The organism is uncultured Desulfovibrio sp. (assembly GCF_944324525.1).
Classification (GTDB): domain Bacteria; phylum Desulfobacterota; class Desulfovibrionia; order Desulfovibrionales; family Desulfovibrionaceae; genus Desulfovibrio.
Genome location: NZ_CALUWS010000011.1, coordinates 1 through 57,671 on the forward strand (window position 1 = coordinate 1; position 57,671 = coordinate 57,671).

At 64.3% G+C, this 57,671-nt stretch carries 45 protein-coding genes, 3 tRNA genes and 1 pseudogene (1 of these 49 running past the window's edge); 28 read left to right on the forward strand and 21 right to left on the reverse strand.

Features of this window, described 5'->3' with window-relative positions; genetic code table 11:
- Positions 1–473 precede the first annotated feature (473 nt).
- Together Q0K12_RS04455 and Q0K12_RS04460 are read right to left on the reverse strand one after the other, a co-directional pair.
- Positions 474–1,214, reverse strand: a complete 741-nt coding sequence (locus Q0K12_RS04455) for a DUF4851 domain-containing protein (RefSeq protein ID WP_297260567.1) — start codon at positions 1,212–1,214, stop codon at positions 474–476.
- Positions 1,215–1,312: 98 nt separating this feature from the next.
- Positions 1,313–1,406 (reverse strand) — tRNA-Sec (locus Q0K12_RS04460).
- A 306-nt stretch (positions 1,407–1,712) separates the two neighbouring features.
- Between Q0K12_RS04460 and ftsH the strand changes: the two genes are divergently transcribed.
- From ftsH to Q0K12_RS04505, 9 genes are all read left to right on the forward strand, one after another.
- Positions 1,713–3,707 (forward strand): ATP-dependent zinc metalloprotease FtsH, encoded by a 1,995-nt coding sequence (gene ftsH / locus Q0K12_RS04465; RefSeq protein WP_297260568.1) that lies wholly within the window; start codon positions 1,713–1,715, stop codon positions 3,705–3,707.
- Positions 3,708–3,795: 88 nt separating this feature from the next.
- Positions 3,796–4,578: a dihydropteroate synthase gene (folP, locus tag Q0K12_RS04470; RefSeq protein WP_297260569.1), complete on the forward strand. Its 783-nt coding sequence runs from the start codon at positions 3,796–3,798 to the stop codon at positions 4,576–4,578.
- 55 nt (positions 4,579–4,633) lie between these two features.
- Positions 4,634–6,016, forward strand: coding sequence for a diguanylate cyclase (locus Q0K12_RS04475; protein ID WP_297260570.1), 1,383 nt, complete (start codon positions 4,634–4,636; stop codon positions 6,014–6,016).
- A gap of 16 nt (positions 6,017–6,032) precedes the next feature.
- Positions 6,033–6,767: a diadenylate cyclase CdaA gene (gene cdaA, locus Q0K12_RS04480; RefSeq protein ID WP_297260611.1), complete on the forward strand. Its 735-nt coding sequence runs from the start codon at positions 6,033–6,035 to the stop codon at positions 6,765–6,767.
- The gene (locus Q0K12_RS04485; protein WP_297260571.1) at positions 6,754–7,680 is read left to right on the forward strand and encodes a CdaR family protein; all 927 of its coding nucleotides are present in this window, start codon (positions 6,754–6,756) and stop codon (positions 7,678–7,680) included. The genes cdaA and Q0K12_RS04485 overlap by 14 nt, the downstream gene beginning before the upstream one ends.
- A gap of 36 nt (positions 7,681–7,716) precedes the next feature.
- On the forward strand, positions 7,717–9,069 hold the full coding sequence (gene glmM / locus Q0K12_RS04490; RefSeq protein WP_297260572.1) for a phosphoglucosamine mutase: 1,353 nt from the start codon (positions 7,717–7,719) through the stop codon (positions 9,067–9,069).
- A gap of 22 nt (positions 9,070–9,091) precedes the next feature.
- Positions 9,092–9,964 (forward strand): UTP--glucose-1-phosphate uridylyltransferase GalU, encoded by an 873-nt coding sequence (gene galU / locus Q0K12_RS04495; protein WP_297260573.1) that lies wholly within the window; start codon positions 9,092–9,094, stop codon positions 9,962–9,964.
- Between the two features lie 183 nt (positions 9,965–10,147).
- Complete coding sequence (gene priA / locus Q0K12_RS04500; protein WP_297260612.1) at positions 10,148–12,511, forward strand: primosomal protein N'; 2,364 nt, start codon at positions 10,148–10,150, stop codon at positions 12,509–12,511.
- Positions 12,512–12,705: 194 nt separating this feature from the next.
- On the forward strand, positions 12,706–13,365 hold the full coding sequence (locus Q0K12_RS04505) for an OmpW family outer membrane protein (RefSeq protein WP_297260574.1): 660 nt from the start codon (positions 12,706–12,708) through the stop codon (positions 13,363–13,365).
- Positions 13,366–13,680: 315 nt separating this feature from the next.
- On the opposite strand, the gene Q0K12_RS04510 is transcribed toward Q0K12_RS04505, so the two are convergent.
- A tRNA-Leu gene (locus tag Q0K12_RS04510) sits at positions 13,681–13,766 on the reverse strand.
- A gap of 557 nt (positions 13,767–14,323) precedes the next feature.
- A complete protein-coding gene (locus tag Q0K12_RS04515; protein ID WP_297260575.1) occupies positions 14,324–15,568 on the reverse strand; it encodes a PAAR domain-containing protein in 1,245 nt (414 codons plus the stop codon).
- Positions 15,569–16,060: 492 nt separating this feature from the next.
- Here Q0K12_RS04515 and Q0K12_RS04520 point away from each other — a divergent pair, with 492 nt between their 5' ends.
- A complete protein-coding gene (locus tag Q0K12_RS04520; protein ID WP_297260576.1) occupies positions 16,061–16,261 on the forward strand; it encodes a hypothetical protein in 201 nt (66 codons plus the stop codon).
- Positions 16,262–16,361: 100 nt separating this feature from the next.
- Here Q0K12_RS04520 and Q0K12_RS04525 read toward each other — a convergent pair.
- From Q0K12_RS04525 to Q0K12_RS04540, 4 genes and pseudogenes are all read right to left on the reverse strand, one after another.
- Positions 16,362–16,448: transfer RNA gene (locus Q0K12_RS04525), tRNA-Leu, on the reverse strand.
- A gap of 228 nt (positions 16,449–16,676) precedes the next feature.
- Complete coding sequence (locus Q0K12_RS12435) at positions 16,677–17,147, reverse strand: DMT family transporter (protein ID WP_363315617.1); 471 nt, start codon at positions 17,145–17,147, stop codon at positions 16,677–16,679.
- Positions 17,148–17,188: 41 nt separating this feature from the next.
- Positions 17,189–17,482: pseudogene (locus tag Q0K12_RS04535) on the reverse strand (EamA family transporter); the annotation flags it as partial.
- Between the two features lie 120 nt (positions 17,483–17,602).
- Positions 17,603–18,628, reverse strand: coding sequence for a hypothetical protein (locus tag Q0K12_RS04540; RefSeq protein ID WP_297260577.1), 1,026 nt, complete (start codon positions 18,626–18,628; stop codon positions 17,603–17,605).
- 83 nt (positions 18,629–18,711) lie between these two features.
- On the opposite strand from Q0K12_RS04540, the gene Q0K12_RS04545 reads away from it, so the two are divergent.
- The 6 genes from Q0K12_RS04545 (at position 18,712) to Q0K12_RS04570 (ending at position 25,416) form a co-directional block, all read left to right on the forward strand.
- A complete protein-coding gene (locus tag Q0K12_RS04545) occupies positions 18,712–19,794 on the forward strand; it encodes a glycosyltransferase family 4 protein (RefSeq protein ID WP_297260578.1) in 1,083 nt (360 codons plus the stop codon).
- On the forward strand, positions 19,788–20,270 hold the full coding sequence (locus Q0K12_RS04550; protein WP_297260579.1) for a hypothetical protein: 483 nt from the start codon (positions 19,788–19,790) through the stop codon (positions 20,268–20,270). The genes Q0K12_RS04545 and Q0K12_RS04550 overlap by 7 nt, the downstream gene beginning before the upstream one ends.
- A gap of 2 nt (positions 20,271–20,272) precedes the next feature.
- Entirely contained in the window at positions 20,273–21,442 is a 1,170-nt protein-coding gene (locus tag Q0K12_RS04555; RefSeq protein ID WP_297260580.1) for a glycosyltransferase family 2 protein, read from the forward strand.
- Between the two features lie 115 nt (positions 21,443–21,557).
- Positions 21,558–22,097, forward strand: a complete 540-nt coding sequence (locus tag Q0K12_RS04560; RefSeq protein WP_297260581.1) for a hypothetical protein — start codon at positions 21,558–21,560, stop codon at positions 22,095–22,097.
- 148 nt (positions 22,098–22,245) lie between these two features.
- Positions 22,246–23,436 carry an ABC transporter permease gene (locus Q0K12_RS04565; protein ID WP_297260582.1) on the forward strand — a complete coding sequence of 397 codons (1,191 nt, stop codon included), beginning with the start codon at positions 22,246–22,248 and terminating at the stop codon, positions 23,434–23,436.
- Between the two features lie 6 nt (positions 23,437–23,442).
- Positions 23,443–25,416, forward strand: a complete 1,974-nt coding sequence (locus tag Q0K12_RS04570) for a glycosyltransferase (RefSeq protein WP_297260583.1) — start codon at positions 23,443–23,445, stop codon at positions 25,414–25,416.
- A 108-nt stretch (positions 25,417–25,524) separates the two neighbouring features.
- Here the strand turns inward: Q0K12_RS04570 and Q0K12_RS04575 are convergent, their stop codons facing one another.
- The 5 genes from Q0K12_RS04575 to Q0K12_RS04595 all read right to left on the reverse strand — a co-directional run bounded on the left by Q0K12_RS04575 (position 25,525) and on the right by Q0K12_RS04595 (position 30,975).
- On the reverse strand, positions 25,525–25,992 hold the full coding sequence (locus tag Q0K12_RS04575; RefSeq protein WP_297260584.1) for a hypothetical protein: 468 nt from the start codon (positions 25,990–25,992) through the stop codon (positions 25,525–25,527).
- Positions 25,989–27,302, reverse strand: coding sequence for a VWA-like domain-containing protein (locus Q0K12_RS04580; protein WP_297260585.1), 1,314 nt, complete (start codon positions 27,300–27,302; stop codon positions 25,989–25,991). Before Q0K12_RS04580 ends, Q0K12_RS04575 begins: the two co-directional genes overlap by 4 nt.
- A 71-nt stretch (positions 27,303–27,373) precedes the next feature.
- Positions 27,374–28,366: a MoxR family ATPase gene (locus Q0K12_RS04585; protein ID WP_297260586.1), complete on the reverse strand. Its 993-nt coding sequence runs from the start codon at positions 28,364–28,366 to the stop codon at positions 27,374–27,376.
- 271 nt (positions 28,367–28,637) lie between these two features.
- On the reverse strand, positions 28,638–29,633 hold the full coding sequence (locus Q0K12_RS04590) for an SPFH domain-containing protein (RefSeq protein ID WP_297260587.1): 996 nt from the start codon (positions 29,631–29,633) through the stop codon (positions 28,638–28,640).
- Positions 29,634–29,724: 91 nt separating this feature from the next.
- Complete coding sequence (locus tag Q0K12_RS04595) at positions 29,725–30,975, reverse strand: hypothetical protein (RefSeq protein ID WP_297260588.1); 1,251 nt, start codon at positions 30,973–30,975, stop codon at positions 29,725–29,727.
- Positions 30,976–31,215: 240 nt separating this feature from the next.
- On the opposite strand from Q0K12_RS04595, the gene rfaE2 reads away from it, so the two are divergent.
- The 10 genes from rfaE2 to Q0K12_RS04645 all read left to right on the forward strand — a co-directional run bounded on the left by rfaE2 (position 31,216) and on the right by Q0K12_RS04645 (position 42,886).
- On the forward strand, positions 31,216–32,691 hold the full coding sequence (gene rfaE2, locus Q0K12_RS04600; protein WP_297260589.1) for a D-glycero-beta-D-manno-heptose 1-phosphate adenylyltransferase: 1,476 nt from the start codon (positions 31,216–31,218) through the stop codon (positions 32,689–32,691).
- Positions 32,692–32,719: 28 nt separating this feature from the next.
- Complete coding sequence (locus Q0K12_RS04605; protein WP_297260590.1) at positions 32,720–33,181, forward strand: hypothetical protein; 462 nt, start codon at positions 32,720–32,722, stop codon at positions 33,179–33,181.
- A 416-nt stretch (positions 33,182–33,597) separates the two neighbouring features.
- On the forward strand, positions 33,598–36,630 hold the full coding sequence (gene fdnG / locus Q0K12_RS04610) for a formate dehydrogenase-N subunit alpha (protein ID WP_297260591.1): 3,033 nt from the start codon (positions 33,598–33,600) through the stop codon (positions 36,628–36,630).
- A 12-nt stretch (positions 36,631–36,642) separates the two neighbouring features.
- The gene (locus Q0K12_RS04615; protein WP_297260592.1) at positions 36,643–37,290 is read left to right on the forward strand and encodes a 4Fe-4S dicluster domain-containing protein; all 648 of its coding nucleotides are present in this window, start codon (positions 36,643–36,645) and stop codon (positions 37,288–37,290) included.
- Positions 37,291–37,370: 80 nt separating this feature from the next.
- Positions 37,371–38,318: a formate dehydrogenase accessory protein FdhE gene (locus Q0K12_RS04620; protein ID WP_297260593.1), complete on the forward strand. Its 948-nt coding sequence runs from the start codon at positions 37,371–37,373 to the stop codon at positions 38,316–38,318.
- A 263-nt stretch (positions 38,319–38,581) separates the two neighbouring features.
- Positions 38,582–39,169 (forward strand): formylmethanofuran dehydrogenase subunit E family protein, encoded by a 588-nt coding sequence (locus Q0K12_RS04625; protein WP_297260594.1) that lies wholly within the window; start codon positions 38,582–38,584, stop codon positions 39,167–39,169.
- A gap of 639 nt (positions 39,170–39,808) precedes the next feature.
- On the forward strand, positions 39,809–41,143 hold the full coding sequence (locus tag Q0K12_RS04630) for a DUF4147 domain-containing protein (RefSeq protein ID WP_297260595.1): 1,335 nt from the start codon (positions 39,809–39,811) through the stop codon (positions 41,141–41,143).
- Positions 41,144–41,189: 46 nt separating this feature from the next.
- On the forward strand, positions 41,190–41,600 hold the full coding sequence (locus Q0K12_RS04635) for a transcriptional repressor (RefSeq protein WP_297260596.1): 411 nt from the start codon (positions 41,190–41,192) through the stop codon (positions 41,598–41,600).
- A gap of 327 nt (positions 41,601–41,927) precedes the next feature.
- Positions 41,928–42,464, forward strand: a complete 537-nt coding sequence (locus Q0K12_RS04640; RefSeq protein WP_297260597.1) for a bacterioferritin — start codon at positions 41,928–41,930, stop codon at positions 42,462–42,464.
- A 233-nt stretch (positions 42,465–42,697) separates the two neighbouring features.
- The gene (locus Q0K12_RS04645; protein WP_296305438.1) at positions 42,698–42,886 is read left to right on the forward strand and encodes a rubredoxin; all 189 of its coding nucleotides are present in this window, start codon (positions 42,698–42,700) and stop codon (positions 42,884–42,886) included.
- Between the two features lie 242 nt (positions 42,887–43,128).
- Here Q0K12_RS04645 and ybaK read toward each other — a convergent pair whose 3' ends face one another.
- The 7 genes from ybaK to lysA all read right to left on the reverse strand — a co-directional run bounded on the left by ybaK (position 43,129) and on the right by lysA (position 53,752).
- Positions 43,129–43,626, reverse strand: a complete 498-nt coding sequence (gene ybaK / locus Q0K12_RS04650; RefSeq protein WP_297260598.1) for a Cys-tRNA(Pro) deacylase — start codon at positions 43,624–43,626, stop codon at positions 43,129–43,131.
- Positions 43,623–45,548: an ATP-binding protein gene (locus tag Q0K12_RS04655; RefSeq protein ID WP_297260599.1), complete on the reverse strand. Its 1,926-nt coding sequence runs from the start codon at positions 45,546–45,548 to the stop codon at positions 43,623–43,625. The genes ybaK and Q0K12_RS04655 overlap by 4 nt, the downstream gene beginning before the upstream one ends.
- 295 nt (positions 45,549–45,843) lie before the next feature.
- Complete coding sequence (coaE, locus tag Q0K12_RS04660) at positions 45,844–47,433, reverse strand: dephospho-CoA kinase (protein ID WP_297260600.1); 1,590 nt, start codon at positions 47,431–47,433, stop codon at positions 45,844–45,846.
- 636 nt (positions 47,434–48,069) lie between these two features.
- Positions 48,070–49,458 (reverse strand): NlpC/P60 family N-terminal domain-containing protein, encoded by a 1,389-nt coding sequence (locus Q0K12_RS04665; protein WP_297260601.1) that lies wholly within the window; start codon positions 49,456–49,458, stop codon positions 48,070–48,072.
- Positions 49,459–49,696: 238 nt separating this feature from the next.
- Positions 49,697–50,578 (reverse strand): phosphatidylglycerol lysyltransferase domain-containing protein, encoded by an 882-nt coding sequence (locus tag Q0K12_RS04670; protein ID WP_297260602.1) that lies wholly within the window; start codon positions 50,576–50,578, stop codon positions 49,697–49,699.
- 4 nt (positions 50,579–50,582) lie between these two features.
- The gene (locus Q0K12_RS04675; protein ID WP_297260603.1) at positions 50,583–51,992 is read right to left on the reverse strand and encodes an MATE family efflux transporter; all 1,410 of its coding nucleotides are present in this window, start codon (positions 51,990–51,992) and stop codon (positions 50,583–50,585) included.
- 482 nt (positions 51,993–52,474) lie between these two features.
- On the reverse strand, positions 52,475–53,752 hold the full coding sequence (gene lysA, locus Q0K12_RS04680; RefSeq protein WP_297260604.1) for a diaminopimelate decarboxylase: 1,278 nt from the start codon (positions 53,750–53,752) through the stop codon (positions 52,475–52,477).
- Positions 53,753–54,018: 266 nt separating this feature from the next.
- Between lysA and Q0K12_RS04685 the strand changes: the two genes are divergently transcribed.
- Both Q0K12_RS04685 and Q0K12_RS04690 read left to right on the forward strand, forming a co-directional pair.
- Positions 54,019–54,441: a peptidylprolyl isomerase gene (locus tag Q0K12_RS04685; protein ID WP_297260605.1), complete on the forward strand. Its 423-nt coding sequence runs from the start codon at positions 54,019–54,021 to the stop codon at positions 54,439–54,441.
- A 262-nt stretch (positions 54,442–54,703) separates the two neighbouring features.
- On the forward strand, positions 54,704–56,890 hold the full coding sequence (locus Q0K12_RS04690) for a glutamine synthetase III (protein ID WP_297260606.1): 2,187 nt from the start codon (positions 54,704–54,706) through the stop codon (positions 56,888–56,890).
- A gap of 165 nt (positions 56,891–57,055) precedes the next feature.
- On the opposite strand, the gene Q0K12_RS04695 is transcribed toward Q0K12_RS04690, so the two are convergent.
- Positions 57,056–57,671 carry the 3' portion of an MBL fold metallo-hydrolase gene (locus Q0K12_RS04695; RefSeq protein WP_297260607.1) on the reverse strand. It continues 167 nt past the right edge of the window, so only the last 616 of its 783 coding nucleotides appear in the window; its start codon lies beyond the right edge, outside the window; the stop codon is at positions 57,056–57,058.

A 57,671-nucleotide genomic window follows, 5' to 3' on the forward strand; every position in this document is an offset into this window, starting at 1 on the left:
TCCCCTTCCCTCCACCTACGTTCCCCCCCACCCTCCCTCACTTCCCCCTCACAAAAGAGTAATGAGTCCTGAGCCTAACACAAATTTTACTCATTATTTCAATATATACATGAAATAAGATATACATACTCCGCCTGCCCTGACGGGCGATACGCCCCTTGTCCCAGCTTTTTTCCCTGATAAAAGCGCGCTGGGGAAGGGATGGGGGCTTGGGGGGAAGGATGACAAGAACGCCTTTTCTCGCTTCGTTGCGAAAAGGCTGGGCCCTCCCGCGCTGGCGGCGACCGAAAGGCGGCCCGGAGGGCCGTGTCCGTTAGGCGACGCAGGAGCCTTACGGACATCGACAGCAGAGCGCGATCCAACGGGCGGCCCGCAGGGCCGTGCCTGTTAGGCCGTAAGGCCTTACAGGCATCGACAGCAGAGCGAGGGGTTCCCCTTCCCCCCAAACAAGTAACGAATAGTGTTAACAGGCCCTAGTTGTGGGAGTTGCGTTCCATGTCGCCCACCCAGCGGGAGAGGCGGTTGCGGGAGATGTCCCTGTCCGCCGTGTCCATCTTGCGGAAGTCCTTCTTGAGGCGTTCCTGTTCGGCCTTGTCGGGGAAGGCCACGAGACAGGCCTTGCGGCCCCGGTCGCGGAGGGCGTTGAGGCGGGCCTCGTCATGGGCGGCGTCCCGGGCGACATCGCTGTCCACGGGTTCATAGTATTCCACGATGACCTGCATCTGGCGGAAATCGAGCAGAAACTTGGCCCGGTAGACAAGGCAGGGATCGGTCATGCCCACGCCGTAAAAAGGATTGTCTTCCGCCTCCATGACGTAGAGGCTCTCAAAGAGCTGCTGCCCCTTGTGTTCGTACTGCAGGCGGCGCAGGACGGGGAAGGGAGCGTGGCGGCCATCTTCCCAGAGCCACGGATCCTCGGCTTCGGCGAGGGCGGTGACCAGCTTGGCCGGGCCGTTTTCGGTCATCTTTTCGTAGACCACGAACCAGACGCGGGCCGAGCCGAGCAGGGAGTCCTGCGTCTTCGGGGACAGACTGCGCCAGCCCGCGCTTTCCAGGGGCATGTCGGCGGCGGGAGCGAATAGGACCGAAGGGCGTGCCCGCGAGAGCAGGACGGGGTGTTCCTCGTCACCGGTCAGGCCGCGCAGCGGGAGGCGGTCACAGGCAAGGAGCAGGCCCGCAAGACAGGCGAGCAGCAGGAAAAGGGCGATTTTCATGAAAGGCCTCTTGTGACGTTGGGAAAAAGGATCTGGCGGGGAAAAAGGGCAAAAACACCCTTGAAGTCTCCTTCAAGGGTGTCGGCACGAAAGCTTGCTGGCGGAGGCGCATAGGAGTCGAACCTACCGTGGACGATCAGGCCCACCACCGGTTTTGAAGACCGGGCGCCACACCGGTGACGAAACGCCTCCACCCAGCATGTTAGGGGAAATGCCGTCGGGAAGCAAGAGGACTCTTGCCAAGGCGGGGAATGGACTTATCATACCTGTGCAGTATATGCGCACAGGGGGTTTGACACCTTCTGCGCCGCAGGATACGGTGCTAAAGTTCATTTTTCAGATGATTTCTGCCGGTCGGGAGCGGCAGGGCCGCCGTTGGCCCGCGAGCCTGTTCCCGAGGATTTCCGGCATGCTCCGCACGGCTGCCCGCCAGTCCGTGCATAATGGAAGATCGAGTCGTGCATCGCCCGACGGGGCGTTTACTCTGGAGGTCGCAAGTTGAATCAAGTCAGCCGCAACCTGTTGCTGTGGGTCGCCATAGGCCTTGCCATGGTGATGCTCTTCAACATGTTTCAGCAGCCGCAATCAACGGCCACGCGCATAAGTTATTCTGATTTCATGAGCCGGGTGGACGCCGGGCAGATCCTGTCCGTCACCATCCAGGGCAATGTCCTGACAGGCCGCGGCGCCGAAAAGGGGTCGGAGGTGCAGGCCTATGCTCCCGACGACGCCAATCTTGTCTCGCAGCTCATGGGCAAGAAAGTGGAAGTGCAGGCCGAGCCGCCGGAAGAGCCCTCCTGGTACATGAGCCTGCTGCTGAACTGGCTGCCGCTGCTGCTGCTCATCGGCGTGTGGATCTTCGTCATCCGCCAGATGCAGGGCGGCGGGCCCGGCAAGGCCATGAGCTTCGGCCGTTCGCGGGCGCGCATGCTCAATGAGGAGAGCGTGCGCGTGACCTTCGACGATGTGGCCGGGGTGGACGAAGCCAAGGAGGAGCTCTCCGAAGTAGTGGAATTCCTTTCCAATCCCAAGAAGTTCACCCGCCTTGGCGGCCGCATCCCCAAGGGGGTGCTGCTGGTGGGGCCTCCCGGGACGGGCAAGACCCTGCTGGCCCGCGCTGTTGCGGGGGAGGCGGGCGTGCCCTTCTTCTCCATCTCCGGCTCGGACTTCGTGGAAATGTTCGTGGGCGTGGGCGCTTCCCGCGTGCGCGATCTGTTCGTGCAGGGCAAGAAGAACGCGCCCTGTCTGATCTTCATTGACGAGATAGATGCCGTGGGCCGCAAGCGCGGCGCCGGCCTTGGCGGCGGGCATGACGAACGTGAGCAGACGCTCAACCAGCTGCTGGTGGAGATGGACGGTTTTGAGAGCAACGAGGGCGTCATTCTCATCGCCGCGACCAACCGTCCCGACGTGCTCGACCCGGCCCTGCTGCGTCCCGGGCGCTTTGACCGTCAGGTGGTGGTGCCCACCCCCGACCTGCGCGGCCGCCGGCGCATCCTGGAAGTGCATACCAAGCGGACGCCTCTGGCCGATGACGTGGATCTGGACGTGCTGGCACGCGGGACGCCGGGCTTCTCCGGGGCGGATCTGGAGAATCTGGTCAACGAAGCCGCCCTGCAGGCCGCCAAGCTCAATGAAGAGCGGCTGGACATGCACGATTTCGAGTTCGCCAAGGACAAAGTGCTCATGGGACGCGAGCGGCGCAGCCTCATTCTTTCCGATGAGGAGAAGCGCATCACGGCCTACCATGAAGGCGGGCATGCTCTGGCGGCGAAGCTGCTGCCGGGGGCCGATCCCGTGCACAAGGTGACCATCATCCCGCGCGGCCGGGCCCTGGGCGTGACCATGCAGCTGCCGGAGGAAGACCGCCACGGCTATTCCCGTACCTACCTGCGCAACAATCTGGTGGTGCTGCTGGGCGGACGGGTCGCCGAGGAGATCATCTTCGACGACATCACCACCGGCGCGTCCAACGATATCGAGCGCGTGACCCGCATGGCCCGCAAGATGGTCTGCGAATGGGGCATGAGCGAAGCCATCGGCACGCTGGCCATCGGCGAGACCGGCGAAGAGGTCTTCATCGGCCGGGAATGGGTGCAGAACAAGAATTACAGCGAAGATACGGCGCGCCTTGTGGATGCGGAGGTGAAACGCATCGTCGAGGAGGCGCATTCCCGCTGCCAGACGCTGCTGCGGGACAACCTGGAGACCCTGCACCGCATCGCCCGCGCTCTGCTGGAGCGGGAGACCATCAGCGGCGAAGAGCTGGATCTTCTCATGGAGGACAAGCCCCTGCAGCCGCTTGACGCCAACGGCAAGCCCGTAAAGACGGCCAAGGCGGCCCCCGCCGCCCCGGAAGAGTCGGAATTCTCTCTTGAGCCGGCGGAAGATGGGCAGACAGCGGACGCTCCCTCGCCGTCCCTGGAAAAGGAGAAGGCGGGAGAGAGCGCGGAGAACGAGGGAGACAGCAGGAAGCACGATGCGTCCCGATAGTCTTGGACCAAACTCCGGCAGCATGAAAGCGGGAGCATGGAACGTTGCGGGGGGGCGTACGCTGTGTGCGTCCGCCCCTTTCGGCGTCATGGGCATCGTCAACCTGACGCCGGATTCCTTCTATGACGGCGGCCGTCATGCGGACGCCGTTTCCGGCCTTGCCCATGCCCTGCGGCTGCGGGATGACGGGGCCGACGTGCTGGATCTGGGGGCGGAGTCCTCCCGGCCCGGCGCGGCCCCCCTGTCTCCGGACGAGGAGCTGCGCCGCCTTTTGCCGGTGCTGGCCGGTCTGCAGCGCGAAGCGCCGGGGGCCTGCCTGTCGGTGGATACCTACCATGCGGCCACGGCGGCCGCCGTGCTGGCGCAGGGGGTGCAGATCGTCAACGACATCTCCGCCTGTCGCTTCGACCCGGAGCTGCTGGACGTGCTGGTGGAGTACAAGCCCGGCTATGTGCTCATGCACAGCCAGGGCCGCCCGGAGGTCATGCAGCGCTCGCCGCGATATGACGATGTGCGCCGCGAGGTGCGGGAGTTCTTCGAGCGGGAGATGGCGCGTCTTGTTCGGGCAGGCCTGCCGGAAGACCGCATCGTGCTGGATCCGGGCATCGGCTTCGGCAAGACGCTCGAACACAATCTGACGCTGCTGGCCCATCCCGAGGACTGGCTGTCGCTGGGGCGGCCTGTGCTGATGGGCCTTTCCATGAAATCGCTTTTCGGGGGGCTGTTCGGACTGGCGGCCGCCGAACGGGGGACCGCTACTCAGGTGGCCACGGCGCGCCTGTGGGAGCGGGGCATTTTTTGGCACAGGGTGCATGACGTGGCGGCAACGCGGCGGACGCTCCAGCTGCTGGCGGCCCTGGATGCACGCTAGGTATCCGCACGACAGTGACGTTGTGATGCCCTTTTCTTTTCCGCAGTTCTGAGCCGTGAGGCGTGCCGTGTACTCTTCCCGGAAATATTCGCTGTCTTTCTGGGCTGCCTTGCTGGTGTGCCTGCTGCTTTCCACCGTGGCGACGCTGACGCTCGGCTATCGGGCGAACCGCGTGGAGCGCACCGAGGCGGCAAGCCAGCTGGCCTACAGGGCCAACGCCTTCAAGCAGGCCATCTGGCTGCGGCTCTACAAGATGGAAACGCTGGCCATGACCCTGCAGCTGCACAATGGCAAGCCGGCGCACTTCTTTGAAGCCGCGCGCACGCTCGTACGGGACGGTTCGATCTACGGCATGCTGCTGGCGCCGGACGGCATCGTCCGCAAGGTCTGGCCATTGGAGCAGCGTGAACAGTACATGGGGTTGAATCTGCTCAAGGATCCCACGCTGCAGCGTTTGATCAGCGCCGGGAAGGACATCGGCCTGAGCGGGCCGTTTCCGGTCGCGGAGGGGCATTCCGTGCTGTACGGCTACAAACTGGTCTACCTTTCGGAGCCGGACGGGCAAAGCAGGTTCTGGGGGATCCTGGTGTTCTGCATCAGTTTCGAAGACGTGCTGCGCGAAGCCGGCCTTGACGTGCCCGAACTGCAGGGCAGGACGCCGCAGCTCGTGCGGGATGACGGCAGCGCCGCCCTGCAGGCCTATCCGCCGGATCGCCGCCCGGCGCTGCCGCTGACGCGCTTCAGGCAGGATGCGGGCAAGCGGGAGGCGGTCTCCGCCTCGACGGATGGCGTCCTCGAATATACTTTCGACACCGCCGGCGCCTGGTGGGTGCTGCGCGTGCAGCCCGTGGGGCTCTGGTGGCAGAATGCCGCGGTCTGGCCCTTCGGGCTGGGCTGTCTCGTCTGCAGCCTCCTGGTGGCCCTGCTGGTGCGCCAGGTCTGCGTCCTGCACAGGACGCGGCAGGCGCTGGAGCTGTTGCTGAACCATGATCAGCTCACCGGGGCGCTCAACCGGCACGGGCTTTTCCGGGCCCTGGCCAGACGTCTGCGCGGCCTTGCCGGGCGGAGCTTCCTGGCCTATATGGATTTGAACAAGTTCAAGCTCGTCAATGATACCTACGGACACGAGGCCGGAGACAAGGTGCTGTGCGCCTTTGTGGCCGCGGTGACGCGCTATGTGGACGGGCGGCATCTTTTTGCCCGCATGGGCGGGGATGAGTTCGTGCTCATCTTTCCGCCGGATATGGAGCGGCAGGACGTGGAAAAGACCCTTGGCGGCATCCGGGAGGCGTGCGCTGTGCCGCTGGAGGTCCGCCCGGGCGAGCAAGTCCGTATCGAATTCGCCTGTGGCCTGACCTTCTGGCCCGCGGGAGAGAACAGCTTTCAGGCTGTGCTCCGGCAGGCCGACACCGCCATGTACCGCGACAAGAAACGCTGAGTGAAGGAACGCCGTGATTCTTGAGCATATCGTCTTTGACTGGCGCGATGCGCTGGACATCACCCTGGTGGGCGTGCTGCTTTATCAGGTCATTCAGCTTTTGCGCGGCACGCGCGCGCTGGCGGTGCTCTCCGGCCTGGGGGTCCTGACGGCGCTGTACTTCATGTCGCGCAGCATGGGTCTGTACACGCTCTCCTGGCTGCTGCAGCATATTTTCGGCTCGCTCTTCATCCTCATCGTCGTCATCTTTCAGAACGACATCCGGCAGGCGCTGGGCGAGGTGGGCAGCCGCCACATCTTCCGCAAGAGGCGCGTGCAGGCCGGGCTGGTGGACGAGGTGGTGTCCGCCTGCGTGGAGATGGCCCGCCTGCGGGTGGGGGCGCTCATCGTGTTCGAGCGCAGCATGCAGCTGGGGGACATGGTCAAGCGGGAGAGCGTGACCGTGGATGCCCGGCTCTCGCGTCAGCTGCTCATGAACATCTTTTATCCCAAGGCCCCTCTGCATGACGGGGCGGTGGTGGTGAGCCGCGGCCGCATCCTGGCGGCGGCCTGCATCCTGCCGCTGGCCGAGGCCCGGGGCCAGTCCTTCGGCACGCGCCACCGCGCGGCGCTGGGCGCCACGGCCGAGAGCGATGCCGTGGTGGTGGTCGTTTCCGAGGAACGCGGCGAGATCTCCGTCGCCATCAAGGGGGAGCTCATCCGCAACCTCGATGCCGCCCGATTGAAGCAGGTGCTCCATGATGTCCTTTAATCCCAAGAAGATGCCGCATCTGCTCTCGCTGATCGTCGCCATCATCACGGCGGTGGGCATGTGGTATGTGGTCAGCGTGCGCGACAGGCTGGAGGCCCAGCTCGAGGTGAGCATCGACTACAACGGCGTGCCCCCCAATCTGGTGATCACGGACGGGCTCATCAGCAAGGTGCATGTGCGCATGCGCGGGCCCGAGCTGTTGCTGCGGGCCATCTCGCAACAGACCCTCACCCAGGCCATCAACCTGTCCGGCATCAAGAAGGGCACGACGGTGGTCCCCCTGTCCGGAGAGCACATGGGGCCGCAGCTGCGGGCCTTCGAGCTCATCGACGTGCAGCCGCCGCGCATCGTCGTCAAGGCGGACAACCTCATCGAACGCAGCGTGCCCGTGCGCGCGGAGATCGAGTCCCCCCTGCGCAGCGGCGTGCTGACGGTGGAGAACGTCATCGTCTCGCCGGCGTCGGTGACCCTGCGCGGGCCGGAGAGCGTCCTTTCCGACATGTCGCATGTGCCGCTCATCATCACCCTGGATCCCAATGCCGCGGGGACCACGGTCCGGCAGAACCTGCCGCTGGATACGCCCAGCCTGGTCAACGCCATGCCCGGCAGCGTGGAAGTGCAGTACTCCATCACCAGCGGGCGGACCGTGGTGACGCGTCAGGTGCGGGTGGAGGTGGAAGCGCAGAATGCCCACAACTACGCGGTGGAGCCGGAAACGCTGGAGCTGCTCGTGGAAGTGCCCGAAGCGCTGGCCAAGAATTCCAGTTACCTGCGCAAGCTCGGGGTCATCGTGGTGCCGCCGCCCATGGAAGTGGGCCAGAGCCGGCAGGTGGATCCCCGGATCCGTCTGCCCGAAGGCATGACCCTGCTCAATCCCTCGCTCAATCCCGTGACCATTTCCCGCAAAAAGTGACCGCCGCGCGCCGGCGCGGCGACAAGGAGCCTCCCTATGGCTGAACGTCTTTTCGGCACCGACGGCATGCGTGGCCCGGTGAACATCTCGCCCATGACCGTGGATGTGGCCCTGCGGCTCGGGCTTGCGGCGGGGGTGCGCTTCCGCAAGGGGCCGCATGCGCACCGGGTCGTCATCGGCAAGGATACCCGCCTGTCCGGCTACATGTTTGAATCCGCCCTGACGGCCGGGCTCTGCGCGGCGGGCATGCACGTGATCATGACCGGCCCCCTGCCGACGCCCGCCATCTCCTTCCTTACCCGCAACATGCGGGCGGATCTGGGGGTGGTCATTTCCGCTTCGCACAATCCCTATTCGGACAACGGCATCAAATTCTTCGATGCCGACGGCTTCAAGCTGCCGGACGAAGTGGAGAACGAGATCTCGGCCATGGTGCTGGACCCCGATTTCCGCTGGCCCTATCCGGCCTCGGACAAGGTGGGGCGCGCCAGCAAGATCGAGGACGCCGGCGGGCGCTACATCGTTTACACCAAGAGCTGCTTCCCGCCGCATCTGACGCTGGCCGGGCTGCGCATCGTCATCGACTGCGCCAACGGCGCGGCCTACAAGGTGGCGCCGCTGGCCCTGGAAGAACTGGGCGCGGAGGTCTTCCGGCTGGGGACGGCTCCCAACGGCACCAACATCAATGATCATTGCGGTTCGCTCCACCCCGACAACGTGGCGGCCAAGGTGCGCGAGGTGCGCGCCGATGTGGGGCTGGCCCTGGACGGCGACGCGGACCGCCTCATCGTGGTGGACGAGCAGGGCGCGGTGCTGGACGGGGACCAGATCATGGCGCTTTGCGCCCAGGCCATGATGGAGCGCGGCGAACTGCCGGGCAATCTGCTGGTGGCCACGGCCATGAGCAATCTGGCGCTGGAGATCTTCATGAAGGAGCGCGCCGGGCGGCTGCTGCGCACCAAGGTGGGGGACCGCTACGTGGTGGAGGCCATGCGCCGGGAAGGCGCCATGCTGGGCGGCGAGCAGTCCGGCCACCTCATCTTCCGGCAGTACAGCACCACCGGCGACGGCCTGCTGGCCGCGCTGCAGATCCTGCGCATCATGCGCGAAAAGGAGAAGCCCCTCTCCGAACTGGCACGGCAGTTGCAACTTTTCCCGCAAAAACTTATAAATGTACGTGTGGAGAAGAAGCTTCCCTTTGAGGAGCGCCCCGCCATCGGCAAGGCTGTCGCCGAGGTGGAACGGGCCCTGGCCGGACGCGGCCGGGTGCTGCTGCGCTACTCCGGCACGGAGGCCCTGTGCCGCGTCATGGTGGAAGCCGAAGACGAGGAAAAGGTCGTCCGCTACGCCACCGAGCTGGCGGAGATCGTCAACCGGGAATTGCGCTAGACGCACAAGGCGGGAGAAAGGCATGCAGGAGATTCGGAAAGTCATCATTCCCGTGGCCGGATGGGGTACGCGTTCTTTGCCCGCGACCAAGAACATCCCCAAGGAAATGCTGCCCATCTACAATAAGCCCGTCATCCAGTATGTGGTGGAAGAGGCCCAGCGGGCCAATATCCAGGACGTGATCTTCGTGACCAACCGGGACAAGAACGTCATCGAGGATCATTTCGACTACAATCTGCAACTGGAAAGCGTGCTGGAGCGCGCCGGCAAGCTGGACAAGCTGGCCGAAGTGCGCAAGGTGGCGGAGATGGTCAACATCATGTCCGTGCGCCAGAAGAAACAGCTGGGGCTGGGGCATGCCGTCATGTGCGCGCGGGAGCTGGTGCGCGGCGAGCCCTTTGCCGTCATGGTGGGGGATGACCTCATGTTCAGCGGGGTCCCCGGCATCCGGCAGCTCATCGATGTGGCCATGGCCGAAAAGATGCCGGTCATCGGCGTCATGGAAGTCCCGTGGGAAAAGGTGAGCCGCTACGGCATCATCCAGGGCGAGGAAGTGAGCCCCGGCGTCTATCGCGTGCAGGATATGGTGGAAAAGCCCGCCCGCGAGGATGCCCCCTCCCGTCTGGCCATCGTGGGCCGCTATGTGCTGACGCCGGATATCTTCGATCATCTGGACAAGGTGCAGCCCGGCCACGGGGGAGAGATCCAGCTCACCGATGCCCTGCGCACGCTGGCCCAGGAGCGCGGCATGATGGCCGTGCGCATGGCGGGCATGCGCTTCGATGCGGGCGACTGGTCGGAATTCCTCTCCGCCAATATTTATTTCGCCCTGCAGGATGAAGACCTGCGCTACGAGCTGCTGGCCCAGCTCAGGAAATTCGTCCAGTTCCAGTGATGTCCCCTGCGGGGGGATCGTGGCGGATACCGTCGTCAGCAGTGACGGTGTCCGCCTTTTTCATCGTGTGGAGCGGGGATGCGTCCATATGTATGGCGCGTCCATGAAGCCGTTCCCCCGTCAGCCATTGGCGGGGACGTTCGCAGCCCTTGCCGTCGGGAACGTCCGCCGCGTCCAGGAATGATGTTCGCCCATATTGCCCTGTTCAGTCCTCCCTACACGACGCTGACCTATGAACTGCCGCCATGCTTTCCCGCCGCCTTCTGGCAGCCGGGCCTGCGCGTGGCCGTGCCGCTGGGTCGGGGAGCCTTGCGGGCGGGCGTGCTGCTGGGGACGGAAACGGCTGTCGCGCTGCCGCCGGGCGTGACCTGCAAGCGGCTGGCCTGGCCGCTGGAAACGACGCCCCTGCTGTCCGGAGATCTGCTGGCCCTGGCGCGGGATCTGGCTTCGCGGCAGGGGCTTGGCGTCGGCAGCGTGCTGGGTCACGTGCTGCCGCAGGGCCTGCGCCTGACGCGCATCCGTCTGCGTGAACTCGGCGGTGAGGCGGCGGTCCTCCGGGAGGGCCGTACCTGGAGCCTGCACGACATCTGCGCCGCGCCGGAAGCGGAACAGGCACGACTGGCCGAAGCCCTGCTCAACGGCCGGGCCCGCCTGCTGCCGCCGGGAACGGACGCGGCCGAAGAAGAGCGCTGCCGCCTGCTGACGGATCCCCCGTGGCCGGTACGCCCCTCGGCGGCCCGACAGATCGCGATACTTGACCTCCTGCATGAGCGGGGCAGCGTCAGCCGGCGTCAACTGGCCCGCGACCTGCCCGGTTCCGCCGCCGCGCTGCGCGCGTTGCTGACCGCCGGGCTGGTGGAGCTCGTGCAGGCGGCGGATGAAGACCGCGAGGGGGAAGAGCTCTTGCCGCCGCCCCCGGCCCCCTTTGCGCTCAATGCCGCCCAGCAGGCCGCCCTGTCGGACATGACCGGCGCGCTGGATGCGGCGCAGCCCGCCACCCGCCTGCTCTACGGCGTGACCGGCAGCGGCAAGACGGCCGTCTATCTGGAACTGGCGCGCCATTGCCTTGCGCACGGGCGCAGCGTCCTTCTGCTGGCTCCGGAAGTGGCGCTGGCCCACAAGCTGCGCCGCGACGCCGCTCAGGTGCTGCCCCATGTGCCGGTCTACCTTTACCACGGCTATCAGACGCCCCGGCGGCGGGAGGAACTGTTTCGGGCCTTGGCCCGGCATGACGGCCCCTGTCTCGTGGTGGGCACGCGTTCCGCCCTCTTCCTGCCGCTGCCCGATCTGGGCTGCGTGATCCTGGATGAGGAGCACGACACCTCCTTCAAGCAGGATGAGGGCCTGCCCTATCAGGCCAAGGAAGTGGCCTGGTTCCGGGTGGGGCTGCGCAAGGGCCTGCTGGTGCTGGGATCGGCCACGCCGGACATCAAGACATTCTATGCCGTGGAGCAGGGGAAGCTTGCCATGCTGTCCCTGCCGCAGCGCGTGGGAGGACGGCCGCTGCCGCCGGTGGAACTGGTGGACATCGGGCCGCTCTCCTGCCGTCCGCAGGACAGCGGCCTGCTGGCCCCGCAGAGCGAAGCCGCCCTGCGCGAGGTCGTTGCGCGCGGGGAGCAGGCCGTCGTGCTGCTCAACCGGCGGGGCTATGCGCCGCTCATGTTCTGTCAGGACTGCAAGAGCACGCTCAAGTGTCCGCATTGCCAGATCGGTCTGGCCTACCATAAGGGGCGGGAAAAGCTCGTCTGCCATTACTGCGGTTTCAGCCTGCCCTTTCCTTCCCCCTGTCCGTCCTGCAAGAGCATGAGTTTCCTGCCGCTGGGCGAAGGGACGGAAAAGCTGGCGGAAAGCCTGTCGGTGCTGGCCGGAGGGCCGGTGCTGCGGTTGGACAGGGACAGCACGCGCCGTCCCGGCCATATGGAGGAGATCCTTGCCGCCTTCGCCCGCCGGGAGTCGCCGTTGCTCGTGGGCACGCAGATGCTGTCCAAGGGGCATCACTTCCCCGGGGTGACGCTGGTGGTGGTGGCCGACGGCGATCTGGGGCTGAACCTGCCGGATTACCGGGCCGCGGAGCGCACCTTCCAGCTGTTGGTGCAGTCGGCTGGGCGCGCCGGCCGCGGTGAGATGCCGGGCAGGGTGCTCATCCAGACGCGCGATGCCGCCCATTACTGCTGGCAGTATGTGCGAGAGGGGGATTACGAGGGTTTTTATGCAGAAGAGCTTGCCCGACGCCGCAAGTACGCCTATCCGCCCTTCGTGCGGCTGGCGCTGGTGCGGCTCTCCTTTGCCGTGGACGATGGCCGGGGCCAGGAACGACTGGGGGCCGCGGGCAAGCTGCTGCGCGAGGCGGCAGGCAGGGAGGGCGTTCGCCTGCTGGGGCCCGCGCCCGCGCCGCTGGCCGTCCTGCGCGGCCGTCGCCGCTTCCACTGCCTGCTCAAGGGGGCGGATTGGCGCGACATTCGGCAGGTCTTCGCGGCGCTGGTGCGGGACAAGGAGGCCGTGCATCTGCGGCCCTTCCTGGATCTCGATCCGGTCAACATGTTGTAACGGCGTGCGGGCCGGACAGCGGAAAGTTCTGGATAACACGCTGTATCTCCAGTAAAAAAACATCATGGCCAAGGGGGCTGTCCACGCGTCCGGCAGGGCAGGCCGCCCGCGCCGTTATTTCCGTTGACAAGATGACAACTTTAAGTAAGACTTTAACTTTCGGTGCACCAGAAAACCTTTTTGGAGGAAAGAACATGAAACGCACCCTTGTTGCCCTGTTTCTGCTTGCCGTGCTGGCCATGCCCGCCCTGGTCAAGGCGGAAGGCATGTACCTTGCTCCCAAGTTCCTGATGAGCATCCAGAACACGGGGACGACTCAGCGTAGCGGCGGCCTTGCCGGTTCCGGCATCAGCGAGTACTCGCAGTTCACCCTGGGCGGCGCGCTGGCCGCGGGCTACGACTTCTGGCCCATGCATATGGTGCCGCTGCGTGCGGAACTGGAATTCGCCTTGCGCGGCAACAGCGAGACCTCGTGGGAAGGCAATCTCGGGGGCGTGAAGGGCACCTGGAACCAGTCCACCCTTTTTGCCAACCTGTACTGGGACATCCACAACGATTCCCCCTTCACCCCCTGGATCGGCGCCGGTCTGGGCCTTGCCTTCACCTATGCCGGCTATGACGTGCATTACGGCGGCACCAACATGTCCATGGATGACCGCTTCACCAACTTCGCCTGGAACGTGGGCGCCGGCGTGGCCTACAACGTCAATGAGAACTTCACCATCGACGCCGGCTACCGCTATGTGGACTTCGGCTATAACGAAGTGAGCGGCAGGGCCGACGGCCGCAAGTACGAAGTGGGCGTCCGTCCCTACAACCACGAATTCATGGTCGGCCTGCGCTTCGGCTTCTAAAGCGGATTCGCAGGGAAATTGTGTCCAATTTCCCTGCTGACGCTGCTCTCCCACTACGGAAAAGCGTGGTTTTTCCGTGTGCTTGGTTGAGGGGAGTCGCCCTCGCGACTACCAGAGCAATCCACATTTTCAATGGGAAATTGCTCTAGCCGGCAGACCAGGCTATTCTTTACAGGGGCCTGTCCCGTTCGTCGGGGCAGGCCCCTGTCGTTTGGAGAAGAGAGAGCTTTCCCGGCCGGGAGCATGGCAGGGCGGCAGCCGCAGCCCGTCGAGCAGGAAAAAAGGCGGCCACGCCGTCGTGACCGCCTGTCTTTCTGGTACCGGGAGCGAGACGTGAACTCGCAAGGTGTTGCCACCGGCGGATTTTGAGTCCGCTGCGTTTACCAATTCCACCTCCCGGCAGGGGGGCGCCTCTGGAGCATTTTCCGTGTGAAACGCGGGGCGTTCCAAATCATACGGTTTATCGTTTCACGGAAAAAATGCGGTTTTTCCACTTTTTTATAATGATAATGATCTTTAATACAAGAAAAAATATGCAGCCAATCACCATAAATAATAATGCCATGTCAGCGACATCACTTATCATATTTACTATATTAAGATGCTCGTATACAGCGGGAGGAAATATCATGTTGAAATTTTCTATATTGTATCCATATAAAGTTCCATTGATAACAATATAGCAAATAAATATATTAACGAACATTATATATAGAAAATATATATTTTGGCGGAAGGAAAAAAATAATGAAACTATAAAATAAATTATTATGGCTGTATCGCGCATATTGCTATAAAAAAGAAAAGATGTATATAGATTTATGAGGGCTAGTATATAAATAAATGTATTATAACGGGTTGTTTTTTTATGAAAAGGAAGTGTCAAGTTTGCCATTATGAAAAAAAATAGCGTGATATATTCATTTCTTAACATGTTGTTTTTTTATTGAAATGTTTATTATTTTGTCCAAAGTTTTTTATTGTAAGCTCTCTGTATATGATATCCGTATTCCAAAATGTATTTTGCTTTGTGAGAATTATACAAGCTACTCACTGCAAGAATTGTCTTTGGTTCAGCTCTGATAAAAACTCTATGTAACATGAAACAGCCTTCCCTGACATTTATATCCTTGTTTTTTAAAGAGTCGCGTGTGATTCCCTTTGCGGAAAATAATTTCTTCCAATACTCAAAGTTGACATTCATAGGTCTAATAGATTTTGCTTCGATGTTTAATGCTTCTGGAAACCTGTCATACCATCCATGTGTTGTTTCAATATAGCATATGGCATTTACAAGGTTAGTATTAAGATTGAATTCTTTTGCATATTTATGTATATATTCTTGAACATCATCATTTTCTGCAAAAAATGGAAATTCGATCCAAGATGTTTCTGGATCTGAAGCGCTGCCATTTTCCACCAAGAAAGTCATCATTATATTATGTTCTATAGACTCTTTCCGAGTCACAATAATAGGTAAATAGTGTTCATCGCCACTTAAGGTAATGTTACGACGAAACTTAGGATTGTTGATATAGGGGACTGGCCCTAAGTTTTCTCCGGAAGGAGGCGTTGGCTCTATAATCAAAGTATAAGTTCCAGGGGGAAAATGACCAGCATACGCCTTTTCTCCGCTCAAAGGCTTCTGATAAATCATTGGGTAAACACTGACCTTGAATGGAAGGTATTCATTAAGGCGGCTATCCTCATTCTTTAAGTCAACATAGAACGCTGTTTTTACAGTCTTTGTCACGTCTTCAGCTTGCTTTTGTCTTTCTGCCTGAAACTGTGAAGAAGATGATCCCTCAGAATGACTAAATACTCCCCTAAGACTATTAGGTATGACATCCGATTTAAACTGGTTTATCTTTTCGCAGATATCGTGGATTGAAGGATCTGAAAAGACGCTATCAATTCTTCCATCTTCACGTCGAATCAAGCCTAATCTTTGTCTAGAAACTAATGTTGCACCACATGATGTACGTTGTCCCTCTATAGCATAAGATGAGCGATTGTCTGACTGATTTAATACATCTTCTTCGATTTTGTAAATGCCACCACATTGCGGGCAAAAAACAGAGTCACCAGAACGAGCACATCTTTCAAGGCTATATTGCATTTCACTGCTTGCAGTTATAACTATTCCGCCGTGTGTCGTTGTATCTCCAAGAATGATGGGCTTGTTGAAATTATGCATAAACATTTTGCTATCCTCATAAGTTCAGAATTTGATAATTGCCATTAAAGCTAGCAATCATGCAAGTCTCTCTAGGAGTTCTTAATGTATTATAATTTCAATTGCTTGCTCTATTTTATATTTGTTAATGGTAAGAGAGTCCGGTCAGCACTCAAAGAGGTTTTCGTCAAGTATTTTAATTAGTATATCTCGATCTGGAAAACAATTCAAGAGCGCCAAAATGACATCTGGCAAAGCTCTCCATACTCCAGCCAAAACCATACACGATTGTCCTGCAATATTCCAGCGTAGGGGTAGTTTCGGAGTATTTTTATCAATGATTCTCTGCTAAATAGCGTTGAAACTCTACACCGAACCGTAGCCCGCGAAACGTTCTCGTTGCCGAGCCTCCGAGGCTTACGGAAATCGAGAGCAGAGACAAAAAACGGAAAAAAAGTTTCGCGGAGCGAAGCCAAACGAAGCGCAGCTCTCACGAAGGCACAAAGCGCTTCGGCGGGCGTGCCGTCGGAGCGCGGCGTCCTGCTGCTGACGGTTCTCCCCTTTGCCATCGTGGCCGACACCACATGGCCGCTTTTTCATTGGGAGTCCTCCGTGTTGTCGCTGCAGAGCCTGCATGTTTCCCATAGGCTGCTGGCGGTGTGGACGCTGACCCTGCTCTGTCTGTTGACGGCCCGGCAGGAGCGCAGAGGCAGCCGTTGACCCTTCCCGGCTGGCCCCGGCCGGGAGCATGGCAGGGCGGCAGCCGCAGCCCGTCGAGCATGAAAAAAGGCGGCCACGCCGTCGTGACCGCCTGTCTTTCTGGTACCGGGAGCGAGACTTGAACTCGCAAGGTGTTGCCACCGGCGGATTTTGAGTCCGCTGCGTTTACCAATTCCACCATCCCGGCAGGGAGTGCGCCTCCGGAGCATTTTCCGTGTGAAACGCGAAGCGTTCCAAGGCATACGGCGTATCGTTTCACGGAAAAAATACGGTTTTCCGCTCACGTTGGGCAGGGCGGCACTGTACCGCCGCCTCGCCTTTTGCCAAGGCAAAATGCTTTAACAGGGCGAACTTGTCCATATTTTCCGAAAAGAGGATAAAAGTCAAGCACTGCCTGCGGCCGGCGCGGGCCGCGTCAGTCCTTCGCCTTGTCCAGCGACAGCAGCAGGACGGCCCCCAGCACAAGGATGCTGCCCAACCAGCCCATGAGCGTAAAGCTTTCCTGCCAGAACAGCCAGACCCAGAACGTGCTGAGGACGGGCTCGAGATAACAGGTCACCGCCGCCCGCACAAGGCCGATGCGCTTGAGGGCCAGCCCGTAGCACAGATAGGCGAAGTAGCTCGTGCAGGCCCCCAGCAGGGCGAGGCAGAGCCAGACATGCGGCGAATGGCTGAAATGGACGGGAGACACCAGATACAGGGCCACGAGGCCCCCACAAGCGAATAAAAGTAGATGGTGGCCGTGCTGTAGCGGTCCTGCCACCAGCGGTAGAAGGGGTAGTGGGAGGCATAGCTCATGCCGATGATGATGCCGCAGGCGATGCCTACCCAGGAGTGCTGCCCCGGCAGGCTGCCGCCGGAAAAGCAGACCAGCGCCGTGCCGCACAGGGCCACGCCGATGGCGCCCAGCTTGCGTCCGGAGATGGTCTCGCCAAAGAGGAAGCGCGATATGACGGCCACCCAGATGGGCGCGGTGTACATGAGGACGACGGCCATGGCCGCGCCGCTGAGCTTGATGGCGTACTGGGTGACGGAATAGAACACGCCGATGCCCCAGACGCCGAAAAGGATGAAGTTCGCCGCCACACGCGGGGGGACGGCTATCTGGCGGGTGAAGAGGGTGTGTCCCAGAAAGAAGAGCAGACCGAAGGCCGCCCGCCAGAAGGCGGTCTCCAGCGGCGTGACGCCCTCGGCCATGCAGACCTTGGAGAGCACGCCCACCAGCGACCAGAAGAAGGCCGTAAGGATGATCCAGAAATAGCCGCTTGCCGAGGAAGAGGAGGGTGAGAGGTCGTTTATGATGCAGCAAGGGAGACGGAGCGTCCCGGCTGGGGGCAGGGCCTACCAGTCGCCGGGGCCGTCAGGACGAGGAGGAAAGGAGAGGCTGTCCGCCTCGGCCCGGAGGCCGGCGGCCGTGCAGCCCTGAACCGTGAACGTATCCCGCAGCCAGCGGAAAAAGGCGAACATGCGTTCGCGAAAGGCGCGCGCCGCCCGCTCATCGGGCATGTGCGGCGAGCCGCCGGGCAGCATTTCCGAAGAATGCCAGAACAGGCTCAGCACGCGTCCGCCACGGGCCTGATGCAGGCGGACGGCCCAGCGCATGGCCTGCGGGCCGTGCCAGAAGGGATTGGCGCTGAGGGCCCCCCAGAAGTGGAAGCTGTCCAGACGGCGTTGCGGCGACAGACCGTGCCAGAGGCGGGGCAGGGGACGCAGCAGCGGGATCTGGGTGATGGGCGCTTCCAGCAGACGGGTGTCCTCGTGGCCTTCCACCCAGTAGGGATCCGCCGGAGCCAGGAAATGATCCGCGCCATCGGCAAAGCGGCGCAGGGGGCAGACGGAACTGTCCAACGTGATGCCCGCCTCGGCCAGCAGGGGCCGTACGCTCTTCTTGAGATCCCAGCGCCCCATGCGGAAGCTCGTCAGCGGCGCGCCGTTGAAGCGCGCGCCTTCGTCGAGCAGCGTCCGCAGGCGGCGGCGCAAAAGCTCCCGCGGCAGCCTGTCCGTACGCGGCGGCGGCCCTGCGGCGGGCGGCGCGTCATCCAGGGGCGGCGTGCTCCAGTGGTGCAGGTGGGCGGCGATCTCCGCCCCATGACGGTCGCGCATGGTCTCCAGCACACGGCAACAGGCGGCATCGGCAAAGACCGTATGGGCGCAGAACAGCGTGAGCGGGAAGCCCAGCTCATCGGAGATGGGCGCAAGCAGCGGCAGCAGCGCCACATTGCGCACGCCGCAGTTGGTGGCGGCGTACTGCCCGGAAAACAGCCCCTCTTCTTCCACGTCAAGGCTGACGATGACGCGCAGGGGCGCTTTGTCGCCGGCGTTTGGCGCGGCGTCCGGCGAAGAGGAGGCGGGGGATGGTTCGATCATGTCCTGCTTGTAGTTCTTTTCCGGACGGCTGGCAATGCCGGCCTGACCCTTGCCAAAGCGGGCCGAATACGGGAATATGCGGCATGGCTCACGTCATGCGAATCCTTTTTCTTCTGGAAGACCTCTGCTACGGCGGTACGCAGCGGCAGATGCTCGAACTTGCCGCGCGGCTGGACCGCAGCCGCTTTGCGCCCCTCATGCTGACCCTCACCGGCCCGACGGATCTGGACGGTCTGGCCCGGCAGGCGGGCATCGACGTGCATAACCTGGGGCGGGACCGCCGCCTTGCGCCGTTTTTTTTCGCACGTCTCGGAGGGGCGCTGCGCCGCCTGCGGCCTGACGTCCTCGTGCCCTGCACGGCCCTGCCCAATATCTGGGGCCGCCTCTGGGGCCGGGCGCTGGGCCTGCCCGTGCTGGGCACGGTGCGCGGCGGCGGCGGGCCCAAGCGGCAGCATGAGCGCTTCCTCTGGCGTCTGGCGCGGCATATCGTCTGCAATTCCGAGGCGCTGCGGGATGTCCTGGGCGGGCTTGGCGTGCCGTCCGCACGTCTGAGCTATGTGCCCAACGGGGTCGATACGGACGTCTTTCGCGCGCCTGACGCGCCGGTATCCGCGCGGCCGCCGCGGCTGCTCTGCGTGGCGCGGCTGGCCGGGGACAAGGATCATCCGACCCTGCTGCGGGCCTTTGCGCGCGTGCTGGAGCGGCATCCCGAAGCCCTGCTGCGGCTGGTGGGCGACGGGCCGGAGGAACAGCGACTGCGCCAGTGGGCCGCCGCGCATCCTGCCGGAAAGCGCGTGGAATTCGTGCCCGGACGTCCGGACGTGCGGGAGGAGTACGCGCAGGCGCGCCTTTTTGTCCTGTCGTCCATTCGCGAGGGGCAGCCCAACGTGCTGCTGGAGGCCATGTCCTGCGGTCTGCCGCTCTGCGCCACGGCCGTAGGCGGCATCCCCCGGCTGATCACGGACGGGGAGAATGGTTTTTTGTGCGAGCCGGGCGACGATGCGGCGCTGGCGCGGCATATCTGCCGCCTGCTGGAGGATCCGCCGCTGGGCGACCGGCTGGGACAGGCCGGACGGGAGCGTGTGCTGCGGGACTTCTCCTTCGCGCGCATGGTCGCCGCGCATGAGGCCTTGTTTGAACGGCTGACGGAGGGGATCGCATGCTGAGGCGTGCCGGCGTTTCGGGCAAGGGGCTGGCGGCCCTTCTTCTGCTGGGGGTATTCTGGTCGCCGCGTCCGCTCTGGGCGGGCCAGGGCACGACCGGACAGCGGGCCGTGCCTCCCGTGCCCGGCGAGGTGACGGAGCTTTGGGAAGGCTCGGTGCTGTCTTCCGACTTTCGGGCCACCGTCTGCATCAATGCGCGCGGCAGGCTGCGTGGCGCGGCCCTGCTGCGGACGCGCGGCGGCCAGGTGGACGTGTACCATCTGGAAGGCTCCGTGCGAAAGGGACGGGTGGAGGCCCGGCATCCTTCCTCCGGGCATCATTTTACGGGCAGGCTCATGGATGACGGTCAGGCAAGCGGCACCCTGCGGCTGAAAAGCGGCCTTTCATTTGCCATCGAGGCACGGCGCACCCCTGACGTGCCCGTGACGGAAGACTGCGCCCCTGTCCCCGCGGACGGCTGGCGTGTGCGCAAGGAGTAGATATGTGGGAGATCTTTCTGCTGCTGGCCGTCCTGCAGTGCGGCCTTTTGATCTGGCTGGGACAGGTGGGCGAACGGCTGGCCCGCGAGGAAAAGGCGGCCATCTTCGGCCTTGCCCATGAGGATGACTGGCCGTCCGCCGCGCTCATCATCCCCGCCGCCGGGGAGGATCCCCGCATGGAAGAGGCGCTGGAGACCCTGCTGGAGCAGGACTATCCGCGCCTGCTGCCCGTGGTGGTGACCGCCTCGGAGACGGATCCCGCTGTGCGGCTGATCAAGAGCCTGCAGGCCCGCTATCCCGCCCTGCGGCATGTGGTGGCCGGGGAGGCCCACGGCTGCGGACAGAAGAACCACAACAGTCTTGCCGGGGTGGCGGCCGTGGGGACGGCGGCGGAGGTCTACGTCTTCTGCGACAGTACCCATGTGGCCGGGCCGGACTTCGTGCGGCGGCTGGTGGCGCCGGTGGCTCGCGGCGAGGCGGAGTTCAGCACCGGTTATCATCAGGTGCTCCCCCGCGACAATGGCCCGGTGACGATGGCCTATGCGCTCTGCGTGCAGCTCATGCGCTATTTGCAGGGGCTGGCGCGGCAGTTCACCCAGCCCTGGGGCGGGGCCATGTGCATCAGCCGCCAGGCTTTCGAGCGGCATCAGGTGGGCGCGCTCTGGGCCGGCAATGTGGTGGACGACTGCTCGCTGGCCGGCGTGCTGCCCGCGCGGGGCGTGACGGTGAAACTCTGCCCCGGCGCGCTCCTGCGCACGGAGGCCGCCGCCCACCGGCTGGACGTCTGGCGGGCCTGGATGGACCGGCAAGTGCTTTTCCTCAAGTTCTGCGTGCCGTCGCAGTGGCGGCTGCTGGGCGTGCTCTGCGCGGTGATGGCCCTGCCGCCGCTCATGGCCGTGCTGTCCCTGCTGGGAGGGCTTACGGGGCTGGCCTCCACGGGCTGCGTGGCCGTGGCCTTCCTCTATCTGATCGGGCTGACGGCGGCCATGGGCCACTGGCGGGGCCTTGCCGGGAGCGCGCAGCCCCTCTGGCGCTGGCTGCTGTCCTTCGCGCTCAGCGCGGGCATGTTCGCCTGGGTCTATGCGCGCACGCTCCGGGCGCAGGGCATCCTCTGGCACGGCATCTGGTATGAAGTCGGGGAGGGCGGCCGCGTGCGCGCCATGCGGCGTTGAACGGGCATGGCGGAGCAAACAGGCCTGCATCAGGGGATAGGGGGGATAGGGTGGATGCCGTCCTGCCCCGCATCCTTGGCCTGCCCATCGACTGGCCGTTCCCGGCTTGCAGGCCGTGCTGCCGCGTTGTCCCCTGTGGGCCGGGCGCGTTCTTGCGGCGGCCGTCGGCCGGCAGCGCGAACACTCTGGAGGTTTCCCGATAACACGGACCGGGGAAGAGCCTTCCGGCGCGGCTGACCTGTCGCCTCCTCTTGCGCGGGCGGCGGTCTGCCTGCTGGCCCTGCTGGCGGAGAGCATGCACTCCCGCCTGTCGATCATCCCGGTGGGGATAGCCATTTTTTACAGTCGGCTGGGCCTGGGGCAGGGGCTCAGCCTGCTGCTCATCCTCCTTAGCCTGTATGCGGCCGACGGGGCATGTCTGTTTCCCTTGCTGCGCTGGGTGCGGGGCGGTTTTCCGCTGCTGGCGGGCGTGGTCATCCTGACGGGCCTGTTCAGGGGGACGGGTCTTTACCTGCTCATCCCGAGCATATGGAGGGAATATCCGTCAGGCGTGCACGATGCTTTTCTTCTTTTTCTTCTGCCGGAGACCCTTCTCTGGATGGAGCTGGGCCTGTTCGCGGCCTGGCGGCTGTCGCGGCGTGCGCGATGCGCGTGAGCAAGTGCCCCGCCGGACGGCCGGATGAACGGCAGGATGACGGGGGCATCCGGTCGCCGCGGCTGGCCGCGCCATGCCCTTTGACAGTTTTTTCCCCGCAAGCTAATATACATACTGGGACGTTATCCCGGGAGGTCCAGATACATCCATGATCACCATGTCCGATCTTTGCCGCGTCAGCGTGCGGCAGGTGGTGCGCCAGCGCGGTTTCGGCGTCATCCTGTCCATCGCGCTGGGCATCACGGCCTTTATCGCCCTTTCGGTGCTGGGGCAGGAAATCCGGTACAAGGTTGGGCAGGATATGGTGCTCATGGGCGGGGTGAACATCATCCGCGTCTACATGGACGATGAACAATATCCCGGCCAGCCGCGGCGCGAATTCTATCCCGATACCGTCGAGGCCATCCGCAACATCCCCGGCGTGGGCATGGTCAGCCAGAACCTGCGGATGAACGTGGTCTTCCCTCTGCTCGGCAAGGATGAGCGCAACCTTCGTTTTTCCTTCATCGGCGTGGATGAGTTCTTTGCGCCGACCTATTCCCTGGAACTCGTGGCCGGGCGACTCCTTACCGAGGAGGATGTCCGGCAGCGCAAGCGCGTCTGCATGCTGGGCCGCGAAGGGGCGCAGGATCTGTACGGCGATCCCCGGCAGGCCGTGGGCAAGCTGCTCGTGCTGGGGCAGGATGTGTTTGAAGTCGTCGGCGTGGTGACCGGGGTCATGCTGGGCTCCTGGGGCGAGGGGGGCTTCCTGCCCTATACCACCATGAGCGACCGCGGCTGGGGCCACGGCAATGTGGGGCGTCTCTTCGTGCGCGCCATAGGCTGGGAAGACGTGGCCCCCGTGGTGCGCCAGCTGCCCAAGGTGGTGCGCGAGCATCAGGATGCGCCGTATCTGGTCTGCGCCACGCAGGACGATCAGCTCGAACGCATCCAGGTGACGTTCATGTGGGTGGAGGCGCTGCTCTGGCTGGGCATCGTGGCCTCGCTCATGCTGGGCGGTTTCGGCATCTGGTACGGCACCTTCGCCGCCGTGCGCGCCCGCACGCGCGAAGTGGGCCTGAAGAAGGCCATGGGCGGCTCGGACACGGACATCCTGGCCCAGTTCCTTGCCGAGGCGCTGGTCAAGTCCGTGGCGGGCGGCGTTCTGGGGATCGTCGTGGGGACGCTGGCCGTGGAGATCGGCGCGCTGGCGCTGCAAACCAGCATTTCCTATACGCTGCTGCTGGCCAGCAGTCTCGGCAGCATCATCTTTTCCGCCATCATCGGTGTGGCGGGTGGTTTGTATCCCGCCATTCAGGCCAGCCGCATGGATGTGGTCTCGGCGTTGCGTTTCGAGTAGGTGCGTATGCCTCCTGTCATTATCGCCAAGGACCTGTACAAGTGCTATGCGGGCTTCTCGCCCGTGCTGCGGGGCGTCAACATCGAGGTGGAGGCCGGGGAACTGGTGGCCATCATGGGCCCTTCCGGCTGCGGCAAGTCCACCATGCTGCATGTGCTCGGCATGCTGCACGCGCCCGATGCCGGGACGCTGGAGATCCTCGGCCGGAACGTGCTGGAGTTCGACCGCGAACAGACGGCGGCTTTCCGGCGGGGCAATATGGGCTTCGTCATGCAGGCCAGCAACCTTTTCGAGCACTCCACCGTGTTCGAGAACGTCGAGTTCCCCCTGATCTATGAAAAAGTCCCGCCGTCGGAACGCTGGGGACGCGTCATCCGGGCGCTGGATCTCGTGCGGCTCTCGGCGCGGGTCCATTACCGCAGCAATCGTCTTTCCGGCGGCGAACAGCAGCGCGTGGCCATCGCCCGCGCCATGGTCAACAATCCCAAGATTCTGCTGGCCGACGAACCTACCGGCGCGCTGGACGCCAGGACCAGCCGGGTGGTGATGGACAATTTCCGCACGCTCTGCCATTCCGGCGGCGTGGCCATGATCATGGTGACCCATGACCCCAAGATGGCGGATTTCTGCGACAGCGTGTACACGCTGGATGAAGGCATCCTCAATTGCCGCCGCCGGGACTTTTCCCCCGCATCCGTGACGCTGGGCGTCAATCTGCTCGAAGGCGTCAAGCCTGTGGTGCGCGGCGCGCTGCTGGCCGAGACCTTTCCCGAGCCGTCCGGGCGCTGCCTCATGGAAGAGGCGCACCGCATGCACGCGGCGGGCCTCTTGTCGCGCATCTACGGCATCCGCGGCGGCAGCCTGCTGGGGGATGCCCAGGGCTATGCCCTGCCGTTGCCGGTGCGGCGGGTGGGCAAGTGGCGTCTGCCTGCCGTGGTACGGGCCGTGCACTCTTTCCGGCGGCGCAACTCGCCGCCCTGGGAGCCGCTGCGCAAATCCCTTCCCGTGACGCCGGGGCGTCGCTGGGCCCATCTCTGGGCGATGGACTGCGGGGCCATGATGGCCCGCTGGGGCGAGGAGGACGGACTCGATTTCCTTTACGCGGCAGGAGCGCACGGGCCGGCCACGGCCGCCTGGATCGCTTCCCGCCTGCTGGGTCTGCCCTTTGCCTTTGCGGTGCGTACGGCGGACATGGTGCAGCCCGGCAGGGACTGGGCGGTCAAGGCGCGGGACGCGGCCTTCGTGACCTGCGACACCGAGGAGACGCGGCGGCGTCTGCACGAACTCCTGCCGGAAGTGCCGCCGGAGCGGCTGGTGCTGCTGCGCGATCCGCTGACGCTGACGCCGCCCGACGAGGATATCTCCCTGCCGCCCACAGGGGGCAAGGAGCCGTTGCGCCTGCTGGCCGTGGGGACCCTCTGCGCCCGCAAGGGCTTTGACGTCCTCTTGCGGGCCTGCGTGCAGCTGCGGCGGCAGGGCATAGACTTCGAGCTGCGCATCGTGGGGACGGGGCCGCTGCGCCGCCGTCTCAAGTGGCAGGCCTGGCGGCTGGGGCTGCGCAAGTGCGTGCTCTTCCCGGGGCAGGTGCCGCATGAGAACATGCCCGACCTCTACCGGCGGGCCGATATTTTCGTGGCCCCCGCGCGGGTGACGCGCACCGGGGATCAGGACGGTCTGCCGTCCGCCCTGACCGAGGCCATGGCCTTTGGCTGCGCCGTGGTGGCGGCGGACCTGCCGGGCATCCGGGAGGCCGTGCGGGACGGGGAGAGCGGCGTGCTGGTGCCGTCCGAAGATGCGGAGGCCCTGGGCAAGGCGCTGCTGGCGCTGGCGGCCCGTCCGGAAGAACGCAAACGCCTCGGCGGCGAGGCCTTCCGCCGTATCCCCATCCTGCTGGATGCGGAAGGCTCGGAAGCGCGCCTCAAGGAGCTGGTGTTGTCGGCCGTGCGAAAGCATGGGGCGTCAAAGGGCGGCAGGGCCTGAGGCGTGGCGACGATCAGTCCTTTCCCTTTCTTGAAAAAAAACAGCCCGTCCCCGAGGACGGGCTGTCGTTTTTTGCCGTATGTTTTTGCCGCATCCGCTATCCGGGCTTCAGCGAGCTGCGCCAGCGTCCCCCAGCAGGCGGGCAGCCAGTATGGCCGGTGCGGCCGCCCGCAGGCTGGCCCCGCTCAGACGCAGGCTGCCTCGCTCGTTCATGGGTTCGCTGGCGCGTGCCGCAGCCAGTGCGGTTTCGTACGCTTCGCGCAACGCCTCGAAGGAGGCTTCCACTTCCGGGTAACGGTTGTCCGCCCGCCAGGGCAGGCGCAGGGATGTGCTGCCGAAGCGTCCCTTGTGCGGAGGTATCTCCAGCGGATAGCAGCCCGTCGGCGGTTCGTCGCCGCGTTCCAGCTCGCCGGGGTAGCAGTGGTCTTGCCAGGAGCGTACCGGTTCGGGGATGCTGGAGGCGATGCGCAGCGCCGGGGTGGCCAGCTCGCGTTCCCAGTCGTCCAGCTCCACGCGATAGGTCAGGACAGGGCGAAAATTACCGCGCTTCTTTTCGATATGCCAGAGCAGTTTCATGCGATCTTCTCCAGTGACGGGGCAGGAGGGGTGAGGCTGGCGCGCTGTCCGAACGGCGGTTGTCGGTCGTTGTCGCCCCAGACCAGCCAGAGGGTCGGGCAGGGCGGCTCCGGGGGAAAGAGGTCGCACTCCATATCCGTGAACCAAAGCAGGCAGGCCGGGCGCACTCCCTGCTCTTCCAGCCAGCGGCCCACCGGGCGGTAGTCTGTCCCTCCGCCGCCCCGGAGCTGTATCCGGCGCAGGACGTCCCGCCCCTGTCCGCGAACGACGGACTGGATGCGGCAGTCGTGACAGAGGACGACGGCTTCCGCATCATAGGGCAGGAGAGCCTGTTCCAGTTCGCGCATGAAGGCCGAAAGGGTCTCAGCGTCCACGGAGCCGGAGCAGTCCAGCGCCACGACCAGACAGGGAATACGTACATCCCGGCGGCCCGGCAGGTAGCAGCCCGTGTGCAGGAAGCGGCGGTTGGGCATGCACCAGCTGAAGTCGTTTTCCGCGCACTGGGCCACGAAACGCCGCAAGAGTGCTGCCCAGTCCGTTTGTCCTGCGCCTTCCCGATGCCAGAGCCGCGCGAAACCCGCTGGGATGCGTCCGGCATGGCGGGCACGCCGCAGGGCTTCCCGCACGTCTCGTTCCACCTGACGCCGCAGATCCGCCTCCGCATCTGCTTCCGGGGAATCGCGCAGGGCGGGCGCATCGCGGACTTCACCGCTGAAGACCGGTACCGGTTCCCGTTCGCACCGCCTGCGCTTCCTGGCGGGACGGCCCTTGCCGCTTATCGGGCCATCTTCCATCCGCTGTTTTTGCGGAGACTGCCCTTCACGAGGGCGAGCGCTACCGGATTCGGCCGTGCGTTCCCGCTGTTCTTGCCGCGAGGCATCGGCGCTCCCCGCTCGATCCTGCCCCGCAAGACCGGTTCCGGGGGTGCCCCGCTCCTGCCGCAGGACGGCATAAACGGCATCGGCGGACTGCCCGGCGAGGGCCGGACGCTGCACGAAGCCCTCCGGCAGGCGAAAGCCTGCCTCCAGCAGAAGCGCATTGACCACCACGTCGCAAGCTTCATTCCAGAGCGCGACATCCCGTCCGCCGCGTCGGACATGGTGCCCGCAGGCCAGGTGCAGCACTTCGTGGGCCAGCGCGCCGAGCAGTTTGTCCGGGGGCAGGGTGGCGGCAAAGGCCGGGTGGAAGCCGATGGTCTTTCCGTCTGTCCAGAGCTGGGCGCAGGATTCGTCAGCCTGGAGGCGCAGGCGCATGGCCAGCCAGCCGAAAAACGGCTCGCGCAGGAGCAGTGCGCTGCGGGCGCGGCTCATGGCCGTTTCGGCTTCCCGGCGTAGGGCCTCCCGCTGCGGAACTGTCCCGGCATCAGGGGTGGCGGGAGGATTCACAGCAGCGCCTCGGCATGATGCTGCGCCCAGCGGGCAAAGGGCGCGCCCTCAACTATGCGCGGATCGCGCCGGGCGGCATCCCGCATGAGCAGGATGCCGTATTCGGCGGGCAGGCGTTCGGCATAGCCTGCCACGGCTTCCATGTCTTCCGGCCGGACGTATTCCGCCAGCATATCGCACACGGCGCAAAGATCCGCGGGATCGTCCGGTACGGGGGCACTGTGCGGGGCGGCAAGGATGCCTTCCGGGCTGGGCAGCTGGTGGCGGCGTTCCAGATAGCCCAGCAGCTCGGCACTGACGCCTTCCCCCAGCGTGCCGCGCAGCAGATCGGCGGCAAGTTCCTGTTCCGGTGCGGCTTCGAGGATGCGTGAGGCAAAGGCCCAGGAGCGGGGTGAGGCAAAGGCCGCCTCGTCGCTCTGCGGGGCGGCGGTGTGCAGCAGCCGGGGCCTGAAGCGCAAAAAGGCGCGTATCTCCGGGCGGATGCCGTTGTTTTCCGCCCAGGCGAGCCAGTCGCCGGTATGCGCCTCCACCTCAAGATGCACCATACGATTGGCCAGTGCCGTCGGCAGACGGTAGACGACGGCACGATCGCTTTCCCGGTTGCCCGCGGCGACAACGCGCCAGCCGTCCGGCAGGCGGTATTCGCCGATGCGGCGGTCAAGAATGAGCTGGTAGCAGGCCGTCTGCACCAGGGGAGGCGCGGCATTGAGTTCGTCCAGAAAAAGGACGCCCTCGGCTTCGTCCTGCGGGCCGGGCAGAAAGGCGGGGGCACACCAGCAGGTTCTGCCGTCGCCGTCGATGCGGGGCAGGCCCCGCAGATCCACCGGATCGAGCAGCACGGCGCGGATATCCCGCAGCGCCATGCCCTTGCGTTCGGCGGCCTGCGCCACGAGCTGACTTTTGCCCACGCCGGGCGGCCCCCAGAGGAAGACGGGTTGGCGGATGGCAAGCAGGGTATCCAATGCTGCAAGCACTCGGCTTGGTGTCATGCGATCTCCTTTTATGGAAATGAAAATCTTTTTCATTTATCTCTCATAAAAAGAGTTCCGTCAAGTCCCGGCGCTTCCTTCCGGGAGAGCGGCATCCCCTGTTTTCCGGGAAGGAAGACGGCGCCGGTACGCAGGCAGGGGAAAGCCGCTCCCCACCAGGGATGCCCCGCCGGGTCAGGGGGCAGTTGGTTCGACCCGCATTTCGTGAGTGGACAGGCGCGAGCGGCCCTGCGGCCGAAGCGGCGCAAGGCAAGCCGGCAGGCTCTGAACTTCAAATGCGCGCAAGCAGGGCGCGCTTGCGCTCCTCGAAGTCTTCCTGACTGATGAGCTCCTGCTCCCGCAGCTGATGGAGCAGGCGCAGGCGTTCGGTCAGATCGTCCGCCGCCGCGGGGGAGGCGGCGGGCGCAAGGAGCCGTGCGGCCAGGTCCAGCCCGGTTCCGAGTTGCAGCCCTGCGCCGGCCAGCCCGTTTTCCGAGCGGGCGGCATCCCGCATGGCTTCGAGCTGCTGCAGGCGCTCATAGCTCAGGTGGACTTCCTCGGCGGCCTGCTGCCGGGCGCGCATGGCAAAGACCGTCTCCAGCCGTTCCCGGCTCTCCCGGTCAAGGATGCTGCCGTTGACGGCGAATTCCGGCACGGCAAGGCCGTACTCCCCGGCAAGCCTGGCAAGGCGTTCGTGGATGCGCGCGCCGAGCTCGTCAAGGCGACTGTCGATATCGGTGCAGGAATATGCCGCTCCCGCCAGCGTCGCGGCGATGGACTGGGGGAGCTGCGCGTCGAGCACGGTCTTGATGCGGCTGATGGTGACGCGGCGTTCTCCGGCGCACAGACGGAGGAAGGCCGTCCGGGCGTCCGCCAGCCGCAGGCTGTAGGTTCCGTTCATACCGACTCCCAGCGGCAGCCGGTAGACGGGATCAAGGTAGCGCACAGGCTGGGCCGTGCCCCAGCGCAGGCCCGGAAAAAGCGTGGTGCGGTAAAAATAGAGCTGCACCTTGTGCGGACTTTCAAAAAGGGTCGGCAGACTGGCGAGCGTGGTCAGAAAGGGGTGATTGTCCGTTTTGAGGGACAGGGTGGTCTGCTCGGTGATGGCGTCCACGATCCTGCCCTCATAAACGAGCAGACAGCCCTGCGCCGGGCCGACGATGAGCCGGGAGGCATGTTTTATTTCATCGCCCGGCGTGGGCAGGAGCTGGAAAAGGGTGTCCGGGTCGTCGTCCTGCCACTGGAGGACGGAACGCATCTGCCGTTTGAGCATGTCCCTGAGTCCCATAGATGTCTCTGCTGTGTTGGTTGGCGTATGCTGCGTCGGTGTTGCCGGGCGGCGGGCGCATGTGTCGCTGTCCGCATCCACCGGGAGCGGATCAGAAAAGACGCTGCGGTTCGGCAAGGGGCCGCCGTCCCTCGCTTATCCGGAAAAGCTTCGCGCCCTGCAGGAGATAGAACCCGTCCGCCGTCTTGACGAGCTCGCCGTCAAAGTTGCCCTGCAGGGTCCAGCGTATTGCGCCGTCCTCAGGATCAAGGCTTTGGAGCAGGGAGGGCGCATCGGGATGCGGCGTGGGATGAAAGCGGATGAGCAGGTCCTCCTTGTCCGCCCAGGCCACGGAAGCCCGATAGTACACGCGGTCCGGCGTGAAGAAGTCCGTCGCTTCCAGATGGGCCTGCCGGAAGATGTGGGCATGACGCTTGACGTGCCGCGCCTGTCCCTCGCCGTCCCACTCCAGATAGCCGCCGAAGAGCCGGGGGCCGGTCTTGTTGTCCAGAAAGGCATAACGGATGAGCTGCTGCGGGCCGGAAGTCCCGGCCCCTTTGCGGGCAAAGGTGAAGCCGTGCCGCCGCTCGGCCTGAGGATGCCGGTAATCGGCCACCATCCGCCTCAGTTCGTCGTAAGTGGGGGCCAGATCGACGGCGGGATAGAAGTAGCGCCGCGTGCCGTCGGCGGTCATGACGCGCAGGGCGTCGCCTTCATTGGCATAGCCGGTCTCGATCTGCACGACGCCTCCCGCCAGCCGGGGCTGACGCTCCAGCAGAGGGCGGGCGTCCACCCACTGCCGCGCGGCAAAGTCAAAGGAGAAAAGGCGGCTTTTGTCCAGCACAAGGAAGAGGCTGCCGTCGGACATGGCCTGAAAGCGGATCTCCCGGGCATTTTTCCCCACAGCGTCCTGAAGGCGCTGCGTTTCCTCCGACCAGGCTTGCGTACGGGGATCATAGCAGTCGGCCACATAGCCCGCCGGGCCTTTTTGGCCGAGGTCGCCCCGCACGCGCAGCACAAGCGGCGCGCCGTCGCGGGTCGGATCGGCCGCCAGCGCGAGCTGCTGGAGCTCATAGGTGACGGCGGGCGTCGCCGCCCTCTGCCGGGCAGGCTGGGACGCCGGCTGCGGGGCGGGCGCGGGAGCCAGCGCATAGAGCAGGCCGGCAAGGAGCAGGAGCAGGAAGCAGAGGGCCGCCAGACGACGCGGCCCCGCTCCGCCGGAAGGCCGTGCCGGGGACGGGTTGGGCGTCTCGTCCAGCAAAAATTCCGACCGGCAGGCGAGGCAGCGGCAGCGCCCCTTGTCCGGGAAGGAAAATTCCTTGCCGCCGCAGTGCGGGCAGGAAAGCGGGCGTACCGTCGTCAAGCCTGTCCTCCTGAACATTTTCCGTTTGAAAGGCTTCGCGTTGCAAACCTACGGCCTGTGGTTTCGCGGAAAACGCGCGAACGCGGCATAATTATGCCGGATATGCGGGAAAAAATCGAGCAAAAGCCGGATGCCCCCGCGCGTCCCGCCGGGCAGCCGCCGTCCGTCCTCGTCGCTTGCCTCGCAGGCGGGAAACGGATAGCGTCGAGCCGCATGATCTCTACAGAAAAGGCAGGCAAGATGGATTTCAGTTCAGTGCGGATTCTGGTCGTGGGCGATGTCATGCTGGATCGTTACGTCAGCGCCACGGTGGAGCGTATCTCGCCGGAGGCCCCCATCCCGGTGGCCCGCGTCGAAAGCCGCTGGGAGGTCCCCGGCGGCGCGGCCAACGTGGCGCGCAACCTGGCCCGTCTGGGCGTGCGCACGCGGCTGGCCGGCCTTTGCGGCACGGACGCGGCCGCCGATTCCCTGCGGCGGCTGCTGGATGCCGAAGGCGTGGAGCATGCCCTCTGCGCGCTGCCGCGGCGTCCTACCACCTGCAAGACGCGCATCATGGCGCAAGGACAGCAGCTCTTGCGGCTGGATGAGGAAGTGCGCGATGCGCCGGACGCCGCCGTCGTGGAGGACTTCCGGCAGCGTATCGAACCGCTGCTGGAGGGCTGCTCGGTGCTGGTGCTCTCCGATTACGGCAAGGGCGCGCTGCTGGACGGCGCGGGCCACCGGGGCATGGACGGCCTGTGCCGCCGTCTCGTCCGCACGGCGCGGGAGCGGGGCATGCGGGTGCTGGTGGACCCCAAGGGGCGGGACTGGAGCCGTTACGAGGGCGCGCACTGCCTGACGCCCAATGCGGCCGAGCTGGCGGACGTGGCCGGGGCGCTGCCCGCCGGGCGCGAGGAACTCGCCGAGACGGCGCTTGCCCAGTGCCGCCGCTGGGGGCTGGAGCATCTGTTGCTGACGCGCGGGGCCAAGGGCATGGCGCTCTTTGGCGAGGGGCAGGAGCCCTGCTTCATCCGGGCGCATACGCGCGAGGTGGCGGACGTTTCCGGCGCGGGGGACACGGCGCTGGCCGTGCTGGCCGCCGGGGTGGCCTCGGGCATGGGCTGGGAGGAGGCCGCGCGCCTGGCCAATACCGCCGCCGGGGTGGCCGTGGGCAAACTGGGCACGGCTCCCATAAGCCTTGAGGAGCTGCGCATGGCCCTGCGCCAGTATGACGCCAACCCGCGCCTCTACAGCCTGTCCACCCTGCGGGAGAAGGTGGAGGACTGGCGGCGCAAGGGGGAGCGCATCGTCTTCACCAACGGCTGTTTCGACCTCATCCATCCCGGGCATATCTCCCTTATCCAGCAGTGCGCCGATCTGGGCAACCGGCTGGTGGTGGCCCTCAACAGCGACGCCTCGGTACGGCGGCTCAAGGGGCCGTCGCGGCCCGTGCAGGACGAGCAGAGCCGGGCGCTGGTCATGGCCCAGCTCAAGGGCGTGGATGCTGTCATCCTTTTTGACGAGGACACGCCGCTGGAGCTCATCCGCGCTCTGCGGCCCGATGTGCTGGTCAAGGGCAGCGACTACAACTTGCAGACCGTGGTGGGCGCGGACGAGGTGCTGGCCTACGGCGGCACGGTGCATCTGGCCAGCCTCGTGGACGGATGCAGCACCTCCGGCCTGGTGCGGCGCATGGGTGGGCCGGAAAAGACGCAGGGGCCGCATGATCCTGCGTAACCGGGCCGATTGACAGGAGGGGAAGAAAATGTCGAAAAATATCCTTTTGCTCTGTCTGCTCTGTCTGCTGCTTCTGCCGCTCAGCTCCTGCTCTTTGCCGCTGGGCAAGGAACGCGGCCTGTTCGGCCGCTTTCCGGAAAACTACGAGGATCCCGAGGACGGCTTCACCCTCTGGATGCCCGCAAATATGCGCTCCCAGTTCGGCATAAACCACGCGAACGTGCAAAAGCGGATAGATGCCTGCGTCAGCGGCAGATACCGGGGGGCGCCCTACACTTGGCCGAACGACGACTACAAGCAGCTGGACGAAAACACGCGCCTCTACGCCTACTACGAATATTATGACGAGAAGGTGTCCGCCAATGTCGATAAGCTGCCCTTTGACCGTACGCTGTCGGACAGCAGGGTGCGCTACATCACGGTGTTCAACACAACCGTCGACAAGGAGGGCCTCATCATGGGCTGCAAGTACTGGCGATTCCGGCGTTGATGCCGCTTCCCGGCCCCGGCAGCCGGAGGGGGCAACTCCCCCCGACCACGCCCGGCACCCCGCCGGGCTCTGCCGCACACGATCTTTCCCGGCCCTGCCGGCCCTTCTGAAGCAGGCGGCAAGAACGCACGCTTTTTGAAAAAAATGTGACGACTTCCCGGCAGAGGGAAAATGGTCATCCGGCAAGTCCAGATGGGCTGTAGGCGCGAAAAGGGGCCTTTCTCGTTCGCCATGAGCGCAAAAAGGGCGGCGGCGAAGGTCAAAATGGCAGACCCGACGCGCATGAGGAGGACCCATATTGTGCGGCCGCCGTCTTGCGCCAGCGGTGGCAGGGTGATAGGATTGGTTCGCAGTATGGCGAATTCCCAGCCCCGGATCTGCCGGGGCGGTCGCCATGCGCCTACGAGGAGTCATCCATGAAGAGAAGATCGTTTCTCAAGCTTTCCTGCGGGCTTGGCGCCGGGATCATGCTTTCCGGGCTGGGCCTGAGCCTCATGCCCGTGGAAGGCATGGCGCAGGAACTGAAGAAGATCGACAAGGTGAAGAGCGCCGCGCAGACCACCAGTATCTGCTGCTACTGCGCCGTGGGCTGCGGCCTTATCTGCAGCACGGACAAGAGCACCGGCAAGATCATCAATATCGAAGGCGACCCGGAACATCCGGTCAATGAAGGTTCCCTCTGCGCCAAGGGCGCGGGCATCTATCAGACCACGGAGGCCAACCCCCACCGTCTGACCAAGGTGCTGTACCGCGCGCCCCATGCCGACAAGTGGGAAGAAAAGGACTGGGATTTCGCCATCAGCCGCATCGCCGCCCACATCAAGAAGGAGCGCGACGCCTCCTTCATGGTGAAGAACAAGGACGGCGCGGTGGTCAACCGTCTGGAAACCGTCGCCCATATGGGCAGCTCCAACATCGACAGCGAGGAGTGCTGGAACATCGCCGCCTTCGCCCGTTCGCTCGGCCTGGTCTATCTTGAGCACCAGGCCCGGGTCTGACACGGCCCCACGGTACCGGCTCTGGCAGAGTCGTTCGGACGCGGCGCGATGACGAATCACTGGATTGATATTCAGCACAGTGATTGTATTCTTATTCAGGGCAGCAACGCTGCCGAAAACCATCCCATTTCCTTCAAGTGGGTCATGCGTGCCAAGGACAAGGGCGCGACGGTCATCCATGTGGACCCGCGCTTCACCCGCACGTCGGCCCGCTGCTCGCTGTACGCGCCCCTGCGTTCGGGCACGGACATCGCGTTCCTGGGCGGGATGATCAACTACATCATTGAAAACGACAAGTTCTTCAAGGACTATGTGGTCAACTACACCAATGCCCCGCTCCTCGTGGACGAGGGCTTCGGCTTCAAGGACGGCCTGTTCTCCGGCTTCGATCCCAAGAAGCGCAAGTATGACAAGAAGACATGGGCCTACCAAAAGAACGCGGACGGCACCTTCAAGCGCGACAAGAGCCTGAAGGACAAGCATTGCGTCTTCCAGCTGCTGAAGAAGCACTACAGCCGCTACGACATGAAGACCGTCTCCGCCGTGACGGGCACCCCCGTGGAAGATCTGAAGAAGGTCTATGAAGCCTTCTCCGCCACGGGCCGCCCGGACAAGGCGGGCACCATCATGTACGCCCTGGGGCAGACGCACCACACCGTGGCCGTGCAGAACATCCGCTGCTTCGGCATCATCCAGCTTTTGCTGGGCAACATCGGCGTGTGCGGCGGCGGCATCAACGCCCTGCGCGGCGAACCCAACGTGCAGGGCTCCACGGACCATGCCCTGCTGTCCTACAACCTGCCGGGCTATCTGCCCGCCCCGCGCGTGGGGCACGGTTCCTTCGAGAACTATCTCAAGACCGTGGCCCGCACCACCGGCGAGCCGGATTCGCTCAACTGGCAGAGCAACTACAACAAGTATGCCGTGAGTCTCATGCGGGCCTTCTTCCCCGATGCGCCCAAGGAGACCGGCTACGGCTTCGACTGGCTGCCCAAGCTGGACGACGGTCAGGACGCCTCGGTGCTGCCCCTCTTCGACGCGATGTACAAGGGCACCATCAAGGGCTTCTCCTGCTTCGGCCAGAACCCGGCCTGCAGCATCCCCAATTCCAACAAGGTGCGTGCCGCGCTCCAGAAGCTGGAATGGATGGTGCACTTCAACATCTTCGACAACGAGACGGCCTCCTTCTGGAAGCAGCCCGGCGTGGACCCCAAGAAGGTCGGTACCGAGGTCTTCCTCCTGCCGGCGTCCGCCTCGGTGGAGAAGGAAGGCAGCCAGGCCAACTCCGGCCGCTGGATGCAGTGGAAGTATGCCGCCGCCAAGGCCCCGGGCGACTGCCTGTCCGCCGGCGACGTCATCTACCGCATCCAGATGAAGCTGAAGGAGCTCTACAAGAAGGAGGGCGGCGTCTTCCCCGAGCCGGTGCTCGGCGTCTTCACCGACATGGTGGACGGCAAGGGCCGCTATGACGCCGAAAAGGTGGCGCGCCTCATCAACGGCGTGTTCACCCGCGACGTCACCATCAACAACGTGGCCTACAAGAAGGGCGAATGCGTGCCCGGCTTCGCGCTGCTCCAGGCCGACGGTTCCACCGCCTGCGGCAACTGGATCTGCTCCGGCAGCTTCACCCGCGACGGCCAGAACCTCATGAAGCGCCGCGGCAAGAAGGACCCCACGGGCCTCGGGCTCTATCCCGAATGGTCGTATTCCTGGCCGGCCAACCGCCGCGTCATCTACAACCGCGCCTCGGTGGACCCCCACGGCAAGCCCTGGAACCCCAAGCGCGCCCTTGTGGAATGGAAGGACGGCAAGTGGGTAGGGGACGTGGTGGACGGCGCGCCGCCGCCGCTGGCCGAGAAGGGCGGCAAGCTGCCCTTCATCATGCGGCCGGAAGGCGTGGGCTGTCTCTTCGGGCCGGGGCTGGCCGACGGGCCTTTCCCGGAACATTACGAACCCGTGGAAAGCCCCTTCGAGAAGCATCCCTTCTCCAAGCAGCGCAATACGCCGCTCCTGCGCCTCTACGAGAGCGACAAGGACGTGTATGCTTCGGCCTCGGCCAAGTTCCCGCTGGTGATGACCACCTACTCCTGTACCGAACACTGGTGCACGGGGGCCCTCACCCGCTGGCAGTCCTGGCTGGTGGAAGCCCAGCCCGGCGCGTACGTGGAGCTGAGCGAGGAGCTTGCCAAGGAGCGCGGCCTCAAGAACGGCGACAAGATCCGCGTGGTCTCCGCCCGTGGTTCCGTGGAAGCGGTGGCCATGGTCACCCCGCGCATCACGCCCTTCCAGTGCGGCGACAAGAAGGTCCACCTTGTGGGCATGACCTTCAACTACGGCTGGATGACCCCGGGCGGCGACTCGGCCAACCTGCTGACGCCCACCTGCGGCGACTCCAACAGCATGACGCCCGAGTATAAGGCCTTCATGGTCAACATCGAAAAGATAGCCTAAGGAGCGATGACGATGAGCAACGGAAAGTCCATCATTGTTGATACGTCTCGCTGCACGGGCTGCCGTGGTTGCCAGGTGGCCTGCAAGCAGTGGAACGGGCTGCCCGCCAGCCCCACCACCCAGACCGGGACCTACCAGAACCCGCCGGACTTCAACGGCTGCACCTACAAGGTGGTGCGCTTCGCCGACGGGCGCGGCGCGGACGGCAAGCCCTACTGGTACTTTACCAGCGACATGTGCCGTCATTGCGTGGAACCGCCCTGTCTGGCCGGTTCCAGCGTGGAAGGCGGCATGATCCACGATGAAGCCACCGGAGCCGTGGTCTATACCGCCAAGAGCAAGGACGACGACTTCGAGACCGCGCAGAGCGTCTGTCCCTACAACGTGCCGCGCAAGAACGAAGAGACCGGCGCTATGGTCAAGTGCACCATGTGCATCGACCGCATCAGCAACGGCATGGTGCCGGCCTGCGTGCAGGCCTGTCCCACCGGGGCTATGGTCTTCGGCGACCGGGACGAGATCCTGGCCGAAGTGCAGCGCCGCGTGACCGAACTGAAAAAGACCCATCCCAAGGCTCAGGCCGTGGATGCGGACAGCGTACGGGTCATCTTCATCGTGACCGATGATCCCGCCCGCTATCACAGCCATCTCAAGGCCTGATCCCGCCTGACCACCGGCCGCCCTCCGCCCGTCCCTTCCCCCCCGGCGGCGGAGGGCGGCCCCTGCAACAAGGATACACGATGACTTCCCGCCCCACGGCAACTCCCGAAACGGCCGCGCCCGCCGCTGCCGCCGCATCTGAAGGAACGGGCAAGACCGCCCGCCTTATCGCCATCCTGCGTGACGCCTGCCCGGAACAGCAGGCCCTGCTGGATGCCTTTGCCCCTGTCCTCTGCCTGCGCGAGACCGCCCTTGCCGAGGAGGCCGCCCGCCGCGCCGCCGCTCCCGCTCCCGCAACGCCGGAAACGGGAACGCCGGCCGCCGCATCCGCCGGAAAAGGCGGCATGGATGTGGAATGCGCCGCTCGCTGGGCCGAACCCCTCCTGGACGCCCTCAAGCAGGGCTTTCCCGCGGTGGCGGACGCCTGGGAGCAGCTGCGCGAGGCCATCCGCGCCGATGCCGCACTGCCCGCCTATCTCTGCCTTGCCCGGCGGGGACGCAAGCGGCCCGCTCTGTCCACCTGGTGCAAGGAACGCCATCTGTCCGCCGATGCCGTGAACCTCTTTGCCGAACAGCTCGCCCGGCTGGCCGGTGCTGCGGCCCAGCTCGGCCGGCCCGAACGGGAAAGCGGCGACGCCACCTGCCCCTACTGCGGCGGACGGGCCGAGATCAGCCTCATCCACGGCACGGAGGGCCGCCGCTACCTGCAATGCGGCCACTGCTCCCGTCTCTGGCGCTTCAAGCGCACCCTCTGCCCCCACTGCGGCGCGGAAGGCAACGGCATCCTGCGCCATATTTTTGTGGACGGACAGCCCGATCTGCGCGCCGTCGTCTGCGAGACCTGCCGCCATTACATTTTAGAGGCCGACCTGCGCCCCCGCGACATGCCGCTGGAGATCGGCCACGTCCTCTCCCTCGTCATGGGCCACCTCGACGCCCTGGCTCAGGAAGACGGCGCATCCCCCCTCAGCCTCTCCCGCCCGGCCGCCGCACGCGCCGTGAGCGCCGCCGAAGAAACTGTGCATTAAAGCCTACACATTACCGTTTAGTGGGGGGAAGGGGAACCCCTCCGCCGGCGCGGGAGGGGTTCCCCTTCCCCCCAGGCCCCCCATCCCTTCCCCAGCGCGCTTTTGTCAGGCGATGCCGGGGTATGCGGAAAGCATGTTGAGATGGTGGGTAAAGTTATGTGAACAAGCCGTGGGGGCAGGGGCCGTGCCGTTCGCCGTATCGCGCAAGCCGTCGCACGGCTTTTACGTCCCCCGGCAGCATGAAGAAAAAAACAGGGATCAGTATGATTGGTTCATGGACGCATGACGAATTCGTGGAAGAAGTCAGGAAATTTCACTGCCATGTGGCCCCCGGCGTCATCATCGGCGGCTATATGGTGGAAATGGCCCGCCGGGCCCTGCCGCAGGGGATCCTCTTTGACGCCGTGGCAGAGACCGTGCAATGTCTGCCCGACGCCGTGCAGCTGCTCACGCCCTGCACCGTGGGCAATGGCTGGCTGCGGGTCTATCATTTCGGCATCTATGCCCTGACCCTCTACGACAAGACCAACGGCGAAGGCGTACGCGTGCGTCTCGACGCCGGCAACCTCGACCGCTGGCCCAATGTGCGCGCCTGGTTTTTCAAGGAAAAACCCAAGCGTGAACAGGATTCCGACGCCCTGCACCGCGAGATCCGCGAAGCCGGCTTCGCTCTTCTTCAGGCCGCCCCTGTGCGCATCCACGCTGATTCCCTGCGCCACAAGGGCAAGGGACAGGTCATCCGCTGCCCCCGCTGCGGCGAATGGTATCCCGCCGAACTCGGCCCCACCTGCCGCCCCTGCCAGGGCGCCGGCCCCTATGAAAACTGGGCCGGGCTGCATGGCGTGAGGTAGGTTGTTTTTTGTGTGGGGGGGAAGGGGAACCCCTTTCGCTAGCGCGCAAAGGGGTTCCCCTTCCCCCCACGCCCCCCAACCCCTCCCCAAACGCGCTTTACCGCCTCCTTGTTGCGGCGTCGTGCCACACGGGCTTTCCTTTATTGCTGACTGCCGGGCCACGCGGAAAGGAGAGAGTAGTCTTGTCCCACACCCATCGGCCATTGCTGTGATTCCATAGCGCATTTTCGGTTTGGCGTTTCGCGGAAAAAATGCGTTTTTTTCGCCAGGGTTTGGCCGGGCGGCGTTCTGCCCTTTTCAAGGGTAAAACGCTCTCCACGCAGGGCCTTGTCCTATCAGTGGCGAGTCTGTCTCCTCATGACTCGAAATATGAGCCTGATATGCGGGAAAACGGCTCTTGCGCTTCTCTCTTTTTCCTGAAAACATGCCAGTACGCCGGAGGTCTTTTTTCATGCCGCCGGGGGACTGGCGTTCGTGGGGAGGCTGAGGCGGTACATATCCCTTTCATCTTCCTGGGCAAGAGTTTTTGCGGGAGGAAAGGGGGGCGCGGGGGGAAAGGAGGGGGCTTTTTGCAAAAAGCTCCCTCCTTTCCCCCCGCAAAAAAATAACCTAACCACCACCAAAAAGGACAAACAGAGCATGCGGCAGCAACTGGAACGGATCTTTCGGGCGGGGCTGGCGGCGGTTGCGCCGGACGCGGCCTTGCGGCGGCATGTGCGGCGCGAGGGCGACGCGCTTTGTGTGGACGGGGAAATATGGCCGCTGCCGGAGCGGGGCCGGGTGCTGGTCATCGGGGCGGGCAAGGGGGCCGCGCCGCTGGCGCGGGCTATGGAAGGCCTTCTGGGCGAACGTATCGACGAGGGGGCCATCATCGTCAAGTACGGGCACGGCATGCCGCTGGAGAGGATCCAGGTGTATGAGGCGGCGCATCCGGTGCCGGACACGGCCGGTCAGGCGGCGACGCGGCATATCCTGCGGCTGGCGGAAGAGGCGGGGCCGGATGATCTGGTCATCTGCCTGTTCACCGGCGGGGCGAGCGCCCTGACGCCCGCGCCCGTGCCGGGGGTGACGCTGGAGGACACGCAGCGCCTGACGGCAAGCCTGCTGGCCTGCGGGGCGACCATCCAGGAGATGAACGCCCTGCGCAAGCATCTGTCGGCGTTTGGGGGCGGGCAGCTGGCGCGGGCGGCTGCGCCGGCGCGCGTGCTGAGTTTTCTGGTCTCGGACGTCATCGGGGACGACATGGGGGTCATCGCATCCGGCCCTACGTCGCCGGATGCCTCGACCTTTGCGGATTGCCTGGAGCTGCTGGCCCGCTACGGACTGGAGGAGAAGCTGCCGCCGACGCTCGTGCAAAGCCTGCGCGACGGCGCGGCCGGACGGCGGCCGGAGACGCCCAAGGCGGATGATCCCTTGTTCCGGCAGGTCTGCACGCGCATCGTGGCCGGGAACGGTCAGGCGCTGGCGGCGGCGGCGCAGGCGGCGCGGGAGCTGGGTATGGCGGTCCATGTGCGGGAGCGGCCGTATACCGGCGAAGCGCGCGAGTGTGCCGTCCGGCTGATGTATGAGGCCCGGGAAGAGGCGCGGCGTTTCGGCAAGGCGGGGCAAACTTTCTGTTATCTTGCCGGCGGGGAATGCACGGTCACGCTGTGCGGCACGGGCAGGGGCGGGCGCAATCAGGAAATGGCGCTGGCGGCGTCCCTGCATCTGCGGGAAGCGGGAGAGAGCAGGATAACGGCGCTTTTTGCGGGCACGGACGGGACGGACGGCCCTACGGACGCCGCGGGCGGTTTTGCCGACGGGCAGGCGCTGGCGGGGCGTGAGGCGGAAGCCCGGGAACAGCTGGCGCAGAACGACAGCTATACGGTTCTGGAGCAGGCGGGCCTGCTGCTGCGGACAGGGCCGACGCTGACCAACGTGATGGATATGGCGATTTTGTGCGTGGAATCACAGACAGACGGAAACGCAGCTTGACATATTTCTCTCCTATCAGTAATAGTTATTGAAACTGGAGGAAATGATGGCTCATATACAGACGCGGATGACCCGCCAGCGAGCGGTCATCCTGGAAGAGCTGCGCAAAACGAAGACGCATCCCACCGCGGATGAGTTGTACGGGATGGTGCGGCAGCGCCTGCCGCGCATCAGCCTGGGGACGGTGTACCGCAATCTGGATTTCCTGGCGGACAACGGAACGATCCGTCGGCTGGAGGCTTCCGGAAGCACCAAGCGCTTTGACGGCGATATTTCCGCGCATCAGCACGTGCGTTGCGTCTCCTGCGGACGTATCGGCGACGTCATGCCGCCCGTGCCGGAGCCCTCTGTGGAAGGGATCGAGGTTCCGGGCTTCCATTGTCTCCATGCCGCGCGGGTGGAGTTTGACGGCCTGTGCGAAGAATGCGCGGCGCTGGCTGCGACAGGCAGACAATAGGCTTTGCTTTTGCGGGGGGGACGGTGTAGTTTGATGACTGTCCCTGTACATCCCGCCATATCGTGGATGACGGGTCCTCCGGCGGGGGATCCGTCATCCGCATGCAGGGAGCGGCGGCTCCAGGGGCGGCGATAGAGCGTTTCACCTTTGAAAAAGGTGAAACGCGAGGCGGCGGCATAGCGCCGCCCGGCCCAAGGTGAGCGGAAAAACCGCGTTTTTTCCGCGAAACGCCAGGCCGTATGGTTTGAAACGCGCAGCGTTTCAAACTGAAAATGCTCTAGTGACCGGGAGCAATTCCACAAAACCACGAACCGGGAGAATGAAGGAATGAGCAAGGATCGCAAGGAACGCAAGGCCAATGTGGTTGAGGTGCTGAACAAGGCGCGCAGCATGGAGCTTTATGCCGTGCACCAGTACATGAACCAGCATTACAGCCTCGACGGTCTGGACTATGGCGAACTGGCCGCCAACATGAAGCTCATCGCCATCGATGAAATGAAGCACGCCGAGGCCTTTGCCGAACGCATCAAGGAACTTGGCGGCGAGCCCACCAGCGAAAAGGACGGCAAGGTCAAGACCGGCGAAGAAGTGCTCGCCATCTATGAAGGCGACGCCGCCCGCGAAGACGCTACCATCGACGCCTATAATTCCTTCATCAAGGTCTGCAACGAAAACGGCGATATCGTCACGGCCCGCCTCTTTGAGCGCATCATCGACGAAGAGCAGGCCCATATGAACTACTATGAAAACATTGCCGAGCACATCAAATCGCTCGGCGCCGTCTATCTGGCCAAGATCGCCGGAACGCCTTCCAGCACCGGCCCCTCCAAGGGCTTCGTGCAGAACGGCGGCAATCAGGGCTAGCGCGTTTTGCCTTTGAAAAAGCGGAACGCGAGGCGGCGGCACAGCGCCGCCCGGCCAAAAGTGGGCGGAAAAACCGCGTTTTTTCCGCGAAATGCCAGGTCGTATGGTTTGGAACACGAAGTGTTTCAAATGGAAAATGCTCTAGGGCGACGGTCTGAGCTTTGCCGGTTCAAGGGAACATCGTGTTCCGCGGGATGCGAAACAGTCGAGACAACAGCAAAGGAGCGTTCAGCATGGCTGATGCCAAGGATATGTGGCGGTGCCCCGTGGCCAATTGCGGCTATGTCTATGATCCCGATCGTGGCGACCGCCGGCACAAGATCCCGGCGGGCACCAAATTCGAGGACCTGCCCGATGACTGGTGCTGTCCGGTGTGCGGCGCCAGCAAGAAGAATTTTCGCCGCTTGAGCGACGAAGCCTAGAGCGTTTTGCCCTTGAAAAAGGCGAAACGTGAGGGCGGCTCAGCGCCGCCCGGCCCGAACCGAGCGGAAAAAATGCGTTTTTCCGCGAAATGACAGGCTATAAAGTTTGGAACGCACCGCGTTTCGGACGGAAAATGCCCAGGAGGGGACGCCGCAAGGCGTCTGTCCACAAAGATCGGAAACGGCGAGACAAGGGAAACCATGTCTCGCCGTTTTTTGCGTCATGTGTGCTGGGGCGGGTTTCAGCTTTGCGGCCGGCAAAGAGGGGCAAGCTCCGCATGAGCCGCCTGCAAAAGGCTGGCCGGGGCCAGGCGCAGCTGGACGCCACGCTGGCCTGCGCTCACATAAATGCGCGCGTGCTGTACGGCGCTGCTGTCCACAAAGACGGGGTAGGCCTTTTTGGCGGCCAGAGGGGAACAGCCGCCGCGAATATACCCGGTGAGCGGGAAGACTTCCTTGAGATGGACCATCTCCACATGCTTGTTGCCGGAAGCCGCGGCCAGGGCCTTGAGGTCCAGCTCCGCCGCGGCGGGGATGCAGGCCATGAGTATGCCGGTGCGGTCCCCCCGGGCGACAAGCGTCTTGAAGACGCAGGCAGGGTCGGCCCCCAGCCGCTGCGCCATCGTTACGGCCGAAAGGTCGTTTTCGTCCACAGGGGCCGTCAGCAGCTCGTAGGGCACGTCCAGCCGGTCCAGCAGGCGCGCGGCATTGGTCTTGACGGGGCGGGCGGTCTTGCTCATGCGTCCGCCGGACTGATCCACTGGAGGATCTTGTGAAAGAGCAGCGAGGGATCGATGGGCTTGAAGAGGACATCCGCCATGCCGGCCGCTTGCAGCTTGGTCAGCAGGGGCTCCGTATGGTCAGCCGTCAGGCCGATAATGGGCGGTACGGTCTGCCGGAGCTCGTCGGCCCGGCGGAGGATCTCGGCGGTGGCGGCGATGCCGTCCATCTCCGGCATGACCACATCCATGAGGATGAGATCATAGGTCCCGTTCAGGGCCAGATCGATGGCCTGCCGCCCGTTATGGGCAATGGTGCAGTGAGCGCCCATGCGGCCGAGCAGAGTACAGGCGATCTCCTGATTGATGGTATTGTCTTCCACCAGCAGGATCTTCACTCCTTCCGGCAGCCCGGCGGGCATCTCCGCAACGGGGGCCTCGGTTGCCGGCTCATCCTCAAAAGCGGCTTCCACACAGGGGATGCGGAGGTGGAAGGTGGAGCCCTTCCCCGGCGTGCTGTCGCACCAGATGCTGCCGCCCATGAGGTCGGCAATATGCTTGCAGATGGCAAGCCCCAGCCCCGTCCCGCCGAAGCGGCGGGAAATGCTGGCGTCTTCCTGCGAATAGGGCTCGAAGATATGCTCCAGGAATTCCTTGCTGATTCCCTTGCCCGTATCGGAAACGGCAAAGTGCAGCCAGTCCTGATTGTTTTCCCGCTGGCGGGCCACACTGACGGAAACGGATCCGCTGGTGGTGAATTTGACGCCATTGCTCAGCAGGTTGAGCAGGATTTGCCGCAGCCGCTGATTGTCGCCATGCAGACGGCGCGGCACGTTCTTGTCGATGCGGCAATGCCAGTCGAGCCCCTTCTGCTGCATCTGATACTGTACGGCCACATGGGCAAAATCCAGCACGTCCTGCAGGATGAAGTCGCTGTGCTCCAGCACCATCTTGCGGGCCTCGATCTTGGAGAGGTCCAGCAAGTCGTTGACCAGCGTCAGCAGACTGGTGGCCGAATGCCGTATCTTGCTCAGATAGCTGCGCGGATCTTCCTGGCTTTCCTGCATGGCCAGATGGGTCAGACCGATGATGCCGTTGAGCGGCGTGCGGATCTCATGGCTTATCTGGGCAAGGAATTCGCTCTTCGCCTCCGAGGCCATGACGGCCTTGCGTTTTTCTTCCTGGGCGCGGATGGAATCCGTGATGTCCAGCGCGATGGAAAGCCGGACAAGCCGTTCGTCTTCCCAGCGCACCTTGCGGTCGATGACCGTGTAGATGCGGTGGGTAAGGGGGTTCTCATGCGTCCAGCGATACGGCGTGCCGTCATCGGCCAGAACATCGTTGGTGCAGAAATGACAGGGGTTGGAATAACCCTGCAGGCGCTTGTAACAAAGATTCTCGTCCTGATCGCCAAGCGGGAAGGCTTTGTTGATGCACTTGTTGGCAAAAAGGATCTCGTGCGTATGCAGGTCGGAAACATAGACCGGCGCGGTAAAGGAATCGAACAGGTCGTAGAGGCGGGCATTGTGCCGCTGAAGGCGCTCACAGAGGGCAAGATGCGAAAGAGAAAGCGCCAGAGGATCTTCCAGGCCGTACAGGCGGCCGGGGACGGAAGCGGCTTCGGGGCCCTCGCGGCAGGCAAGGCAGAGGTAGCCGATGAGCTCATCCTTGTGGTGCAGAGGAAGGCTGTGCAGAGCCTCGATGCCGCATTGTTCCAGCTGGGAGCGGAGTTCGGCATCCCGGCAGGCCGCGATGTGATCGAAGTCCTCGGCAAGACCCATTTCGCGCAAGGCCACAAAGGCCGTGAGCGCCATCCGTATGGCGGCCTCAGTCTCGGACGGAACGGCTTCGGCAAGCCAGAGCTCCGACTGATCGGCCCGCCCCGGCGCAAAGAGGACGCCATAGGCGCAGTAGCAGGAAAGGGCGTTGCCGACAGCCTCCAAGGCCCCTCGCCAGAACGTGGAAATGTCTTCACAGGAAAGCGCTATACGGGAGAGCGCGGCAACGAGTTGCAAGTTATCCTGAGATGATGGGCATGCTTGTGTCATCCGTACTCCGACGGGGGGGAGGAGGTCTCCCTGTTGTGGCGACTGCCGGGAGCTTTGTCAAGCCGGGAGGGCTATGTACACTGTCTGTAATCTGTCGTCAAACATCAAAAATCTTGATCTTATATGTGTAAGCAGACGTTTTCTCCTTCCTCAGGACGGCAAGACCCTCCCGGAGAGAGGAAAACCGGCCTTACGACACTCGCAGGCCGTCGAGCAGGCGTTGCCAGCTCTCCCGCAGCAGGCGGCGTCCTTCTTTCCCGTCGTGCACGATCTCCCGCAAAAGATCCGTCAGCCGTGCATCAAGGTCCTCGGCTCCTTCCGTATTGACGAACACAAAGTCGCTTTCGGCGCTCTTCTTTTCCTCGGGCCACTGCCAGGACTCAAGCTCGTCAAAATGTTCGGCGCTCCAGCCGCGTCCGGCCATGACGCGCCGGCGTCGCAGGTCGGTCGGGCAGCTGACGCACAGGCTCAAGGGGCGAGGCGTAAAGGCGCTTTTCTGCCAGCCGCATTCAAAGTACAGGGGGATCTCGGCGGCAGCCACGGCGTCGCCGCGCTTTTCCGCCTGTTCCCAGAAGCTCAGGATGCGCCGGCGCACCAGCTCATGCACCTGCGCTTCCACATCCTGCCGCAACAGCGGGTCCTGCCGCATGGCGGGCCGCAGAGCCGCCCGGTCGATGCCGCCGTCCGGCGCCAGCAGATCGGGCCGACGCTCGCCCAGCCAGCCGGCCATGAGTCCGTGCGGCGCGTACAGTTCATGCACCACGGCATCCGCGCTGATGACCGGCACGCCGAGGCGTTCCAGCGCGGCGCAGACCGTGGACTTGCCGCAACCCGGATTGCCCGTGACGACAAGGCGACGGGTGCAGGCATCGGCCGCGGCCGCGCAGGCGATCATGTCTTCCGGCAGCGCGGACGTGAACGAGAGGGCTTCGCCGCTCCACGGATGGCGGAATTCCAGCCGCCAGGCATGCAGCATCTGGCGCGGCGCGCGCGCCCGTACCGGCGGCGGCGCATAGAGGGCGTCACCCAGCAGCGGATGGCCCAGATGCGCCATATGCACGCGGATTTGATGCGTGCGCCCGGTATGGATGCGCACGAGCAGCAGGGAACAGCTCCTGTCCGCCGCCGTCCAGAGCACCCGCCAGTCCGTATGGGCGCTGCGCCCGCCCCGGGACTCCGGCACCACGGCCATCTTGACCTTGACGGTGGGATGACGTCCCACCGGCTCGCGGCAGGTCCCCTCTCGCGGCGGCGTCCCCTGCACCAGCGCCAGGTAACTCTTGGCCACCGTACGCTCGGCAAAGGCCTCGGCAAGGCGCAGGCGCGTCGCCTCATCCAGCGCCACCAGCAGCAGGCCGCTGGTGTCCTTGTCCAAACGGTGCACGATGCCGGGCCGCAGGCCGTCCATCTGCCGCAATTGCGGGAAGTGATGCAACAGGCGATGCACCAGCGTGCCTTCCAGGCAGGACGGGCAGGGATGTACCGTCAGCCCGGCGGGCTTGTTGCACACCACAAGGCGCTCATCCTGAAAAAGCACTTCCAGCTCCGCCGCCTCGGCCTGCAGGGGACTGTCGGCCTGCGGCAGGCGCAACTCCACCCGCTGCCCCCGGCGCAGCTTGCAGGAGGCCGAAACGACCGGTAGGCCGTCGATGCGGCAGTGCCCGGCCGTGATGGCCTTCTGTACCGCCGCCCGCGACATGCCCTCCAGCCGGGCATGCAGCGCCCGGTCAAGGCGCTCCCCCGCCTCGTCGTCCACGTGAAAGCTGAGTTCTTCCGTCATGTGTGTCTCTACATGGTTGCGTAGTCGGGTGAGGCGGGGGGAAGGAAGGGGACTTTTTTGCAAAAAAGTCCCCTTCCTTCCCCCCGTGCCCCCCATCCATCCTTCAAAAAACTCTGCCGGGGAGGATGACGGCACAGGTGACCGTCCCGGCGATCCCTTCGACGGGAAGTCCCCCGGCGGCATGGAGAAACGGCCATGTTATCTTGCCTGCATCAGAGGAAAACTTGCGGATCGTGCCTTCGTCGTATCTTCCCGATAAAGCGCGCTGGGGGAGGGGTGGGGGGTACGGGGGGAGGGGAACCCCCTCCCGCGCGAGGCGAGGGGGTTCCCCGCCCCCCGTAAGGAAAAACTCTCCTTCATCTAAGAAAGCCCATCCTTCAAAAAACTCTGCCGGGGAGGATGGCGGCACAGCGTGACCGCTCCGGCGATCCCTTCGATGGGAAGTCCCTCGGCGGCATGGTGAAAAAACAGTCGTCTTGCCTGCGGCGATGGGGATTCCGTATGTTACAACGCCGTCGTATCTCCCTGACAAAGCGCGTTTGGGGAGGAAGGGGGGAGTCTGAGGGGGGAAGGGGCCCCTTTGGGCGCTAGCAAAGGGGCCCCTTCCCCCCTCAGGAAAACCTTGCCGCCAGCCGCCTACCGCTTGCCGGGGGGGAGGGTGGTCAGGCTGCGCAGGCGGTCGGCGAAGGTGGTTTTGCGGTAGAGGTTGCGCAGTTCGGCGCCGGGGGTGATGGAGGTCACCACGGCGCGACCGATGACGAAGCGGTCGTTGTCGTCATCGCCGTTGATGACGCGCACGCCCCAGACGTTGTGGAAGATGGCGGGGCGTCCTTTCCATTCGCCCACGTAGAGCATGATATGGCCGCGCATCCAGAGCAGGCTCAGGAAGGGTACGCCTTGTTGCAGGATGACTTTTTCCTTTTCCGCCGTGCTGAGGCCTTCCAGCGGTTGGACGAGGCCGGAGCGTCCCTGGCCGGTGGAGTTGCGGCCCAGCCAGATGCCGAAGGGGGTGAAGAGTTCGCGGGTGAGGGCCGAGCAGTCCCGGTCGCCGAACATGCCGCCCCAGCCGTAGCGCTGGCCCATCATGACGTTACCGATCTGGGCCACGGCGTCGGGGGTGAGGGGCAGGGGCTTGCGCACGGCGTCGGCAATGGGCACGGTGGTGGTGACGGTGGTGGCGTAGCGGCCCTTTTTGACCGGCACGAGCAGGTTGATCATGCCCGGCTGGCCCGTCGGGGCATCGGCCAGCGGCAGGATGGTGCCGATGTTGACCTGCCCGCACTGGCTGCCGGGCAGCATGACCTTGTCCCGCACGATGGCGGCGTAGCTGCCGGTCTTGTAACGGCGGATGAAGTCCTCGTCCACCAGGGCCACGTCCGAGGCGTCCACCCAGCCGGCGGCCACGGGGCACTCGATGAAATACCACTGGCCGTCACGACTCGTGTGGGTGATGAAGAGCGGCGTGCCCACGGGCAGCAGAGAATACTGGAAATAATCGAAGGGATTGGCGCGCTGGTCCGGGGTGGGCTCGCTGAAGCGCGGCGTGTGGGTAGGCATCTCGCGCAGATCGGTATTGCGGATGGTGATGGCCTGCGCTTTGGTATTGGGATAGGTGCTCATGCGGGCATTGCGGGCGATGCCGTCCCATTCGGCCTGCGTCCAGCGGACGTCGTCATGCTTGTAGCCGCGGGCCTTGCGGAAGATGGCCGAGGCGCTGCGGCGCTTGACCGTGGCTTTTTTCATCTGCCAGGGGCCGAAGAAGATGCGGTTGAACCGGGCGTCCTGTTCGGCCTGCTCGGCGGCGGAGAGCAGGGGCGTATTGCCGCCGGCCTGACGGGCAAAGGGCATCAGGTCCTGCGGTATGGCGCGCAGATCGCGGATGGTGCCCATCCACTGCGGGCTTTCGCCTTCGCGCGTGGGCACGGGCTTGGCGGCGCAGGCCGCCAGCTGGGCCAGGATGAACAGCAGAGCGAGCGTGAGACAGCAACGCGCGCCGGAGCGGAAGCAGGGGGGGAGGGTCTTCATGGTGTCTCCTTGCACTTAGGACCTGTTGACGCAAATTTTACAAATAATTTCCCTAAATAAGGCAAATGCGCTGTACACGCTTCGCTTGCCTTTGGGGACGGGGGCGTCTCGCCTTCCGTATCTTCCCTGAAAAAAGCGCGCTGGGGAAGGGATGGGGCTTGGGGGAAGGGGAACCCCGCCGCCAGCGCTGGAAGGGGCTCCTTCCCCCCAAACAAACAACGAATAGCGTCAACAAGCTCTAGCGGATGCGGATACGGCTCTTGCGGACGAAGTCTGCGGGGAGATAGGTCATCTTTGCCTGCCGTAAGCCTTCCTCGTCGAGGTCCTGCGCCCGGTTGAGGTAGCGGAAGCCCTCGCCCGCATGGCGGGAGAAGAGGCAGTTGATGGTCTGGTAGACGCCGCGGTAGCCGTTGAGGCCTTTTTCAAAATGGACGCCCAGGGTCGTGTCGTCCAGCTTTTCCCCCACGCTGAAGGCCACCATGCGGCCGTCCACATAGAGGGAGCCGCCCTGCAGGCCCTCGAAGTTGTCCCAGTGGGAGAGCACCCGGTTGATGGCTTCGTTCTCGGCGCGCAGGGAGGGGGAGCTCTCGCACTCGTGCCACTGACACCAGTCATCCTGCAGGCCGAGCACATCCTCCACCATTTCGTCGTTCAGCGGCCGGTAGTCCGGTTCGCCGTAGGCCTTGATGAAGCTGTTCACATGATTCTTTTTCTTGTGATAGCGGTTGCCGGGCAGGGTCGCCAGGGCGTCGCGGTCGTAGAGGTATTCCCACTGGCCGCGATCCTCGATGATGTCCACCTGTTCGGGCAGGCATTCCTTCCAGCGGGCGGCCAGCATGTCCGGTACGCGGATGATGGGGGCGTCCGTCAGGCCGGGCAGCAGAGCGGCCCAGTCCGTCGCGGCCCAGTCGCCCACGGGGGCCCAGTACTGCAGGGCGGGGCGCGTCTGGCGGATCCAGCACAGATCATGGGCAAAACACCATTCCAGTCCGTAATGTTCCTGCCAGCCCCAGAGGTTGGCAAGGCTGTAGTCCAGGGAGCGGCAGGGCGTCAGACGCCAGAGAGCGGCGTAATCCGCCCGCTGGTCGAGGTGTATGGGGTGATAGGCGGCATCCTTCATGGGCTTATCCTTTTGTTTCAGCGGAAGCGGCGGGGCGGCTCTCCCCCGCGGAGAATTTATGGGCGTGCATGGCAAAGCGCGTCCAGTTGCGGTGCAGGACCACATGGAGCATGCAGACGGCCTGCACGATCTGGGAGACCAGCATGGCGGCGAAGATGCCGGAGGCCGTGCCCCAGAGCTGGTGCCCCAGCAGCCAGCCCAGCGGCAGGCGGACGATCCAGAGGCCGCCGCCGAAGATCATGAGGTTATAGCGGGTGGCTCCCGCGCCGTTCATGACGCCGCCCATGACCGTGCTGGCGATGGAAAAGGGCGTGGAAAGCAGGTTGAACTCCAGATACGAGACGATCTGGGCCTGTGTGGCCGCATCCTGCGTCATGAGGGCCGCGATGTCCTGCCGGAAGGGCCAGAGACAGAGGGCCACAAGGCTCATGGCCACGGCCGCGATGGCCGTGAGGTTGCAGGCGATGCGTTTGGCCCGCTGCGGATCGCCCGCGCCGAGGCAGTTGCCTACGAGCACCCCGGCGGTCATGTTGAAGGCCATGCCCGGCATGAAGAGGATGGCCTCCACCCGCAGCCCGGCCGTGAGCCCGGCCAGGGCGGCGATGCTCTCCACGGGCACCGAGGCCACCAGCACGAAAAGCATGAGATAGCCGGACTGCCAGACGATCTGCGCGGCTCCGGCGGGCAGGGCCACCCGCAGCAGGTAGGGCAGGCCCACCCGCAGCCAGCGGCGATCCGGCACGGCGTGGCGGTGCAGATAGTTGGAACGGCGCAGCAGCAGGCAATTGCAGAGCGCGCCCGCGAGCTGGGCGGCAAAATTCGTCCAGAGGATGCCGTGCGCCCCGTATGCCGGCAGGCCGAACCAGCCCAGTCCGAAGCCCAGACTGCCCGCCAGCGTCAGCGCGCAGAGCAGGGCCGCCACCTGCAGCGGCGGGATGACCTGCCGCGTGGCGCGGAACATGACGCCCGTGGCCGCGTAGACGTATTGGGCGGGCAGGGTGAGCATGACCACATCCCAGAAATCCCGGGCCAGCGGCAGGATGCGCTCCGGCACCCGCAGCAGGAGCAGGATGGGGTCGGCCAGCAGCCAGCCCGCCGCGGCCATGACGAAGCCGAGGCCGAAGCTGCCCAGCACGGTGATGCTGACGTAACGCTGCGCCCTGTCCAGGCGCTGCGCGCCCAGCGACTGGCTGACGGCGGCCAGCGCGCCGCTGCTCATGGCCATGACGATGACCATGAGCAGCAGGGTGCATTGCGTCACCATGCCCAGGGCCGCCTGTACGTCGGCGCTGATCTGCCCGGCGACCCAGACCGTGATGAGACCCATGATGAAGACCAGATACATCATGAGCATCTGCGGCCAGGCCAGCCGCCAGATGGCGCGGGGGGAGGTGCTGAGGTCGGGACGTGACATGGCGATGGACGGGGTTGACGTTCAAGGTGGGGAAGATGCGCCCCGCGGCGGGCGGGGCGTTTCCGGCCGCTTCAAAGATAGGCACGCTTCGGCAAAGGGGAAGGGTTTTTTTTCTTCCCCGGGGTCGTGGACGGCACGGTCCGCCGTTGTGAAAAAGCGCCCTGAGGAAAGGGGGAAGACGGGGGCTCCTGCCGCGGGAAGGCGTGGCCTCTCTACGACATCTTCCCGATAACGCCTTTTCCGTTTGAAACGCTTCACGTTTCGCACCAGACGGCTTGTCGCTTTGTGAAAAAAAATTATTTCCCCTCTCACAGGGGCCGGGCGGCGTTGTGCCGCCGCATCGCGTTTTGCCTTTGCAAAAGGCAAAACGCCTTGAAAGCGCGCTGGGGGAAGGGTGGGGGGCCTGGGGGGAGGGGAACCCCCTCCCGCGCGAGGGGAGGGGGTTCCCCTCCCCCCAGACAAACAGCGAATGGCATCAGCACCTAGTCCACAGCATAGCAGCGGGCGAGGTCCTCCGGCGTTTCGCGGCGGCGGATGAGGCGGGCCTTGCCTTCGGCGTCGATGAGCACCTCGGCGCAGCGGCAGCGCTGGGTATAGGAGGAGGACATGGAGAAGCCGTAGGCCCCGGCGTCGAGGATGCCGAGGATGTCCCCCTCGTGCAGGGCGGGCAGCAGGCGTTTTTTGGCGAGGATGTCCCCGCTTTCGCAGATGTTGCCCACGATGGTCTGTTCCTTTTCGGCGCGGTCGGCCGTGCCCGCCGGACCGGCATAGATCTCCAGATCGTGGAAGGAGTCGTACATGGCCGGACGGGCCAGCACGTTGAAGCCCACGTCCGTGCCCACATAGCAGGTCTCGCCGTTGTACTTCACGTTGTTGACGCCGGTGAGGATCATGCCGCATTCGGCGGCCACGTAACGGCCCGGCTCCACGAGGAAGCGGCCGGCATAGCCCGTTTTGGCGCTCCAGCCGCTGATGAGGGCGTGGAGCTTCTCGGCCAGATCGGCCATGTCCAGACGGGGCTGTCCTTCATATTTATGGTAGGGGATGCCGAAGCCGCCGCCGAAGTCGATGATCTCCAGACCGCGCAGCACGTCGGCGGGCAGGCGTTCGGCCAGCTCCAGCAGGACGGAGGCCGCCGCGATGTAGCCGTCGGCTTCCATGAAGAGGGAGCCGATGTGGTGGTTGATGCCGGCCAGGCGCATGTCGTGGCGCTTGAGGATGGCCAGCACCTCGTCGAGCAGGTCGGGAGTGACGCCGAACTTGGTCTCCTTGCCGGCGGTGACCACCTTTTGGTGGTGGCCCGCGCCGATGCCGGGATTGAAGCGCACCATCACCCGTCCGCCCCGGTTGAGGCGGCCGAGGGTCTCCAGCTGGGAGAGGGAGTCCACGCTGACGAGCACGCCCTGTTCCAGCGCGTGGCGCATCTCGTCGGGGGAGATGTTGTTGGCGATGTAGAGGATCTGATCCGGCGTGAACCCGGCCAGCTTGTCAAGGTAGAGCTCGCCGGGGCTCATGGCGTCCACCACGAGGCCTTCCTCACGGATGATGCGCAGCAGCACGGGATTGGCATTGGCCTTGACCGAATAGTTGACGCCGAAACCGGCGTGGGCGGACAGGGCCATCAGTTCGCGGCAGCGGCGGCGCAGCACGTTTTCGTTGTAGACATAGAGGGGGGAGCCCCATTTTTCCAGCAGCTGGGCGGGCGTGTTGTCGCCGAAGAAGGAGATTTCGTCGCTGTAGCGGGAACGGATGTCGGACATGGCATACCTCGATGACGGCTGCGGACGCGCGCGGCGTCCTGAATTTCAAAAGCAAAAAAATATGCGTCCGGCGGGGGAGCCTTGTCAAGCAAGAATGTCTCGCAATAAGTCGCTGGAGCGCGGGCGGCGCGGGCGTCGGGGCGATTGACAGGCAGGGGCAATCATGCTTTTCTGACCGGTCAGGGAACGTGCTGACCGCAGGCGTGAGCCGGGGCGGCCGGTCCTGTTTTTCCGCAACCTACAAGGCATCGGGAGAAGGATTTTCTATGCCCATCACAAAAGGCGATACCGTGCGCGTCCATTATACGGGCACGCTGGCCGACGGAACGGTCTTTGACTCCTCGCGCGAGCGCGAGCCCCTTGAATTCGTGCTGGGCGGGGGCATGATCATCCCCGGCTTCGAGCAGGCCGTACAGGGACGCGAAGCCGGCGACACCGTCACGGTCACCATCGCGCCGGCCGACGCTTACGGCGAGGCGGACCCGGACCTCGTGTTCACCGTGGATCGCGCCCAGATGCCGGACAGCATCCCGTTGAAGGTGGGCACGCCCCTCCAGCTTTCCAGCGAGCAGGGGCAGATGGATGTGGTCATCAGCGAGGTGACGGAGACGGAAGTCACCCTGGACGCCAACCATCCGCTGGCGGGCAAGGAACTGACCTTTGAGATAGAGATCGTCAGCGTGGCCTAGACCTGTTGACGCATGAGCAAAGAGCACTCCAAACAGGTAAAGCATATGATCTGCGCATGAGTTTATGCCCTTTGATGCTCGCCAGCCGCATGTCCCGCAGTTTCCCCAGGTAAAAGCGCGCTGGGGAAGGGATGGGGGGCGTGGGGGGAGGGAAAACTCTCCCGCGCCGGCGGAGGGGTTTCCCTTCCCCCACCCAAAAAGCTGTGCAGAGCGTCAACAGGTCCTAAACGCTCCCGCGCGCAGGCCCCGACAGGGAGGATATATGAGCAACTCCGCACGACAGAACGCCATCCAGGCCATCACGTCCTACAAGGACGAGGCCAATATCGACTACGCCAAGAACCGGCCCGTGGATTTCTACGGCTGCAACGTCTTTGACGACAAGGCCATGCGCGCCCGCCTGCCCAAGGACGTGTACAAGTCCCTGCACAAGGCCATCACCCTCGGCGAGCGCATGGACCCTTCCATCGCCGATACCGTGGCCGCGGTCATGAAGGACTGGGCCATCGAAAAGGGCGCCACGCATTTCGCCCACATCTTCTATCCGCTTACCGGCCAGACGGCGGAAAAGCACGACAGCTTCCTCATGCCTGACGGCTACGGCGGCGTCATCGCCGAATTTTCCGGCAATATGCTCATTCGCGGCGAGCCGGACGCTTCCTCCTTCCCGTCCGGCGGCCTGCGCTCCACCTTCGAGGCGCGCGGCTATACCGCCTGGGACGTGACGAGCCCCGCTTACATCATGGAGAACCCCAACGGGACCTTCCTCTGCATCCCGACCATGTTCCTCTCGTGGACGGGCGTTGCGCTGGACAAGAAGACCCCGCTGCTGCGCTCCGGTCAGGCGCTCAACCGGGCGGCCCGGCGCGTGCTCAAGATCTTCGGCATCGAGCCGGAACTGCCCATCGTCTCCTTTGCCGGGCTGGAGCAGGAATATTTCTGCATCGACCACAATTACAATTTTGCCCGTCCCGACCTGCAGGTGGCGGGGCGCTCGCTCTTCGGCGCGCGTCCGGCCAAGGGACAGGAGTTCAGCGACCAGTATTTCGGCGTCATCCCGCAGCGCGTGCTCTCCTACATGATGGAAGTGGAGTACGAGCTCTACAAGCTCGGCGTGCCCGTGCGCACCCGGCACAACGAGGCCGCGCCCAGCCAGTACGAGATCGCCCCGCTCTATGAGGTGAGCAATCTGGCGGTGGACCACAACCACATCATCATGTCCACCCTGCGCAACGTGGCCAAACGCTACGGCCTCAAGTGCCTGCTGCACGAAAAGCCCTTCCACGGGGTCAACGGCTCGGGCAAGCATGTGAACTACTCCATCGGCAACCGCGAGCTGGGCAGCCTTTTCGATCCCGGCGCGACCCCGCACGCCAACGCCAAGTTCCTCGTCTTCTGCTCGGCCATGATCCGTGCCGTCCACAAGTACGGCGGCCTGCTGCGGGCCACGGTGGCCAGCGCCAGCAACGACCATCGCCTGGGCGCGCATGAGGCCCCGCCGGCCATCATGTCCATCTTCCTGGGCGACCAGCTGACGGAAGTCTTTGAAGCCTTCCGCGCCGGCCGGGTGGAGAACGCCGCCAACGGCAAGCCCGCCCGCATGATGAACGTGGGCGTGGACACCCTGCCGCCTCTGCCCACCGATCCCGGCGACCGCAACCGCACGAGCCCGGTGGCCTTCACGGGCAACCGCTTCGAGTTCCGCGCGCTGGGCTCCAGCCAGTCCGCCGCCGGTTCCATCACGGCCCTCAACGCCATGATGAGCGATTCCCTCAATGATGCGGCCGATTATCTGGAAAAGGAGATCGCCGCCGGCAAGGACCTCAACGCCGCCATCCAGTCCTATGTGGAACACGTCATCGAGGAGCACAGCGCCATCATCTTCAACGGCGACGGCTACTCGGAGATCTGGCACAAGGAGGCCGTGCGGCGCGGCCTGCCCAATCTGCGCAACACGCCCGAAGCCCTGCCGGAACTCATCCGGCCGGAAGTGGTGGCCCTGTACGAGAGCAACGGCATCCTGAACCGCGCCGAGCTCAAGGCCCGTCACGACATTTATCTGGAACAGTACTGCAAGACCCTGCGGACCGAGGCGACCCTCGTCATCCGCATGGCCCGCACCATCATCTTCCCGGCGGGCATGCGCTATCAGGGCGAGCTGGCCGAGACGGCCGCCCGCATGAAGGCCGTGGGCATGGACATCCGCGTGGACATGCTGCGCGACGTGACCGAACAGCTCCGCGGCATGCAGGATGCCGTGGTGCGGCTGGAGACCGCGTTGGGCGGCGTGGACGGGCAGAGCGATCTGCTGACCCGCGCCCGGCTGTACTGCGAGGAAGTGCTGCCCCTTATGGACGAAGTGCGCCGCTATGCCGACCTGCTGGAGACCCGTGTGGCCGACGACCTCTGGGATCTGCCCAGCTATCAGGAGATCCTCTTCGGCAAGTAGGCGAGGGCGGCCAATGCCGTCGTACGGACCGCCGGGGAAGTCTCCTCTTTCCCGCATGAAAAGACGGGCCGGTACCGCGAAGGTGCCGGCCCGTCCTGTTAGAGCATTTTCCGCTTGAAACGCTTTCTGTCGTTTCGCGTTTGCCTTCTTCAAGGGCAAAACGTGCTACAGGCAGAGGATCTCCCCGTCCAGCGGGATCAGGAGGCGTTGCCCCAGCCCCTCGGCTGCGGCAAAGGCGTGCAGGTCCGCACGGCTGAGGCGGGCATGGTTGACCGCGTCCATGTGGGTGGCGATGAGGACGGCGTCGGGCGCGGCCTGCGCCACTTCCCGCACGCCGTCGACGCCCATGAGGATGGGCGTGCCGTCGTACATCTGGGCATTGGCCGCATTGAGGGCGATGACCTGCGGCTGGTGGCTCTTGATGGCCCGCTGCACGCCGTCGAACCAGAGCGTATCGCCGGCGGCGTAAAAGACCTTCTCGCCCGGCGCGCGCAGCACGAAGCCGCAGGCTTCGGCGGGCAGGGCGAATTTTCGGTAATAATAGGCGGCGGTCACGCCGTCGCCATGCAGGGCCTCGGTCCTGTACAGCTCCACCTCTCCGAAGCGGACGCCTTCCGCGGCAAGCGGCGTGACATGGCAAAAGCCCAGTGCCCGCATGTCCTCGGCCTCCTTCTCGGACTGCACGAAGACCGGTATGGTCTTGGGCAGGGCCTGCGCCGCAAGGGCGTCGAAATGATCGAAATGGTGCATGTGGGTGACGATGACCGCATCCACGGCAACG

What these genes read in the sequence shown, in the direction of transcription:
- Q0K12_RS04455 (WP_297260567.1), bottom strand. Translation starts at nt 1,214, where the DNA reads ATGAAAATCGCCCTTTTCCTGCTGCTCGCCTGTCTTGCGGGCCTGCTC.
- folP (WP_297260569.1), top strand. Translation starts at nt 3,796, where the DNA reads ATGGGCATCGTCAACCTGACGCCGGATTCCTTCTATGACGGCGGCCGT.
- Q0K12_RS04485 (WP_297260571.1), top strand. Translation starts at nt 6,754, where the DNA reads ATGATGTCCTTTAATCCCAAGAAGATGCCGCATCTGCTCTCGCTGATC.
- glmM (WP_297260572.1), top strand. Translation starts at nt 7,717, where the DNA reads ATGGCTGAACGTCTTTTCGGCACCGACGGCATGCGTGGCCCGGTGAAC.
- galU (WP_297260573.1), top strand. Translation starts at nt 9,092, where the DNA reads ATGCAGGAGATTCGGAAAGTCATCATTCCCGTGGCCGGATGGGGTACG.
- priA (WP_297260612.1), top strand. Translation starts at nt 10,148, where the DNA reads ATGTTCGCCCATATTGCCCTGTTCAGTCCTCCCTACACGACGCTGACC.
- Q0K12_RS04505 (WP_297260574.1), top strand. Translation starts at nt 12,706, where the DNA reads ATGAAACGCACCCTTGTTGCCCTGTTTCTGCTTGCCGTGCTGGCCATG.
- Q0K12_RS04515 (WP_297260575.1), bottom strand. Translation starts at nt 15,568, where the DNA reads ATGTTTATGCATAATTTCAACAAGCCCATCATTCTTGGAGATACAACG.
- Q0K12_RS04540 (WP_297260577.1), bottom strand. Translation starts at nt 18,628, where the DNA reads ATGATCGAACCATCCCCCGCCTCCTCTTCGCCGGACGCCGCGCCAAAC.
- Q0K12_RS04545 (WP_297260578.1), top strand. Translation starts at nt 18,712, where the DNA reads ATGGCTCACGTCATGCGAATCCTTTTTCTTCTGGAAGACCTCTGCTAC.
- Q0K12_RS04550 (WP_297260579.1), top strand. Translation starts at nt 19,788, where the DNA reads ATGCTGAGGCGTGCCGGCGTTTCGGGCAAGGGGCTGGCGGCCCTTCTT.
- Q0K12_RS04555 (WP_297260580.1), top strand. Translation starts at nt 20,273, where the DNA reads ATGTGGGAGATCTTTCTGCTGCTGGCCGTCCTGCAGTGCGGCCTTTTG.
- Q0K12_RS04565 (WP_297260582.1), top strand. Translation starts at nt 22,246, where the DNA reads ATGATCACCATGTCCGATCTTTGCCGCGTCAGCGTGCGGCAGGTGGTG.
- Q0K12_RS04570 (WP_297260583.1), top strand. Translation starts at nt 23,443, where the DNA reads ATGCCTCCTGTCATTATCGCCAAGGACCTGTACAAGTGCTATGCGGGC.
- Q0K12_RS04575 (WP_297260584.1), bottom strand. Translation starts at nt 25,992, where the DNA reads ATGAAACTGCTCTGGCATATCGAAAAGAAGCGCGGTAATTTTCGCCCT.
- Q0K12_RS04580 (WP_297260585.1), bottom strand. Translation starts at nt 27,302, where the DNA reads ATGAGCCGCGCCCGCAGCGCACTGCTCCTGCGCGAGCCGTTTTTCGGC.
- Q0K12_RS04585 (WP_297260586.1), bottom strand. Translation starts at nt 28,366, where the DNA reads ATGACACCAAGCCGAGTGCTTGCAGCATTGGATACCCTGCTTGCCATC.
- Q0K12_RS04590 (WP_297260587.1), bottom strand. Translation starts at nt 29,633, where the DNA reads ATGGGACTCAGGGACATGCTCAAACGGCAGATGCGTTCCGTCCTCCAG.
- rfaE2 (WP_297260589.1), top strand. Translation starts at nt 31,216, where the DNA reads ATGGATTTCAGTTCAGTGCGGATTCTGGTCGTGGGCGATGTCATGCTG.
- Q0K12_RS04605 (WP_297260590.1), top strand. Translation starts at nt 32,720, where the DNA reads ATGTCGAAAAATATCCTTTTGCTCTGTCTGCTCTGTCTGCTGCTTCTG.
- Q0K12_RS04615 (WP_297260592.1), top strand. Translation starts at nt 36,643, where the DNA reads ATGAGCAACGGAAAGTCCATCATTGTTGATACGTCTCGCTGCACGGGC.
- Q0K12_RS04620 (WP_297260593.1), top strand. Translation starts at nt 37,371, where the DNA reads ATGACTTCCCGCCCCACGGCAACTCCCGAAACGGCCGCGCCCGCCGCT.
- Q0K12_RS04625 (WP_297260594.1), top strand. Translation starts at nt 38,582, where the DNA reads ATGATTGGTTCATGGACGCATGACGAATTCGTGGAAGAAGTCAGGAAA.
- Q0K12_RS04630 (WP_297260595.1), top strand. Translation starts at nt 39,809, where the DNA reads ATGCGGCAGCAACTGGAACGGATCTTTCGGGCGGGGCTGGCGGCGGTT.
- Q0K12_RS04635 (WP_297260596.1), top strand. Translation starts at nt 41,190, where the DNA reads ATGGCTCATATACAGACGCGGATGACCCGCCAGCGAGCGGTCATCCTG.
- Q0K12_RS04640 (WP_297260597.1), top strand. Translation starts at nt 41,928, where the DNA reads ATGAGCAAGGATCGCAAGGAACGCAAGGCCAATGTGGTTGAGGTGCTG.
- Q0K12_RS04645 (WP_296305438.1), top strand. Translation starts at nt 42,698, where the DNA reads ATGGCTGATGCCAAGGATATGTGGCGGTGCCCCGTGGCCAATTGCGGC.
- ybaK (WP_297260598.1), bottom strand. Translation starts at nt 43,626, where the DNA reads ATGAGCAAGACCGCCCGCCCCGTCAAGACCAATGCCGCGCGCCTGCTG.
- coaE (WP_297260600.1), bottom strand. Translation starts at nt 47,433, where the DNA reads ATGACGGAAGAACTCAGCTTTCACGTGGACGACGAGGCGGGGGAGCGC.
- Q0K12_RS04665 (WP_297260601.1), bottom strand. Translation starts at nt 49,458, where the DNA reads ATGAAGACCCTCCCCCCCTGCTTCCGCTCCGGCGCGCGTTGCTGTCTC.
- Q0K12_RS04670 (WP_297260602.1), bottom strand. Translation starts at nt 50,578, where the DNA reads ATGAAGGATGCCGCCTATCACCCCATACACCTCGACCAGCGGGCGGAT.
- Q0K12_RS04675 (WP_297260603.1), bottom strand. Translation starts at nt 51,992, where the DNA reads ATGTCACGTCCCGACCTCAGCACCTCCCCCCGCGCCATCTGGCGGCTG.
- lysA (WP_297260604.1), bottom strand. Translation starts at nt 53,752, where the DNA reads ATGTCCGACATCCGTTCCCGCTACAGCGACGAAATCTCCTTCTTCGGC.
- Q0K12_RS04685 (WP_297260605.1), top strand. Translation starts at nt 54,019, where the DNA reads ATGCCCATCACAAAAGGCGATACCGTGCGCGTCCATTATACGGGCACG.
- Q0K12_RS04690 (WP_297260606.1), top strand. Translation starts at nt 54,704, where the DNA reads ATGAGCAACTCCGCACGACAGAACGCCATCCAGGCCATCACGTCCTAC.